The following is a 57,671-nucleotide window of genomic DNA, read 5'->3' as shown; positions in this document are numbered from 1 at the left end:
TGTGGCGGCGAATCACCGGTTATTGAAAACGAAAATCATTGGCGTGTCGTTCACTCATACTCGCTCCTTTGCTATTTGGCGTGTCTAGGTTGGACTCTGACATTCAAGACACATTGTCAACCTAGATCGGAGTATCACTCATGTCTCTTAATGTGTCGCCCGAGCTGCTGGAAGTGGCCAAGGCCGGGCCGGTCAGTGACGAGGAATTCCTTGCGTGCGTGCGGGATTCGCTGCCTTACGCATGGAAGGTGGTGGATCAGCTGGTAAGTGATCTCGGCACCACCGGCAATGGACATGCCGTGGACCGAACGAATCCACCCAGTGACAAGGACCAGGGCGAGCTTCTGCGCCTGATGGCGAGCAGCCCGATGCGGCAAGCCGTGGAAAGGCACTACGGGATCAAACTGGAGTTCCAGAACTGCTGCTCCACCGGAGCTTTCCGGCCGGAGGCCGTAGGTGGCGCGGCGCATCAGGAGTTCATCTCGGCACGCGCCCAGCTGCTCAACCAGAGCCCGGAATTGCTGAACTGCTAAGCAGACTCACACACTGAGTGGCCCGTCCTGGCTGGCGGGCCGCTCGTGCTGTTGCTCCAATGTGGACACAAGCGGCTCGATGACGAACGAGTTCTCTAGCTCGAAGAGGTTCGAGGCAATGATGATGTCGGCGGTTTCCAGGATCGTTTCGCGAGTCTGAGTGGTCCGGGAGATGAGTATGACCGGCACCCCCGGCTTGATTCGGAGCATCTCCTCTTCGGCCGGCCGCGGTGGCCGAACCCTTACCCGCTCTGTGATTTTGGTGGGACGCCGGCCGATCGCGGTGAAGCGGGGCACCAGCCCGGCGCCGGCGAGGTAACCCTCTTCGGGCTTCTCGATCACGGTGCCTCTGGTGTATTCGAGGTTCTCGTATGAGGTGACGAGCATGGCGGGCTGGTCGTCGACGTAACTTACGTAATCTGTGCGCATCACCTCTGTACCGACTTCGAGCCCCAAGCGGCTGGCGACGTCAGGGCCGATCCGGTCGAGCCGGGTGTGGTGCGTGTAGCGGGGAGTCCGTTGCGCGGCAAGGGCCTCCTCGGCGAACGGGGCGTTGGGCATGTCGCGGTAGTGCAGGGCGGAACGGCGTACCAGCGGATCGTATTTACGAACCGTCGTGCCGAAGCCTTGGATGCGGTCGACGAGGCCCTCGTTCTCCAGGAGGTCGAGAGCGAACCGGACGACCTGTCGGCTACAGCCAAACGTGTCGACGAGCTCCTGTTGCGTGGGAAGGCGATCACCCGGCCGTAGCGTGCCGTTGGTGATCTGGTCGCGCAGCGCGGCGGCGATGCGCTCGTACATGTGGCCGGCATCCGGTGTATCCATCGGCTTCACGTGCGCTCCCTTCGCTTGGCGTGCCAACCCTGCTCCCAACTGTACTGCTTGTGCAAAAATGTTGACTAGTCAACAGGCCTGCCAACTCGCTGATCAGGTCCATCTCGATCTATTTGGCACAAAACTTGGTATGCCAAGCCATTGCCAGCACGCTGCTCTCCTGCCTATGGTTGGCATACCAACCGCCGTCGAGAGGGGTTAGGGGATGAGTCCGGGACAGCATCAAAACGAGCCAGATTCGGCCAGATTTGGCCAAGCGCGGGCTCCGCTCCTGGATGACACTCAGGAGTGGTCCTCCGAGGATCTTCACTGGATGGAGTCCCTGGCCCCCGTCGCGGACATGACCTACCTGCGCGACGCTCTCCTGCGCGGGAGGCGACCATGAGATGCGGGAGTCCCTTCACTCTTCCCGGCCAAACCGACGAGAAATGTCCCAACACGGCCGACCGGCGGCACGTGTGTGTGCGCGCTGAAATGCACATCGCGCACCAGTGCAGCTGCGGGGCCGCACAATCAGCCATGCTCGGCGACCCTGCACCAGCGAAGAGAAGCCGACGCAGGAGGTGAATCTGTGCACCAGCCATCGCATCCCCACTTCGGCACCGACTTGACGGTCTGACCGTACCCGTGAGTCTCCGGCGGCCCGCCAATGGGCAGTGGCTCCCTGCTGGGCCGACCTCCGCACGACGCACCAGAGTGAGTGCCCCATTCGGGTCATCCAGCCAATTCGTCTTCGCACCACGAACTTGGCCATGACCTGCGTTGTGGGCCGCCGGTCAACAAAAATACTTACCGTTGTAGCGGGTGATTCGTGGATCCCTTCCTGCGCTTCGTTCTGTGGCCCGAGATGCTGCTCATGGCTCGGGCGCAGGCGCATCGGCGGCTCCACCTGCCATCGGAACCCGAAAGCCGCTGTCATTGCTGCGGTGAGACGTGGCCGTGCCGCCAGTACAAGCGGTCAAACAAGTTCATCATTCGGCGGCGGGCCGCCTATGGCGGTCAGCGCAAATAGGTTCAATCCTCGGTCTCGATGATCTCGGTGAAGTGGGTGCTGCGCCACATCTCGTGGTCATGCAAAAGCACCGCCACCGAGTGCACCGCGAAATTGATCACCCCGAGCACGAGCAGCACATAGCCCAGCGCTGACCCGACCGAGCTGAACTCCGCTTCGGGGTCAGCAGCGGCGGAACCGACGAACACCAGGCCCACAACGGTGAACACCACCGCGATGATGCAGAACTTCATGGTCGCTGCCGGGTGTCTCATGTGCTGTCCCCTCTGCCCGTGTGGCCCGCAGCTTACGACAGCGAGACCAGTCGCGAGGGGTGACGGCGACGACCACTGAGGACGAAGCGTTCCTGCAGCGTTTCCTTGCCGGATCCGCGCCGCGGTTGCGGTGGCTGCGTAGACAGGCCTCTGGCGTGCTCGAGCCGATCAGGGAGAGCCTGGTTCCCCTGTGGTCGTGGGCCACACCCCAATTCGCGCTGCTACCCAAGGGCGGCACTGCCAAGCAACTCCCTATTTGGTACGGCAGAAGGACTCTGACCACCCCGGAAAGCTGGACAGACCTCACGCTCGCGTTGGCAGACGGACTCATCTACCACGTCGCACTAGAATTGACGATGTCACCGGGCCTCGGCCGGATCAAAGCAGGGGCAGTTGATCGGCGGGCGGTGAAGCTCCCGCTGAGGTGATCTGCTCGCTCATGGCGATAGCAAGTCCAGCACGATTCGGACGATCTGATCAACCGTTGCCGGATCAGCTAGCTGAGCGGCCATACGTTCGTCGTCGGCAGATTCCTGTCCGGGTACTCGATCCAGGCTGTCCGATCCCGTTCCTGCTCCGAAGGCCGTCGAGAGTACGTCGGTGACCACTGCGCGAGCTTCCTCACCTCGTGTCAGTCGGGCCTGGATCGCCGCGACTGCCAACGCCGCCAGCTCGGTGCGCCGGGCATCATCGGCGGCGTGAGCCGTCTCAGCCGCCAGCACCGGATCTAGCACATACTCCGGTTGTACCTCGCCCGATCCAGCTAGCGGCAGGCGCTTTCGTCCCATTGGCCGTTCGACATAGTCCGCGTACCAGTTTGGACGAAGGCGCATGGCGGCAATCACCGTCGCGATATCCCTTTCGACCGACCGGCTAGCTTCCTCGTAGTCGGCACTTTGGAACTGGCGCCTGGCCGACCACACCTCGATCGGCCAGGCGTGCAGTCCGGCGGTCGCCTCCACGCCAACCCACTCCAGCATGTCCACGGCCAGGTCCATCAACCGCTTGTCATTACCCAGTTTTACCGCGAGCCATCGCGGGATCCGAGGCCGCTGCAGTGCTCCGCGCTCCCCCCGGCGGCGACGGTGGCCATCGACAGTCGCAGCCACGACACGCTTACTCACCCAGCCCTCAAGGTTGTGGATCGGTACGCGAGCGTTGTGAAAGAGATCATCGAGGACGGCGTCCATGTCGTCGTGGAACCGATCCAGGCAGTCTGGTTCAAGACTTCTGATTGACGCCATGCAAGCGTGGTGGCCGCGACGCGCCTCAATCTTGCGGGTGAGCTGCCTAAAGACCAATGGATACACCAGTTCGAACGCTTCGACGCGCAACCGTCGGCGGACGTCGGCAGACGCCCGCTCGTATTGGGCACGAAGGGTTCCTTGCTCCGCTAGTGCCCGGACGGTATCGCTCCCCGCGTTAAGCGGTCGAATCTGGTTGCTCACGTCAGGTCTCGCGCCCGTTAGACCGCTTGTACTCCAACGTCCATCTTGTTTCCCATTCCGGCTCGCAGCCGCCACACACCCGGACAAAGGCGAGCGTCACCTCAAGTGTTGGAAGTCTTAACCCGCCGGCTGCGTCAGAGAACGCTGACTTGCTGTAGTTTGCACGCCCACTCAGGCGCTCGAGTGTCGACCCATCGGCGTTTTTCAACGCCCTAAGACCGTTCGCGAAATCCGCGAACGGTCTGTCGGGGCCGACCGGCCCAAAGGGCCGACCAACCGTTCCTGACATGATCAGGCTTCCGCCACTTGCCCGGGTCGCGCGACGGCCCGAGACCTTACTAGCCAGATCATTTGCCAGATCGCCGCCAGCATCAGCAGGAGGCAGGCAAGATCTGCACTGGGTACGCCGCCAGCGATAACGATGACCGCGACGATCACCACCGTCACCGACCTCGTGTGCTCCGACCAGGTCGGAAACAGCCTGCATCCGAACAGCGTCGTACCAAAAGCGGCCACGCAGACCGCCGCTGCAGCGAAGACTGGCTCATACCCCATGCGCAGTAGCGCTTCCAGCGCCGCGCATAGCGCAATTAAGATCATTAACCGCATGTGCAGCGCGGATAATGGATTTCGTCGGGATCCCAACATCTCGCCTTTCCCTTGTAGGTGTGTGCGCTCTCGCCTTCCAATTTCGTGAGCCCGGACATGTCGTGCGGCGAGGGTTCTGTCTCGTCATGGCGGTTGGCGCCGTCATGAACCTCGAAGCACTTGGTGTCCATAGTGGAGCAGGGCATGCTGCGTGCGCCAGAGCCTCGAGACGATCCCGAACAATTGCCGGTGGCCGAGAGTGGGCGGAGAGCTGTCCGTCAAGGAGTGGTAGGACCCGACACTCGTCTGTAGCCCGGACACGTATCGGCCGCTGAAAGGGCCTGCTGTTGGCGCAGCTGGCCCTTTATCTCTCGGGCCACCCCCCGCCACCGACCCCCGCGCACGGGCGACTCAGCGACGTCCACGTCGTGGCGACGATTCCGATCTTGGAGAGCAGATGCCGGTGGTCCAGAGCGGGGCGGCGCGGGTTCGGAAGCTGTCCGTCAAGGAGTGGTAGGACCCGACACTCGTCTGTAGCCCGGACACGTATCGGCCGCTGAAAGGGCCTGCTGTTGGCGCAGCGGGCCCTTCACCTTGTGAACACCCTGACCTCTACATCTCGCTAGAAATTCGCCGGGGGAATTCGGACGAGGTCCGGCGCCGATCGGCGCGGGCGACCCACCGCATCTGCTCGGTGTGGATACCGCCACGATCCCATCCCCACGGGGCCATCTATCAGATCGATACCGCCGCAAGGTCATGCAGCGAGGTTCGGTACCCGCAAAGGTCTTGAAGCACGCAGGTGGAGGAGCGAAGCGACGACCCTCGGCATGAGCTACGGCGGGTGATCACTACGGGCATGCGACAAAGGCTTTGGACTGTGGCATTTGCTTTTCCTGAGCTGTGAATGTCAGTAATGAGTGTCCGGAAACCGGAAGGACGCGAGGAAGATTGCCAAGAAATAGGCCGGAATGGTGACGGCGAGGACCACGCGGCGGGCCAGCTTGCGGTCCTTGGGGATGGTGCCTGCCATCGCGAAGGTCAGGTCGAACAAGGGCAGGAAGAACACCGTGCCGATGGCTATGTTGATCACCATTACCATGCCGATGTCCCTGGCGATGCTGTCCTGGAAGACGGCGTTGAGCGCATTTGTCTCCCAATAACTCAGCAAGGCCATGACCGTCCCTACGAAGTAGGAGATCACGATGGCGACGGCCCACTGGATGCGTCCAGAGGATCGCAGCCGCTGTGAGTATGAGCGGAGCTCCAGACCGAGACCTATTGCAGCGATGGGGATCACCTGCGCGAGAGTCGAGCCCGAGGACTGATCCATCTACATATTCTGACGGGTACGGCGACCTCGGAACATGGCCCGATGGGTGATGACCCCTATCCGCCAGTCTTCGTGTAGTCGCGGGTCAGCCAGTGCTCGGGGCGGATATGGATGGCGCACATGTGGTCGGTGCGGTCCCGGGTGGCCTCGATGTAGCCGTCGGCGCCCTCGCGGCCCAGGTAGCGGCTGGCGAGCGCCCAGCGCTGCTCGACGGTGACGGTGTCTTCGATCGCGGTGACCGGGCCCTCGACGGAGGCGTACCGATAGGGCATCTGCTGGGTCTGCGCGCAGACGGTGACCCGGCCGGCCTTGCGGATGAGCTGGGCCTTGCGGCTGCTGCGATCGGTCACCAGGATGATCTCGCCACCGGGCTGATAGTCATACCAGAGCGGAATGGCCAGCGGACCGCGGCCGTCATCGTCGGCCACGGTCACAACCGCGACGTGAACTTCGGCGAGGAAAGCCTCGCGTTCGGCGGGCGTCATTGCCAGGGACATGACCCAAAGGCTAGCGCGATCGTCAAACCCGAAGGCCCGAAGCCGGATCAGGACGGCTGACCCGGGCTTCAGGCGCCTCACCGGTCACGCCATGGCTTGACTCTCATTTGACATGTGGCGATTTCATTCCTGGGCTTCGCGTCGCGGCTTGAATCGGCGAACCTCCTGAGGCCAGCCGCACGCTTCCGCGATCTTGCCTGCCCACACTTTGGCCGCCGCCTCGTCGGCCACGTCCACTATGGTCAGTCCACCCAAAAACTCCTTGCTTTCGACATAGGGCCCGTCGGTGAACAACAACCTGCCGCTCGTGGTGTCGGCGCTGAAGACCGGGCCGTCCTCCTCCTCCAGACCCCCGGCGAAGACGTATGCCCCGGCGGCCTTGATCTCGTCAACGACCGCCCTGGCCAGTGGCCCGCGCCCGCGGAACCACTCCTCTGTGTGGTCACCCACCCACTGCTGGTTGAAGTAGATGAGGTACTCGGGCATGTTTTGCTCCCTCTGCTCTGGCGGACCAAATGTCCGGCTCCACCTACGCTACGAACGGCGTCCGGCAGATCCGACAACCTCATGCTGAAAATTTTCCGGGGAAATTCGGACGAGGTCCGGCGCCGATCGGTGGCATGGTGTGCGTGGCGGCCTGACGAAGGTCGAGATCCTCGATCAGCGCGCGGGCAACCTCCTCGGTGAGTCGCCGTTCGCTCACGGCCTTGCCCACGGCGAGCCGCTGATTTTCGAACGAGGCGTCCGGATCGGTGGCGGGTTGTCTAGCCGCTTCGGCCACGATCTGGTGTCCGCGCTGGCGGAGTTCGTCTTCGTGGGCTCGTTCGGCGGTCAGGTCGAAGGACAGCCGCCGGGTCAGCCATCCGATCGTGGTGCCCTGCATGAGCAGGGTGCCGAGCGTCACGAGCAGGGCGATGGCCAGGATCGCGTCGCGGCCCGGCACCCAGACCGGCGTCGAACCCGCGGCGGCCAAGGTGATGATTCCGCGCATGCCTATCCAGCCGACAAGCAGCGTCTCCTTCGGCGTTGGCGGATCCAGCGGCTGCCCACCACCACGGCGGCCGCGCCGCTGCTGGCGTCGCTCGATGGCGTCACGAAAGGCGGCGTCGCGATCGGCGCGCCGTTTGACCATCCGGTTCCGCAGCGTCCATCGGCCAAACAGCAGGTACACCGCCACCAGCCGGAACACGATCGCCACCACCAGCAGAACACCTGCCGCTATGAGTGTGCGGGCCAGCCCCGGCTGCGCCGAGTGGGCCAGGTCGTCGAGCACGAACTTCAACTGCAAGCCGATGTAGGCGAAGACGAACGTCTCCAGCACGAAATCCAGTACCGGCCAGAATGCCTGCTCCTGAAGCCTGGTGCGGTAAGCGCCCGGGTACTGGTGCTTTGGGTCAAGGGTCAGGTTGATGCTGATCAAGAAAGCTGCTGCCACCACAGCCAAAATTCCTGAGGCGTGTACCGTCTCGGCGACGAGAAACGCGGTAAATGGCACCAGCAGCACCAGCGAAGTCTCCAGCGTCGGGTTGCCCAACCGCTTGCGGATCCACAATGTCGCCACCGCGAACGCCCCACCGATGGCGATGCCCACTGTTGCGTTTCGCAGCAACTCAAGCGCACCATGCCCCCACGAGGCGTGCTCACCACCGACCACGCCAATCGCGATACTGAACAAAGTGAGCGCGGTCGCGTCGTTCACCAGACTCTCGCCGGTGAGAATCGAGGTAACCCGCTTGGGCAAACCGATCTCGTCCCCATGCGACACCGTGGTGATCGTGTCCGGTGGCGCGAGCACCGAGCCCAGCACGAAGGCGCCCGCTCCAATCGCCGGCAGCAACCAGGCGGCCACCAGCCCCAGCACGCCCGCGGTCAGCAGCACCAGCAACACCCCGAGCGTGACGATCGCCCGCAAGTTGGCCCCGAACGCGGACACCGACATTCCGCGCGTCGCCGAGTAGAGCAACGGCGGCACCACCACCGCCAGAATGAACTCACTGTCCAGCTCCAGCCGCGGCATGCCCGGAATGAATGACGCGGCCGCGGCCAGCACCACAATGATCATGCCCGGCTCAATGTTGCGCTTGCGCGCGACAGCCGCCACGGCAATGCCAGCGCCAACAATCAGAAGAAGCTGCACATCGTTCACGAAGATCAGGCTAACGTTTTTGGACGAACTTGATCTGGTGGTGGTCGGGGTCGCGTACCCAAGCAAAACGAAGCCGTCCATCAGGCGAATCCATCGGGCCGACAACGTTGGCCGCGCCAGCCGCCATGGCCTGCTCGTAATACGCGTCGGCGTCCTCGCACCACAAGACAAGCTCGGTCGACGGGCTGCTCTGAGTGCCCACGCCAAGTCCCACAAGCGCGTTGGCGACTTGCGCCGAGGTCAGGCCAATTCGGATACCAGCCGCCTCGACCTCTACGTGTTCGATAGGTCCGTTAGTCGGTGCCCTGAATGCCTCTGCCATTCCTAGTCGGGTGTAGAAGGCAAGACAGGCCTCAACATTGGCGCAGAATAGGTTGAGCTGAACTTGTGTGGTGACCGTCGTCATGGGCAAACCCTACGTCGAGCTGATGGCGTGGAAGTGGTCCTGCTTCTGCACTTCGGGAACGGCATATCCGACGGCGGGGCATTCCTGCATTGGGCTTTCGGGAAGCGGTCAACAGCCTCGCCGAGTGGGGAGATCTGGCGTTGCAGCTAGGCCAGGTCACGGTGAGTTCTCCGGCGTATCACTTTCAGCTGTGTCTGACGGCTGATTTTGTCGACGGTGGTGGCCTGCCTCGGCGTGGATCAGCAGCAATGGCTTGAGGCCCCGAGTGCGCGCTGAGCGTTTCCCTGGGACGTAAGAGGGTTCTTCGGTATACATCTGTTCGCAGGTCACTGTGAACCGTCGCGAAAGCTACGTTGGTTCGAGCCTAATACCTGCGGAGCTACGCGTCACGCCGAGCGGGCATGGGTTGAGTTGTGGAGGCGCTTTTTAGCAGTGCGCTTGGTAAGCAGACCGGCGAGGAGCATGACGAGCACGCCGATTCCGACGCCGCACAACGTCCACAGCACCCGCTCGCCCTCGGCGGCATAGTTGGAGGGGTGCGGAAGGTCCACCAGGATCAGCGCTGCTGCGGTGATGATCCCGCAGTACAGCGCGTAGTTCCAGAAGCGGATCGCCACCCCGTGCATCAGCAGAACGAGTGCTACCACTTCGAGTCCGCGGTCGACCACGAATATTCGGAGACCGTGTTCGCTAGCGGGTATCAGCAGTAGCAGTGCCGCCGCGGCGGCGCCGATGAGCGCGCCGGCAAGGCGTTGCGCGGCGGCGATCGTGGTCTGGTCCAGGCTTGCCTTTATCGCGACAATGGCTGCGATCGGCATCCAGTAGCCGTGTGATAGGTCCAGCCCGAACGCAAGCGTGAAGGTGATGGCTATGGCGACGGCCCGGATCAGTGCAAACATGATCAGCGGCGCAGTCAGTTTCCGCCGCGAGGTGTCGCCGGGCAGCTCCGTGAACGGCTGGGGCTGGTCGTGGCGCCCGCGGATCAGCCACGCGCCGAAGCTCAGCGCGATCCACAGTGCCGACCCCCCGACCCAGGCGAGAGCCTGAGCCCAGGTGTGGCTGGTGAGGCGGGCGTCGTGGTCGAAGCTGGCCGCTAGCGAGAGCGCGATGATGAACCAGGCGTTGAGAAGGTAGGCCGTGACGAACCTGTGCACTCCGAACATCACTCCCAGGCCGGCCACCAGCGTGACCGCGAATGCCGCAAGCACCAGCCACCCCCAGGCGTCGCCGCCGAGGCCAAACCCCAGCGCGGTCAGCCCCGCGCCGATCAGCGCAAAGATGCCGGTATGCGACAAGCGGTGCCCGTAGCTGCCTCCCGGGTCGGCCAGTGCGGTGAACACCACGCCGAAGAGCGCGCTGAGGAGGTATTCCTCGTGCCCGATCGCCCAGAAGACGACCAGCGGCACCAGCATGATGTCCAGGGCCATCACTGCTCGCGGCCAGTTGATCGCCGCTGGGTTGAGCTCAAACACCTTGGACAGCCAGCTCGCGGCTTTTCCCCCGTGGACCGGCCGTTCTTCCCGCCCGGTTGCACTGGCCATGGTGAACCTCGCTCATTGCCTACACCTGAAACTGGAGATCACGGCAGCCTGGCGTGCGCAAAAGCTGGCTCAGCCTGTCCAGGCTTTACGACTTCGGTGTGTTAGGCGATCAGGAACCGGATCGCCATGCCACCCGCATAGGTCCACAGCTAGCGTCCGCGAGTCCGTACCCCCACCGTAGCCCGCTCGCCCACGATCTTTCTCGATATGAGCCAAACCAGCGAGTAGAGCCCGGCCTAGGGTTGGCGAAGTATCTGCCGTCTCGACATTGAGAATCATCTTGCGTATCTCGCGCCAGCGGAAAATCAAACCAGCCACGATTCGGGCGACGGGAGCCGATTGAGAGTCAGACACTCGATGTTCGTCCAAATTGGCTTGGGACGCAGTTCTGCCAGCCCATGCTGATCCTGTTAAAACACATCCCCGGGGAATACCTCGGAGTCATTCGATCACGAGCGACCATCGTTTGCGCGAGCCTGGTGTCGGCAATTAGGATCGTCGCCTCCCGACCTCCATTCCAGTCAGGCAGGCACAGTGGCATCCGGTGAGCAAGGGTCTATAGGCCTGGACGCCATTCGACAGTCTGAGGCTTATCCAGCTGTACTTTGGGCGGGCCGGCTGTATGTAGGCGGTTTGGTCGCGATGCTGGTGGGGGCATTTGTCGTCTACACGCTCGAATTGAGCTTCTCGTTCTTCTTGCTGCCCGCAGCGGCAGTTCCGTTCGTTATTGTCGGCGCCTTTATGGCGAAGCATGGGTTCAGGCGACTAGCGCGAGAGTTTCCGAAAGTCAAGATCGAGGAGCTTCGGTCTGGCGGCACTATCGCGGCATTCCAAGACATGTTCAAGAGGCGGGGATCCGGCCCCCGGTAGCGCAAGGTCATCGACCACACAGTCAGCTTGGGAAATGCCGATCCGTGGTCCTGAATGGACAAAGTCCTTTACGGCACAACGGCTTCGCTCATTCGCGAAGGTAGACGATCAACTAGACTTTGATATTGGTACGTGTGTGTGTGTGTGTGTGTGAGGTGCCGATCGACGGAGGTGGTCGTGATGACTAGTGCGGAGCGGCTGCAGCTGTGGCCGATGGATGACTTCGTGTCAATCGAGGAGTTGGCGCGGAGGCAGGGGGTCAAGCCTGTGGAATCGGCGGAGGATCTGGGCGATCGTTCCGGACCCTTTTGAGAGCGACGCCGAGTATGAAGAGTTCCTAGCTGACCTGTATGCCTCCCGGAGGGCCGGCATCGATCATGGATGCGCCCGCGACCCCGTAGCCCATACTCGGGCGCGAGGCTCAGGATTCGCCGCGGGCATTCCTTCGCGGCGCGATGAAGACGGCCCAGGCGGCCACACCCAGGGCCGGACCTAGCGCGATACCGAGAGCGACGTTGTCAAAGAAACCCCCGACGAGGAGGCCGAAGGCAGCGCCAAATGCGATCCAGATCCCGAGATTTCCCCAGATCCCGAGACCTGCGTCGCCCGGGGGTGTGTTGTTGCTCGTCATCGCATCTCTCCTAGGCCGCGGGCGGAAAGGCTGACAATCTGGCGGCCCGCCACGGCGGATGCGCAACCAACTTCCTCCGCAACATATCACCGACATCATGGGTCCCGCCCTTGACCGCGGCGTCTCGGCACCGCAGCAGGCGTCGGCGCATCCTCGTCGAGGAATCTGCAGGGTTGGTCCGGGCCTACCCTGCAGCCTGCATCCTGAGGTGATTGGCGAACGCGACCTGGCCGCGCAGCATCAGCTCGATGGCGTTGCGATAGGCCGGCTCACGACTCCCGGCTGTGCATCGACCATGAATGTCCCTCCCGCTTGAACCTAGCGGCAGCGCGTCAAAGGCGGAGCCGGGATGCTGGGCTGCTCGACCACCAGCTCCACAATGGACGGTAACCGCATCGGTGCCAGAACGGCGCCGACAGCGGGTTGAGCGAGCTGTAGTGCAACAGGGCCAGATCGACGCCCTCACGGTCGAGCGCGGCGTGCGCCCTGGCGACCAGAGCCGTGCCGACGCCTCCGGCGCGCTGGGGTGCGAGCACCACCGTCGTACCCACGTATGCCGGAGTGCTCGCCGAGCTCAAACCCGCCACCCAGCCAGCCGACTCCGGCGGCGTCACCGCGATCATGCCGACCGGACGGCCGTCGCATTCGGCGATCCATACCCACGGATCGCCGCGTTGAAGACGAGCGCTGTACTGTCTGCGGGCCACCTCGGCGGCGCCCGGCCGCGGCTGAGGACCGCCGAACTGCCTGTCCCAGCGGATCTGCTCCAGATGCAGGGCGACCACCGCGTCGAGATCCGCATCGGCCATCGGCCGGATCGTCGCCGGCGAGGCAACGTCGGGGCCGGGCCGACCTGCCTGGCGTACGGCCATCACCCGCAACGGGATCATGCCCCGGTCGATGAACAGGGGTGTCATCGCGGTGTCCCGGCTCGGCCAGCCGATCGTCGCGGCCGAGTCGCGGTCCTCGGGCGTGGCGATAGCGTGCACCACCTCGACCCAGCCGGTCAGCAGCGCGTCCATCGCCGCGACGGGATCGAGTCCACCGACGCGGGCCACGAGCCGATGCTGGTCCAGCACGCTCCAGTCCGCCGCCGATGAATCGGCATCGACGCGTATGCGGCGCGGGTAACCGACCGCCCCGTCCACCATCACCGACATCTGGCCGGACAGGGAATCAGGCAACGGATCCCGGCGCGGAAGCAACGGATCCAGCTCACGAAACCGGGCCTCATGGGCTTCGACAATTACATCGATCACCATCACATTTTAACCATGGCAACCGTTGACAGGGTCGCCGTAATGACCTGGTGCCCCCAACGCCCCGTCGGTATGTCGCGGCCGCCGCGGCGCAGTTCGGCCGGTCATCGACGAAGCGCTGACCGAAGGGGCAGCGGGCGATGATGACGACAGCGGCGACGACGACGGGCTCGCGGGATTGCCAGCCAGGGCTCGCTAGAAACGTTCGGGGCACGACGCCGAAAATCGAGCCGTAGAATAGATAAGCCTGGCTGGGACTTGCGTCCTGACCAGACTCTTCGCAATTGGAGCGGGTGACGAGAATCGAACTCGCACTGTCAGCTTGGGAAGCCACTCCCGGCGATGATAGCTGTGCCACCGGATCTCACTCATTGGAGCTTAGCCCTGCGATGGGTCTGTCCGCCGTGATCTGCCGTTGACCGTGATTTCCCCCGACAACGGGCACGGAACGGGCACGGAACGGGCACGGAACGGGCACGAGTAGGTCCGGCTTCGTGACGAGGATCCCGTGGCCCGCCTGAGGCGGCCTTTCATCGGATCTTCGGACCGTTTGCCGCTGGTGACGAGAGCGGGTTCAGTTCATTGAAGCTTTAGACGCTGGGACAGCGGATCTGCATAGTCACTGGGGAAGGCGAGGAATGGACAGGCTTCATCCTGCCGAGTTCCGCGGGAAGTGCTCGATCTGGTCGTAGAGTCATTAGATCATCGCGAACGTTGTCTGAGGTACCCGTCTCTACCTAGGCAAATGCTGACCACTCGTAGCCGTTCGAGCCCTCGCTGGAACGGGCGAATGGCCCATCAATGGCTCGAGAGATCTTGATGTAGGTGCCTCGGCACGGTGGCTTTCGCTGAGCGCTCGACCTGGCCAAGACGCGAGATCACATCGTCTTTGATGTTCCGCACCCCGCACAGTAGATCTTGCTTAAGGTGCAGTCACCCCTACATGGAGACCAGTCCCGGCAGCGATGGCACTCCTCGCGTCCGTATTCGCTCGACGCGGCCTTGAAGCATTGGTCACAAACCCAGACGCCGTCGCTGTGCCTCATCGCTACGCGTTGGTCGTCCCATACGAAGTGGAATCCGGCCGCACGGCGATACCCGCCCCAGTCTGTCCGAATGGTGTCGCCATCCTCGCCCGTGAGGATGTGCGCCTGGTAATCGGCGCCCCGTCGGCGTCGCTCCTCCTTAGCCGCTTCGCGGGCCACGATGGCATGGTCGAGTAACGCTTCGTCGACCATCCAGCGACCGCCGATCTTCGATGCTCCCACGTCCCCGAATACCGGCCTACCGCTTGCAGCTCGCTTTCGATACCACTCGAAGGAGTTGCAGACGTTCCACCGGTCGTAAGCCTCCTGCAGAGTGATCACAATGGCCCACCCATAATTTGCTTAGTGTCTGTTTGAGTTCCGAGCGTATCGCCGGACGCGTCGTACTGCCTTCAAGCACCAAGACCTTGGATCGATGGCTAAGTCGATCCGCACTGCAGGCGTGTCAGCGCCGAGGAACGGAAGCACGCGCGCAGCTGATCGCCTGGTCAGCTTTGAACGCCTGCTCGTGCCCGTTTGTGGAACTGGGTTGGGGCCCGCTCGGGGCACGATTGATCTTGTTCAAGTGAATCGGCCCATCGGTTTAGATCACCAGTCATGGATTTCGGCCGGCGGCGGCTTAGGAAACCGAGTCAATTATGGACGCAATGTCTGATTGACGTGCGCAACCACGGCGCAGAGCCCGTATCTCTCGTCAAGGTCATTGCACACATTTTGCACCCTCGCGATCTGGCCCGCGACCAGACGGCCGGTGAGGAGCGCGCGACCCAAGGGGCCGCCTAGCCCAATCCGAACCCTGCGTTCCCGTCTCAGAAGGGCGACGATGGTGACCCGCTGAATGGGTGCGTCAACCTGACGGCGCCTATCGACTTGCCTCCATCTGGCCGTGCCTTGGAATGCACTCCAAATGGATCTGGGGATCGCATTTTGACCATGGAAGCCGCCCACGCTTCTTGCTGCGAACTATGCGGCACCAGGCCACCTTGAACGCCCACGCCAGCCACCCGCAAGACGCAGCTCGTCAAGCTCTGTCCTCGGGAAGAGATCGACATCAGCCGGTATGCTGACAACAACAAAGGGAGAGAGCGGCCGAAGCGACTCTCTCCCGTCTACAACTGGAAGGGTACATTGCCGGGTGCTACTTGACAACCAATACGACAAGGCACTCCTGCGGCGAACGCTTGATTATTTTTCGGCGTTGACACCCTGGAACCGGCGCCTATGGCGTCTGGGAGCAGTCCTTGAGCTGGAAGAGCTAGTGGAAGCATCCAAGGCATCCTCGATGCGTGCTCTATCAGAAAGTGCTGTCAAGTATCTATCAGGATCGCTGGTTGCTCGGCTAAAACGAGATATTGGCATGGGCACTGACCGTGAACGCGGAACGATGATCGGCTATGTCAACAGCAACTTGACGCCCGGCAGCCATGGGACCTATGCGCTAGCCAAGTTGATTGAAGGAGCGAAGACGGCATATCTCGAGCGCTGGGCGCAGGATATCCGTACAAAAAACCCAAATCCGGAGGTGGCATCACGGGCCGTTGCTAGCCACATGCTAGACGCCGGATTTAGCGAAGACTCCTTGCATAGGTACTTATACTATTACGCCCAGCATGACGAGAACGTGTATTCATTCGCTGATCTTGTTGAGAAGCTTGAGGAACTCCGCCGCCGGCCGCCAATCACGTATACGGCACTTGTCCCAACCGTGACTCAACCCGACCCGCCCCAGGACCATCCTCATTGGTTCACGGCATCCAAGGCTGTCGAATGGCTTGAAAGTTGGGGTTTCGATATCGATCCTGGACTGCGGCTCACGGGCGGTCTGGTCTTCGATCTTGAAGCACGCGATGTTCAGGCTGTGCTCTCATCCGTTGCAGCTGAAGTGTCACATCTTAGGGCACGCTTTCGAGTAGGTGCGAGAAAAAAGCTTCGCTTTTTCAACAAGGTCTACGTAATTGGGGAGACCAAGTCGCTGTCTTATGAACAGCGCCCTCGACGAATCGACGTGCACGCGCTGGAGAGTACCTCCGCTGTCTTCGATCTGAATCTTCCTCACGAGCTTCGCTCAGTGCTTGAACTCCTGGCGCCCCTCGACCGCGGCACTCCAGCAGCTGCTGTAGCCGGGAGTTGGGCAGCGATTGAGGCCCTCTTTGTAGGCCCCGGCGATACAGCAAATCGTGTGATCGCGGCAAGCAGGATGGCAAACGTGGTGGCATGCAGCTACATCAGAGCCGAATTGACCTCGGTTGCGAATGCGTATGCCGAGCAATGTTCCGACTCGTTGGCGGCTGAAATCCGTGATTCCGCAGACAATCTAGCTAGGACAAGAGTCCTGGAGCAGGCAATGCGCAGCGACAGATCTCTTCGGATCCCTGCTGTGCGGGACAACCTAGCCCTTGAACGGATGTACGCCTTGGTGGAGAGACCTCACGAGGTTATCAAAGGCGTGGTAGGACAATGCGAGGACGCCTTTCGTCGGCTATACCGGCAGAGAAATCTGATCGTGCATGCAGGCGACCTGACATCCATTGCACTCTCCGGAACCTTGCGAACTGTTCCGCCTATTGTTGGTGCTGGGATCGATCGCGTGTTTCACAACGCCACATCAGCGGGCCTATCCCCCTTGGAGCTTTCAGCCAAAGCTGATGTCAGTATCGCCGGTGTCATGGATAACAAACGAGGTCTTGCCCAGCTCTTGGACTAGTCGTTTACTACCTTGATCGACAACCTTCCACTTTCAACCCGTTGCGCAGCAACAGTTCTGTGATGTCTGCGGGATTGGTTGGTCGCACGCTAATCGCACGATCGATCTTGAGGTGAGCCGCACCATCATCGGACCTTGCCCGTAGAGGACACCCGTACCCGTCGCCTTCGCTCCCGCCCTCCGGGCAGCGGGCGAGACAGCGGGCTGCCCCGCAGGCACGGACCCGGCGGCGGTCGCACGGACGCTTGGCGGCCCGCTGTCTCGTCTGCTGGGCTTCGCTCGGGAGCGAACCGGACGTGTGGCCTTGTTCTTGGCACCCCAACCCCGAGCTTGAGCCCCGCCGGCGGCGAGACATCCTGGAGCACGGCGGTGGAGGAGCGAAGCGACGACCCTCGGCGGGAGCTACGACGAAGTACCACAACGGACATACGACAAATAGGCGTTAGGATCGTGTGTTCTATCTATTGAACCCAGTCCAATCGGGATTCAATCCTCGTTCACAAGGCGAGCCGAGATGGGCATAGCTTGAGGAGAACTCGTGATTGCGCGATTTCAGACATTCCTTCCATTCACACTGTTCCTGCCGGTGGATCTATCGGAGCAGGTTGAGCCGCACGAATTTACCTACGCGGGCACAAAAGTGAAGCTGTACGTTCCCTATAAATCCAGCGCTCAGCCGGGAGACTTCGACCAGCGAAGTGAACTCCCCGTCACGGAGTATCCGAACAAGCTTCAGAAGAGCGACCCACAGGTTCCACTCCCTAACGTTACTGTTGATGGAACTCCGGCCATCGATGCGGACGCTCTCCAAATTGATTTCGCTCGCGATTCTTTTGATAGAACTCCTGGGGTCATGGATCCTCCTATCGAGCTGGTCTTGAATATTGCAAATGACTGGCTCCAAAGACTCCGTATCGCAACATCAAGTCCCCACATACGTCCTCTCGACCCGACCGGGTCGAGCTGGCGGATCCTCTTTCTTGATGACGACGGATCGGGGCTCGATCCAGCGTCGGGAATGCGGGTTAAGTGTTCTGGATCCTTCACGCAAAATATGACGGTGATAAATGCGTCATCGTGGCAAAACATAGCCAGTTTGCCCTGGGGTTATCAACCAACCGCGTCGAGCTTGCTCTTGCTTGACGCGCGTCGTTTCACGCAAGAGGTTGGACCAGCAATTGTGTTGGCCTATACCGCCCTGGAGACGCGTATCACTCACGCGCTCGACATTCTCGCGAGCCTGCATGGCATGAGCCCGCAACTGTGGGGGTGGGTCAATGACAGGGGCAATTGGCAGAAAGAGCCGTCGACAGGCGAGAGGTTTGACTCATTACTGCGGGTGGTAGTGCGCAAGTCGTTGAAGGATGAGCCGAAGCTTTGGGAAATATTCCGTAATCTAAGTTCGGTGCGCAATTCGTTCGCGCACGAAGGGCTGGCCCGTCTAGGCGGCAGGCCTATCGATTGGTTTGATGCGCTGCGACTTATTGAAGGCGCTGGCCAGATCCTTGTTTGGATCGACGCACTCCTTCCTGAAGCGGAACGTGAAACTAGGTTCGAATCACAGGTAAGGGTTGAGGCCTCGCGGCCGGTTTACGCACCAGAATCTGGTCAAAAGATCGATGACCAAGCCGGAGGGTGAGAGACAGCCGCTTGTCACGCGGATTTGTTCGCAAGCGACCATACGTGCGGCCCGGGCGCGGCCGGCGCCGAAGGCTGGCCGGTCCGCGGGCCGTGCCACGCGGCCCGTAGGGCCGCATTTATGAAAACTAGAGGAATTCAGCAGTCCAACACGGAGACAAACACGGAGAACACGGAGAACACGGAGCCGGCATAGGCCGCCTACGACACATAGACCGCCAACGGGTTTCGGCTACAGTGCACAGATGTGCGCGGCTATCAATCTTCCCGCCTAGCCATCTCGAAGATGGTCGAATTGAGCTGGGGATGAGCAACATGGTCGACAGAACTGTGCGGTATGTGCCAGGTGGCGACAACAAATTGTTGCGTCATTTTATGCGCCTAGCGTGGGATTTGCAGTGTTACTGGTGTCGGAATTACAAAGACTACGCCAGCTTGGAGATAGACCACATCCTGCCACAGGCCTCGAACGCGAGGGAGCGGATCAGACTACGGCAGGCTTTTGGTTTACCCGACGACTATGACGTTCACGCACTCTACAATCTCGCACCAATCTGCGGCCCTTGCAACAAAGCAAAGGGTGCAATGGACCTGACAACGGTGCCGGTGGTAATAAATCGACTAAGAAAGGCACGGAGGCTGGCAAAAGGCATTTCGAAAAATGTGCGGAGGTTTCCGGATCAGTCGGCACTTGGCGGTGCACTGCTGGTCGCCGCCCAGGTGGACCTAGATGATCCGGCTAGTCGTGCCGTCTTCGAGGAGGGTGCACCTGCCGTTGTACAGCGGCTTTCTGAACTCGGAACAGGCAAGGTCGACTTCCATGTCTTCCGGCGAGTGGAAGTTGAGGTGAGGGAGGCGACTCATGTGTTCTCTCTCCGGCTGAACGAGGAAGCGCGTACGGCTGTAGCCATCTTGGAACGGGTAGGGGGTGGAACGCTCGAGTCTGCCCTCTGCATGCCGCTGTCTGACCTTCTCAGCTGTATCGCCAAGGCCGCCGAAAGTGCACTCGAACACCACGATGACGGAATGGGAGCACCAGACGTAGAGTCGGGTGAAGTTGAATTGTCCAACCTGGTCATCGACGCCGTCTCCTACGACGGGACCACGCCTGGCGTTATGGAATTGGGGTTTGCGGGAGAGTTCGAGGCCTGGGTGATCGGGACAGCAGCTCGTAGCAGCGCTAATGGTGACGAATTGGAATACCTGCAGGCAGAGGCGACAGCCACAGGCCGCTTCTCTTTCAGCCTCGTCAGGGAGCCAGATGATCCAATCGGAGAATTCGTTTGCGATTCGGTATGGCTGGACGAGTTCGCCGCTGACACATGGATGGACGGACGACGCTCCGCCCCGTGGAACTATCTGACAGAGGACGACGACCAGCCCTAATTGGACACGGCATATACGTTGTTCGGGTCGATCGGGTACATGGGAGTCGGGCTGGCCAGCCGATCGTTACCTAGCTGCCTGTACCGAAAGCGTCGAAACCGAAAGCCTTGGGCAGCTCCTGTACGCCATGGATGCTGCTTAGCTCTTCAGACGGCACTACGCAAAAGCGATTGAGGGCACCTCTTGGGCCCTTGACCGAAACATAGGCGATCACCAGCTGAAAGAGCGATCCACCTGCAACCGCGACACTTGAGCCCGAAAGCCACTCTGAGATCCCGACAAGAAAAGCGTCGATCGCGCCAGGCATCTTGGTTCTATTGGCGCAGTCGGGGGCGACCTTGCGTGACCTGATGGATCGGATGGGCCATGCGTCGACCAAGGCGGCGCTGATCTACCTTCACCGTTCCGGGGCGCGCGACAAGGCGATCGCTGATGCGCTGAGCGCGATGGTCGAGCAGGCTCAGAAAAAGGAGCCGGAAGAGTAACGGGCACGCAGCGGGCACGAGGGTGATCCACTGGCTCCGAGAAATAGAAGAGCCTGGTTGGGTCCGTGGACCTGACCAGGCTTCATTTTTTGGAGCGGGTGACGAGAATCGAACTCGCACTGTCAGCTTGGGAAGCTGATGTTCTGCCATTGAACTACACCCGCGAGGGGCACCAATGTATCACGTGGCCCCTCTGGTCGGTTCAGGCGGCAACCAGGACCTGCTCTGCCGCGTTTGTCGCTCGCCAGATCTGTGCCGGCGCGCCTGGGGTGTGCCGGTGGAGCATGGCGCTGTCGAGGTGCAGCTCGAAGAGGGTCCAGTCGATGCCTGGGGCTGCGTGGTGTTCTCGGGCTAGCCGGTCCACGATGGATACGTTGATGACCTCGCGGGCGCGGCCGGTGAGGTGGGCTTCGGCGTCGCTGCTTTCCGCTGGGAAGGTGTGCAGGGCGAAGCGGCCGTCGCGGAGGAGGTCGTCGCGCTTGCGGGAGGCGATCACGAAGCAGTAGAGGGCGTCGGCGGTGACGATGGGGGAGACCGGGTGCACCCGGGGTGACCCGTCTTTGCGGACCGTGGCCAGGTAGGCCATGCCGCGCCCATATTGGTGCAGCAGCTCGCGGATGGAGGCGGCGAGCTGCGGGTCGGTGCTCATGAGGGAGCCCCAAGAAACCCAAGAAGCCATGACCAAGACCTTATCGAACGTATGTACGAGATCACCACTCGACACGCCGAAAGTCCGGTACCCAGGAAAGCAGGGGTTAGGCTGCCCAGGTGTTGCTCTCCGATCGTGACCTGGTTGCCGAGATCAAGATGGGTCAGTTGACCCTCGATCCGTTTGAGCCGAGTCTCGTGCAGCCGTCGAGTATCGACGTGCGGCTGGACAGGCTGTTTCGCGTGTTCAACAACCATTTGTACACGCATATCGACCCCTCGCAGCAGCAGGATGATTTGACGAGTTTGGTCGAGGTGCCCGAGGGCGAGTCGTTCGTGTTGCATCCGGGCGAGTTTGCGCTGGCGTCGACGATGGAGACGGTGACGCTGGGGCATCAGCTTGCCGCCAGGCTGGAGGGTAAGTCCAGTTTGGGGAGGTTGGGGTTGCTGGTGCACTCGACGGCGGGGTTCATCGATCCGGGCTTCTCCGGCCATGTGACTCTGGAGCTGTCCAATGTGGCCAGTCTGCCGATCCGGCTGTGGCCGGGCATGAAGATCGGGCACATCTGCGTGCTGCGGCTGAGTTCGCCGGCCGAGCACCCGTATGGTTCGGCCGTCTATGGTTCGCGCTATCAAGGTCAGCGCGGTCCGACCGCGTCGAGGTCCTGGAAGAATTGGCAGACTTGGCCGACTTCATAGACCAAATTCAGAAACATCCAAGCCTTTGATGGGTACCGAGAAAGGCGCCCTCCAATCCAGACGGTCAAGCCGCAGCCGCTGATCGAGGCGGAGCGTGCCCTGGACGATCTCTCGGTTGATGCCGTCGAGGCGGTAGCCGAGCTTGCGCGAAACAGCGAGCGAGGCCTCGTTGTCCATCAGGGCGCCCGACACGGCGGACTCGGCACCCAACCCGGTGAAGGCCAGCTCCAGGATCGCCACGCGCATCTGGGTGCCGTATCCCTGCCCCTGGTGGGCCAGGCCCAGCCACGAACCGGTCGTCACCTCGCGGGTGATCGCGAAATTCTTGGAGCGCATGGACTGGACCCCGATGGGGCGGCCGTCCTTGAAAACGGCGAGGCCGAGGTTCCAATTGTCGGGCTCCCACTCGGCGGCCCGGCGCCAGAAGCTCCGGATGACCGAGCGGGCCACCTCCCTGGGGGTGCCGATCGTCCACGGCGTCACGAAGGGCATGTAATCGCCGGCGTGGATGCCCTGAGCCGCCACTTCCGCCAGCTCGGCCAGCTCATCGTCGGTGGGCAGGCGCAGCTCGAGATGGGGTGTGGTGAGGCTGAGGCCGAGCATCGGCCATAGATCGATTAGCACCGGGACATTTTCACCAGTACACCGCTCGGGAAACTACCCATTTTCATCGCCCCATCCGAGTGGACATAATGCGATCCACCGACAGGCCAATCGGGGCGGTCGGGCACCCTACATCAGGCATGCTGTTTCCCGTACGAATGGTCGGACTCTTGACGGGCGGACGCCCGCTCAGCCCAGGTTCCCGCGCCGGACTCGGCGCGGCCTTTGTGCTGCTCGGGCTCATTAGCGCGGTAGAGCTCGCCGACGGGCGCACGGTTCGCTACGTCGGCCTGATGGCGACCGTGCCATTTTTGGCGGCCGTGTTCACCCAGTGGCGGGAAGTGTTGATCGCGGGGGCGGTGGCCACCGCGGTGGGAACTCTTTTCGCGATCTTCGGTGACAGCGGGGACTACTCGCCCTACGTCAACGTGGCCGCGATCGGTCTCGCCACCGCGATCGCCGCGGCCGTGGCCGTGGTGCGCCAGCGGCAGGCGGAGCGAATAGCGGAGCTGGCGAAGCTGGCCACGATCGCCCAGCAGGCCGTGCTCAGGCCGCTCGGGCCGAAGGTGGGCACGCTCGCGGTGGCCGGCCGGTACATCTCCGCCACGGCTGCCGCCGACATCGGTGGCGACCTGTACGAGGCCCTGGACACGCCATACGGCGTCCGCATGATCATCGGGGATGTGCGCGGGAAGGGCCTGGACGCTGTTCGCACGGCGAGCATCGTCCTCGGTTCGTACAGGCACGTCGCCTACGAGCGGGCCGATCTGCGAGCGGTGGTGGCCGACCTCGATCGCGCCGTGGCCCGCAGCGTCGGCGACGAAGACTTCGTCACCGCGTGCCTGGTGGAAGAGCGCGGCGGCACGCTGACGATCGTCAACTGCGGGCATCCATCGCCGATCCTGCTCCGGCGGGGTGAGGTGATCACACTCGATCCGCCTTCACCCGCCCCGCCGCTGGGCTTCATGCCCGTGGTGCGCACGCGGGTGGAGAGACTCGAGCCGGGCGATCGCCTGCTCATGCTGACCGACGGGCTCGCCGAGGCACGTCGCGACGGCACGTTCTTCCCCATCGCCGACCGGGCGTGGCGTCTGCTCGGCCACGGCACAGTGGGCGACGGCCTGGCCTCGGTCGAGTCAGCGCTGCAGGAGTGGGTGGGATATCGGCTCGATGACGACATCGCGCTGATCCTCATGGAGTACACGGGCCCTCTGCAGCCCTCACCGACACCGCTCCCAAGCTGGGAAGTCGGCTCAACCGCCTAGCCCACACCGCGCCACCGCCAACAGGCGCCGCGAAGCCGCCAAGCGCCGGCACGAAAGTGCCACGCCGCCATGGGCCGCAAGTCCGCCTTCGCCACGGTTGCGGCTGCAGACCAGCGAGCCCTGACCGATCACGGCGCGGCGTGGATGAAATCGCCGGACCAAATGATAGGGCTGGCGCAATGCCGCCAGGAGAGGCGCGAAGCCGCCACGCAGCCAACGGGCCAGCACGACGCCACAGCGAAGCCGCCATGCCGCCAACGGGCTAGCACGACGCTCACGGCTGGGCCGCACGCAGCCAACGGGCTAGCACGACGCTCACGGCGAGGCCGCACGCAGCCAACTGGCCAGCACGACGCCTCCAGCGGAGGTGCCACGCTGCCAAGGCCTAGCGCGAAGCCGCCAGGGAGGCGTGACGGTTAGCGGCGAACGCCCAGCGCGAGGATGGGCCGCGCGCGGTGGCGGCCGATGTAGCGCTGCGGGTAGCGGGGCTCGAAGAACAATGTACGAAGCATCTCGATCATCTTTGGCTCCTAGGCCGAGGACCTCAACGGTTACGCCTGTTCACCCAAAAGAACGAGAGGTCATCTTCTTAGTAACGCGCACCGGCGTGGCGACTGGATTTTGTCCCTTTTGCCCGTCTGTGAGCAACTCAATAGGGGGAATCGCTTGCGCGAGGTTACTCGCGGGTAATACATTCGCCTTACTGGCCAGTAACCAGCGGAGGCGAGACGATGACGCATTACCAGAGCAATCTGCGGGATCTTGAGTTCAACCTGTTCGAGGTCTTCGACACCCCATTCGGCAAGGGACCCTACGCCGATGTTGATGCCGACACCGCACGCAGCGTGCTCGGTGAGATCGATCGGATGGCCCGCACGGATCTGGCCGCGAGCTACACGCAGGCCGATCGTCAGCCGCCGGTCTACGACCCCGCGACCTATTCGGTCAAGATGCCGGAGGCCTTCACCCGGTCCTTCAACACCTGGATGGACGCCGAGTTCTGGCGCTTCGCGCTTCCCGGTGAGCTGGGCGGCACCCCGGCCCCGCACACCTTCATCTGGGCTTTCGCCGAGCTGGTACTCGGCTCGAACGCGCCGATCTGGATGTACAGCTCCGGCCCGGCCTTCGCCAATGTCCTGCACCACGAGGGCACCGACGAGCAGAAGGAGTGGGCCAAGCTCTTCGTCGAGAAGAAGTGGGGCTCCACGATGGTGCTCACCGAGCCCGACGCCGGCTCGGATGTGGGCGCCGGCCGCACCAAAGCGGTGGCGCAGCCAGACGGCTCATGGCACATCGAGGGCGTGAAGCGCTTCATCACGTCCGGCGAGCAGGACATGACCGAGAACATCATCCATTACGTATTGGCCCGTCCCGAGGGTGCAGGTCCAGGAACAAAAGGCCTTTCCCTTTTTGTGGTACCAAAGTTCCACTTCGATCCCGCAACAGGTGAACTGGGCGAGCGCAATGGAGCTTTCGCGACCAACGTCGAGCACAAGATGGGCATCAAGGCCTCGACCACCTGCGAGATGACCTTCGGTGGTCACGGGGTTCCGGCCAAGGGCTGGCTCGTCGGCGAGGTGCATGACGGGATCCGGCAAATGTTCCTCATCATCGAAAACGCGCGGATGCTGGTTGGTACCAAGGCAATAGCCACCCTATCGACCGGCTATCTGAACGCGCTGGCCTACGCCAAGGAACGGGTGCAGGGCGCTGACCTGTTGCAGATGACCGACAAGACCGCGCCGCGAGTAACGATTACGCATCACCCCGACGTGCGCCGCTCGCTGCTGCTGCAGAAGTCCTATTCGGAGGGTCTGCGGGCGCTGGCCGCTTATGCCGCTTATTGGCACGACAAAGCCAGTCTTGCCCTCGACGAGGGTGACGAGAAAGCGGCCAAGGCCGCGACCAAGGTTAACGATCTGCTGCTGCCACTGGTCAAGGGCTGCGGCTCGGAGCGGGCCTTCGAACTTCTCGGATCCGAGTCGCTGCAGACCTTTGGTGGGTCTGGGTTCCTTCAGGATTATCCGATCGAGCAGTACGTGCGGGACGCGAAAATTGATTCGCTTTACGAGGGCACGACGGCCATCCAAAGCCTCGACCTTCTCTTCCGCAAAATTGTGCGGGACAACGGCCGCTCGCTGACGACGGTCTCCGACCAGATTCAGCAGTTCCTCGACAACGAGACCGGCAACGGCCAGCTGAAAGAGGAGCGGGCACAGCTCGCGACCGCGCTGGGCGACCTCCAGGGCATGCTCGGCACCTTCATCGGCTGGCTGGGCGAGTCGCAGGGCGAGGACCCGAAGGTGCTCTACAAGACCGGCCTGCACTCGCGGCGGCTGCTGCTGGCGCTCGGCGATCTGATCGTCGGCTGGCTGCTGCTGAAGCGGGCGGACGTGGCGCTGCAGAAGCTCACGGCCCCCACTCACGACGAAGCGTTCTACAACGGTGTCGTGGCGAGCGCCCGGTTCTTCGCCCGCGAGGTGCTTCCGCGCCTGTCATCGGACCGCCGCATCGTCGAACTCGCCTCGCTCGACCCGATGGATCTGGCCGAAGAATCGTTCTAAAGCACCAAGTCTCTCGTCGGCCGCATCGACCTGTGGCCCGCGCAGAAGCACAGTCGCGCACCCCGAATGGGCATTCTGGGGTGCGCGATCGCTTTTGTTGAGGCAAGCTGTGAGCCATGGGCCGCACGCTGGTGCTGTTACGACACGCCAAGGCAGACCGTCCAAACGGAGTTCCGGACGTTGACCGTCCGCTGACCGAACGCGGTCACGCGGACTCGGCCCTTGCCGGGGCATGGCTGATGAAGCACGGCTACGTGCCCGATCTGGTGCTGGCCTCGCCGTCGCGCAGGACAAGGCAAACCTGGCACTCGGTCGCGGTGGCGCTCGCCAACGCGGGCTCACCGACCGTGCGCTACGAGCGCGACATCTACGAGGGCTCAGCCGCCGATCTGCTGAAGGTGCTACAGCAGACCGAGGCGGGCTTTCAAACGATCATGATGGTCGGCCACAACCCCTCGATCTCCCAGCTCTCCGAAATGCTGGACCCGGCCGGTGAGGCCGACTCCGACGGGCTGCGCACCTGCGGCATCGCCATCCACGAGGTCGCCACAGACTGGGCCTCGGTGGTCACCGCAGCCCGCACAGCAACCCACACCGCCCGCGCAGATTAGCCCGCGTTCCACGCCGCGCCCGTCGCCTTACGCCCGGCCTCTCGGGCGTGCCCCAGCATCCCGCGCTGGGCCTCTCGACGTCCGGATGATCCACGCAATTTCAGGGAATCGCGCGGTCAGCGTCAAACAATGCCCTCGATTCCCCTGAAACCGCGACCATCTACGGCGCGGGCGGCGGCCCAGAGTGGGCATGCGGCGTGGGTGGTGCGGTGGCGCTGATGCACGTGGTGCGGATGCGGCGTGGTGATGCTGGGGGTGGTGGGCGCCGGGGTGGGGTTAGGCGAAGAGGGCGAAGTAGATGGCGATGTGGTGCAGGAGCGCGGCGACGAGGGTGCAGGCGTGGAAGAACTCGTGATGGCCGAAGACTGTGGGCCAAGGGTTCGGCCTGCGGAGGGCGTAGAAGATGGCGCCGACCGAGTAGGCGGCGCCGCCCGCGAGGAGCAGGACTAGGGCGGTGACGCCGCCGTTGTGCAGGATGTCGGGTAGCACGGCGACGGCCACCCAGCCCAGCGCTAGGTAGAGCGGCGCGGAAACCCAGCGGGGCGCGTGTGGCCAGATGAGCGACAGCGCTGCGCCGGCCAGGGCGCCTGCCCAGACGATGATGAGCAGGACGGTGGCCTTGCCCTCGGGGAGCAGGAGAGCGCAGAAAGGCGTATAGGTACCCGCGATAAAGATAAAAATCATGGCATGGTCGAGCCGGCGCATCGTCTGATAGCCGCGCTCGCTCCAGACCCGGCGGTGATACAGCGCGCTTACGCCGAACAGCCCGCACACGGTCAGGCTGTAGATGGCGACGCTGATGAGCGGGGCGATCCCGGGCTGGAAAGCGGCGATCGTGGTCAGCACGATCCCACCGGCCAGGGCCGCGAAGAAAGCGTAAAAATGCAGCCAGCCCCGCATCCGGGGCTTGCCGATGTCGATCGGCCGCAAGCGGCGGGTGGCGGTGACGGTCATTCCTTTAGGTTACGGGAGCGTAGGTTACTGTTCCGTAGCCAATTGGGTGAGGTCGATTACAGTCTCTCCTATGAAAGCGCGTCCGTATGGGTGGGACGGGTTGTTGCTCGAGGTGGACGACCCGGCCGGCTGGTACAGAACCCTCCTTGCCGCCCGCGCCACCGGCGAGCTCAGCTGCGAAGAGATCGTGCCCGCGGCAGAGACTGTGCTCCTGGCCGGGATCACCAAGCTGCCCGAGCTGGCGAAGATGGGCCCGTTGCCGGGGCCGGAGAGCGCCGCCGAGGTGAACATTCCGGTGCGGTGGGACGGGGCCGATCTGGAAAGTGTGGCCGAGCGCTGGCAGGGCGACCCGCCAACGGTCCTCAGAGGACTCACCTTGACCGTCGCGTTCTGCGGCTTCACTCCCGGGTTCGCCTATTTGACCGGGCTCGAAGAGCGATATCAGCTGCCGAGGCTGGACAGTCCAAGACCGAACGTGCCGGCCGGATCGGTGGCGGTGGCCGGTCCCTACGCCGGAATCTATCCACGAAGTTCGCCAGGGGGCTGGCAACTGCTCGGCCACACGGAGGTGACCATGTTCGATCCGTTACGGGCCGAGCCCGCGCTGCTGACACCGGGGACAAGGGTGAGGTTCACGGATGCTTGAGGTGCTAGGCGTAGGTCCACTCGCGACTATCCAGGATCAGGGCCGCCCCGGCTATGCCCACCTTGGCGTCTCCAGATCGGGGGCGCTTGACCCGCCCGCGCTGGAGAGGGCCAACCGGCTCGTCGGCAACCCCGCCTCCGCCGCCGGTCTCGAGCTGAGCTTCGGGCGCTTCGCCGCGCGTGTGCACAGTGACACCGTGGTCGCGATCACCGGCGCTACCGCGCCCGTATCCGTTGACGGACAAGATGTTTCGGGGGTGGTGGCGGTGCGTGCCGGGCAGACCATCGAGGTCGGCTCACCCACCGCCGGCGTGCACTGCTATCTGGCTGTGCGCGGCGGAATCGAGGTGCCGCCCGTGCTCGGTTCGCGTAGCACCGACACGCTTTCCGGGCTCGGCCCCGCCCCGCTGAAGGTGGGCACCCAGCTCACCTTCGGCCAGGAGCAGGGCATCGCGGCAGCGGAGCCGGCGGCGCTCGAATACGGCGACGAAATCCGCCTGCGGGTGCGCTTCGGGCCGCGGGAGGACTGGTTCCGGTCGGCCGAGGAGCTCACTTGGAACAGGTACCAAATGGGGATGGCAAATAGAATTGGGGCTCGGCTCAACGGGCCGGCGCTGGCCCGCTCGGTGGCCGTGGAGTTGCCGAGTGAAGGGCTGATGGCCGGGGCGGTGCAGGTGCCCGGAGATGGAAAACCGATCATCTTTCTTGCCGATCACCCCACCACCGGTGGGTACCCGGTGATCGCGGTGGTGCATCCGGCGGACCTGCCCTTGATCGCACAGGCAAGGCCGGGCGCTAGTGTCGTCTTTCGTGGACCTTAACGCGGATCTGGGCGAAGGCTTCGGGCGCTGGGCACTGGGCGACGACGAAGCGTTGCTCGATTTGGTGACCAGCGCCAACGTCGCCTGCGGATTTCATGCCGGCGACGCGCACACGATGCGGCGGGTCTGTGGCTGGGCCGCCGCGCGCGGCGTGACCGTCGGCGCGCAGGTCGGCTATCGGGATCTGCCCGGTTTTGGGCGCCGTTTCATCGAGTACGACCTAGGCGTGCTCCGTGACGAAATCGTGTATCAGGTCGGCGCGCTGAGCGCGCTCGCGGCCACGGCGGGCTGTCGCGTCCGCTATCTCAAACCCCACGGCGCGTTGTATCACGCGGTTGCCCATACACAGTCCATTGTGGAGGCTGCGCTGGCGACAGGGCTGCCGGTGCTGTGCGCGCCGGGGTCCGTCCTGGCCACCGCCGCGGGAGACGCGGGAGCGCGCGTGTTCGCGGAAGGCTTCGCCGATCGGGCCTACCGAGCCGACGGAACCCTTCTGCCCCGCGACAAACCCGGCGCCCTCATCACCGACACCGACGAGGTGGTGGCGCGTGCCCTGCTGATGGCCGTGGACCAGCGGGTCATCGCCCTCGATGGCACGGTGGTCCCGCATCCGGTCGACTCGATCTGCCTGCACGGCGACACCCCGGGCGCGGTGGCGCTGGCTACCTCAGTGCGCAGCGCCCTCCAACACGCAGGCGTCCCCCTGCGCGCTTTCGTATAGCCCGCAACGCCTTTCCCAGCATCCTTGCCCGCGCCTTGATCGCTGCCGGTGCCGCCGTGCTGCCCATGCGGATCTTGCGCCCCGGTGGCGTGGCTCCACCCGCGCGGGGCGGCGCTTACGGGGATTGGTCTAAGCCGCGGAGGATGAGGGGGAGGCGGGCCGCGCCTGATTCGGTGATGACGACCGGGACTCCCCAATCTTGCCGGGTGAGGTGGCAGGCGGCATGTTCGGCTTCCGCGTCGCAGGTCGCCGCCTGCGCCACCACCTGCAGCACGCCGGTGGTGACGGCCGGGTTGAAGGTGAGTTTGCGGCTCAGCGAGGTGGTGACTCCCGCGCCGTCAAGCAGAAGCTCCGCCGGGGAGGCAGAGACTTCGAGCCGGGTCGGGTCGCCGAAGCTGAAGTCGAGTTTCTGTCCCGGCGGTGGCTCGAAAATCACCTCGAGCGTTACCTCGCCCGGCGTCAGGTTGGACGGCGGGCGCTTCACGGTGTGTTTCGCGCCCACAAAGTCTTGCTGTGTCCCGGCCAGCGGCACTATCCGGTGTGCTGCCGACTCCACGATGAGAATCCTGCCGTCGGCCGCGGTGACGATGTCGCTCGGCTCGGCGAGCCCGGTGTCGACCGTGGAGACTTTGCCTTCCGCGTAGCGGCGGATCGCCCCGTTATAGGTATCTGCCACCAAGACATCGCCGCCGGGAAGGGCGTGCACGCCGAGCGGATGCTGCAACAGCGCCTCGGCGGCAGGCCCGTCCACGTGACCAAAATCGAAAAGTCCTTGGCCGGTGGCCGTTCCCATCACGCCATCTTCCACAAAGCGAAGTGCGCTCGTCTCACTGTCCACAAACCACAGTCGGTTTCCGTCGGGCGAAACCGACAGCCCCGACGGCTGCGCGAGCCACACATCCGGCAATGGCCCGTCCCGCAACGCCTCCACTGTTGTCCCGGCGTAGAGACCGACGGTGCGCTGCACCGGGTCGAACCACCACAGGGTGTGGGTGCCTGCCATCGCTATGATGACTTTTCCTTGGTACCAAGCAACATCCCAAGGTGATGAAAGATCTATAGCGCGTGCGTCGTGGGCGTGGGCGTCGATAGCCGAACGCCATTGCTGACCCGTTCCAGCGACAGTCACCGTCTCGCCTGTGCTCAGGCTGACTCCACGCAATAGGTGATTGACGGTGTCAGCGACCACCACGTCATAGCCGGCGACTTCGGCGATCGCCGGGGGCAGCAGGCACAAGCCCTGCGGCTCGGAGAAGCTCGCCTGCTCGGGCCCGCCGTCGGACCGGCCACGCGCCCCCGACCCGATGCGGCCCTCCACCTTTTCCAGATCGGCGCTGAGGTATGCCAGCTGGTGCCGCGCCGAGTCGGACACGAGCAGCCGACCATCGGCGAGCGGAAGCGCCTTGCCCGGGAATCGCAACAGCGTGTTCGCCTCCGGCGGCGCGACGAACGGGCCGTCGCCGCGATGCAGGGTGCCCTTCTCCTCATGCGTCGCGATCAGCTGCTCGATGAGCTTGCGCAGCCCCTCGGCGTGACCTTCGCCCGCCATCGACGCCACGACATAGCCCTCGGGATCGACCACGGACAGGGTCGGCCAGGCCTTGGCCGCGTACTGCTGCCACGTCTGCAGTTCCGGGTCGTCGAGCACGGGATGCTCCACGCCGTAACGTTCCACGGCTGCCGCCAGCGCCCGCTCGTCCTTCTCGTGCTCGAACTTCGGCGAGTGCACACCGATGACCACGAGCACGTCCGGGTACTTCTCCTCCAGCGGGCGAAGCTCGTCAAGCACATGTAGGCAGTTGATGCAGCAGAAGGTCCAGAAGTCTAAGATCAAAACGCGACCTCGGAAGTCGGCAAGCTTCAGCTCCTTGCCGCCCGTGTTGAGCCAAGCCCGCCCGCGAAGCTCTGGCGCCCGCACCCGCATCCTATTAACCGCCGCTTCCGTTCTCTGTGAAGACTGCTGAGCTATCTCTGCTTCATATGAGTTGCCATATGCTCCTCTGAGGTGCTAACCTCAGAGTTAGCCAAGGAGGTGAACCATGCAGGAGTCAGACGGCAACGGGACCGATAATAGTAGCCCGTCCGGAGCCAGTGCGGCTCGGAGTGCACAACGTGCGCGCGCTTCGAAGCCGCTGCCCACGGACCGCATGAAATTCGCCAACCAGGTCGAAATCTTGCGCGCCTTCGCTGTCGCGGCCAAGCAGCGCCGAGACGGTGTGACGAGCGACGATCTTGCGCGCCTTACCTCAGTTAGCCCTGCCACCGCTGGACTGAGCAATAACTTCTTCATGGAAGCCCGACTTATTGAGCGGGTGAAGAAGGGCGCCTATCTTCCATCGAAGCCCGTTCAGGACTTTGCGACGGCCTGGGGGTTTGCTCGCACGGAGCCGGAAAGGAAGCTCGCGGCGAACAAGCTGGCAGAGCCTCTTTCGCGAACTTGGTTCTTTGAGGCGGTGCGTGAGCGCCTACATATGGGTCCAGCAAGCCCAGCCGACTTGGTTCGTGCCCTCGCTCACGTGGCGGGTGCTGAGCCGCACCATGAGACACAGCTGGCCAACCTCCTTGAGTGGCTGGAGTTTGTAGGGCTAATTGAGACAAATGGCGATCGAGTGCAGATGGCTGGGGAACAGGACACTGCGGTTGCTGGCGATGAGCCTCATGTCTCAATGCAAGCGCCGCATATGAAGTCCGATGGTGGAGACATTGCAACTCATGCCGAACCGCCAGCTTCCACCCGTCAGGTAGCTATGCCCCAGCAGCAAGTCGAACCGGTCGTATTAGCTCTCGGCCTAGACATCAAACTCACCGCGAACGACCTGGCCAAGCTGTCTCCAGACCAAATTCGCGCGCTGTATGAGGCCATCGGAGTGGTGGCCTCGATCCAAGCTACGGCGCGGAACCAAGCCTCTGGCCAAGGGGGCTGAGGCGTGCAGGCGAGGTGGGCGATGAAGCCGCCATAAAAAAGCGGCGACCGGCTTGAGAATGACCTATCGGGGTCACCGGTCGCCACCGGGCCAGGAGCACTTTGTCGTGGTGGACGGGCATGCTTCTGTGGTTCGCAGAGGTAACAGTACCTCAGTGGGTCTTGATCGAGTAGGGCTCACGGCATAGACGCGTGTTCGCCGATACGGCGCGCGGACTATGCCACCTGCGGTTTCAAGGTGCCGCACTTGCGTCAGGATTTGGCCGCGGGTGCGCACGTTTAGGTGGTGCCGAGCAAGGCCGAGCGTTTGGTTGAGGAGGCGACCGTCCTTAGACATGCTCGATGTGGCGGGGCGATCAGCCCGCCCTGATTTGCTTGGAGCGGGGCAGGTGGCCGACGTAGTGCCTGATCAGGCAACACCAGCAACAGCACAAGGACTCCGTGCGGGCAGCTCAGCGGCCACACCCATCTCGATCTTGCAACGAACGCCTCGCTGAGCAAACTGCGAGTGCGCCGATTGGCGGGTAGCTATGCGTTGGTGGCTCGATACGGGAGGTCACGATGAAAGCTCTTGCTTGGGGGCGGCAGCCCATGGCATTGCCGCGCCTTGAACACCTGCGCGCATATTCGTCTGTGGACAAACGAGTCGCCCAGCGCGGAGCGTTGAGTGTAGAACTGGAGAGGTGAAACTCCCCATCGACCACGTGCACCAATGTGAACGGCCGCTCGACCCGACCGACGACCCGACGTGGCGCACGGTTGGCCGTATGCTCGGGGTCAGCGCCTTTGACGCCAAGGCTTACTACACCATCGGGCTCGTGCGTGAGATGGTTTCCACGGCTGGTCTTGCGCGATCCAACCAGCTTCATCTCGGTGCGATCTTCCAGGTTCTTGACGCTATCGAACTTATCGGCCGCGCGATCGGGGGCTTCCGTCACGCCAAGTTCGAGGCGACTGCCCGTTTGAAGGCTGGGCTCAACTACGTGCTCGATCTCAACAGGCGGGAGGAAACGCCGCTGGTCGTGCTAGCCGTGACCGACTATCTGGATCTTCGCAACTTCACCGGGCACGGCGGGGCAAGCGCTGGCGGACCGCTCCATTTCGATCGATGGACGGGTCTGGCCCTACTTCATTTGGCGACGCGAGCCCTTGATGCAATGTGGGGCGATCCGGTGGCGATGGCGGGGTTCGTGAAGTGCCAGATCGATCCGATAGAAACGGCTGTTCACAGTGGCCAGACCGAAACCATCTATGTTCGCGATATTCACACTCATCTGCAGGATGCCAGGATGCCGAGCGAAGGGACTCCCTTCGACGGCTGGCGTGGCGAGGACATCCTGGTCGTGTTGGCGACCTCGGGACAAACCGTCACCGGCTCCTGATCCTCAGAAATTGGCTGCCCGTACAGGTAGAGCGCTGCCATGCCGTACGGTGTCGGGGCCGAGGCCGGGGGGAGGTCACCCCCACCCCAAGCGGGCGCGGATGGCACCACCCGCCGCACGCTCGCGTCGAAGGACATGCACGAGGGCAATCGCTCTCAGTTGCGCTGCTTCCGTTGGTCTCGCATCGGCACAAGACGAGGCACAAGCGGTGCTAAGGATTGCCGTGCTTACGGTCGGTGGGTTGGCGGTGCGTACTCGGCCTCGCTCACGTCGCGGCCAAGGCACGCTGAGGCCCGCTCGCGGGTCAGACCGTGATGGCGGCAGCGCGCGAGGTAGGCGGCGTCATCGTCGGCAGCTTCCCGGAGGGGGCAGGCATTCCGCGGGCGTGGCGCGCCAGCAACCGCGCGGTGTCCGCTGCCGTGGCCGGTGGTCAGGTGCTTGGTGCTCACGGGTGAGGCGCCTTTCGTTGTGGGGGCGGGGTTTTCCGGCGAGGGTAGTGTGGCACCGTTGACGGGCAGGGAGTCGCGGGCTACCCCAGAGGCTATTGCTCGTTAGACGCGGTCGTGGGCGGCATTGCATGGCCGATCGCGGCCACACTTCGGCGAGGACCGGAGCCGTTCAAGCTCCTGATGGTGTGAGGTGGCCGGGCGCTCGTGCGAGTCACCCGGCCAACCACGTGATGGCGGTCAGTCTTCGGCGTAGATAGTGGCCAGCGCGGCGTCGATATCGGCTGGCGCGCCATGACGGCGGATGCTGTCTGCAATCGCCATCGGGTCGAAGTCGTCGGCGGGCGGCGGCGCGGCGTCGTCCGGCATCGTCATCAGGAGTGCACCCCGCGAAGGATGCGCCATTCGTCAGCGACCTTCCGGCGGGCAGCCTCGCTGGCCTTGCGCAAGGTCGATTCCTTCAGCAGCCGCACGCTTTCCGGCACATCGCCCACGGCAGCGTCTGGAGCGAGAATCAACAACGCCTTGTGCGCGAGGTCAACCGAGTGGGCGAGCGCGGCATGCGCCTCGGAGTCGGTCGGCTCGTCGCGCGTCAGAATCCAGTTCGGATCGCTGATGGCCAGACTGTGTAGCTCGCGTTCCTCGGTTGCCTTCGCGGCAAAGCGAACGGTTGCGGGCGACTCGGTCGCTGCGCCCACCTCGCGGACGATGTCCAGGAACCGAATTGTTTGCAGCAGGCCGGACCGCTTGGCGGTCGCTGCCTGGCTTGCGGCCAAGCCTCCCGCTCGTTTGCGATTGCGGCGGCAAGCTGTGCGGTCAGCAGGCGGCGCGCGACGTGGCCCGGCGCGTCCTTGCCGGATTCGGCAGCCATGCTCAAAGCCTTGTCGATCGCGGTAGCGGCAGCGCGGGCGGCGCGATGAGCGCCGTTGCACTTGGCCTCAGCGGCAACGATGCGGCCGGCGAAGGCCGCTGGCGCGACCGACGCGGGGGCCTTCCTTCCGTCGCGTGACGCGCTATAGACCTCGGCACGGTGCGCTGCCTCAGCCTCGCGTGCGTCGTAAAGCGCAGCGTCGGCGTCGTGCAGCGCCTTCGCAGCGGCCTGGTGGTCGGCGTGAAGAGCCTTGATGGTGCTGGGCATGCTGGCGAGCACGTCAGCGGGAAGGGTGGCGGTCGGCACTGGGGTGCCGTTGACGTCGTACATGAGCTGGCTATTCCTTCGAGTGGTTGGGTGGCGGTGCTCGTTTGTTGGCGACGCGCGAACGAGCGGGCGCGGGTCTTGTGGGTTGTGAACAGGGATTTGTACCCGACGAGAGGGGAGTCACGGCCGGAAAGGCACATTGCACGTGCGCCCCTCACTCGACGCTCGACCGGAACGACCGGTGCCAAGCGGCCGGGACGGGAGTCTTTGAATAGCTGGGGGTTGGTGCCTGCCACGTGACCGAAGGGTTTGACCAACTTCGGCTATGCGAACAGCTCAACCGCACGTGTCGGGAGCCGCACGCGGATTTTATGCTGCCCCATCCTCAGCGCGCCTACGCCAGCCACGCACTCCCCGAATCTTGGCGGGGGCGAGGCATTTCTGGGCAACGGCAGTGAAGGCCTTCGGGCCAGCAAGGTTGATCTGGTAGGCGGTCACACCACGGGTCGCGGTGGCCGGGCCGTTGGCAAGCATCTCGCCGTACTCCCCTTCGAGGTTGGCCAGCTCTTCTAGCGCGTTGGCAAGCTTGGCAGTCAGCTTCTCAGCGTCGGCGGTGGCTGAGCGGATCGCGTCGCGGTCAGCCTTTGCGTGGGAGCCCTTGAGGCCGTAGGCGCGGATGTGGTCGCGGGATGCATAGGCCCGTCTACGGATGTCGGCAAGCCTTTCGCGCATGAGGGGAATCGTGGTCTCGCGCATCTCGGCGATTTCCTCTCGCAGCTCTCGACGGTTCTCGTTGTGTTCTTCGATTGACGCAACGTAGGTGTCGTAAAGCTCGGCGCGTGGTGAAGTCAATGAGCATCCCGCCAGGGTCGCCTTGCGCTGCCTCGAGAAGGATGCCGGCGATGAACCACTGCGCCGACGCTTCGGCAAGTTCGTGGCGTCGTTGGTCGGGGGTCATGACTGAGGTCCAATCTCGTGTGCGTGGTGGGCTTGGGGCATGCGGGACGACCGGTCATTTGTTCTGCGCGCCGATGGCGTTCCGGCTTCTACATCTAGTAGTGCGCCAGTGAGGCGCGAGTGTCCCAGGGGCTAGCCGCCGGGAAGCGGTGCGGGCGGGGAACTCCCCGCGTATGAGTAGGGCGCCAATACCGGAAAGGGCTGGCGTGGCGGTCGAGAAAAGTTGGCTGGGGGCACGAATTCCCTAGTTGAAGGGTGTTTCCCGGCTTCCTAGATCTTCCTCTAGGGTTGATGATTTCTTTCTGGAGAAGATTTCAAAAAGCGGAATTCCCTTTCTAACTAAGCGGTTGATGCCCCTTGGCAGCTGACGCCTGCCGCGCGTCCGAATGGCGGCCAGCCACACCCGCCCAGCGCTACACGCCCACGTCGGCCCATACCCCGGCGCCAGGGTGGGCGCGCATGCTCAGCGGCGCGCCAAGAGATCCCCAAGCGCGCAAGGCGAACGGAGGCATAATGAGCAGGCGAGATATCGATCGTGCAGAGCGCCGGAAATCAGGCTCTGCCGGAGTGGATCGGTGCGCCAACCCACGGCATGGCTGGGGATTTCCCAGGACCAGCGGCATCCTCGCGCCAGAGGATCTCGATACGATCAGCGGCGTTAAATCGCTGGCCCCGAGTGGATCGGCGCTGGCCGTTCTCGTCAACTCCGCGATCTGGCGCTGGTAGCAAAATGATCTCCCGCACCGCCAGAGAAACGAGCCGTCGAAGGTCGGCAACATTGCCGGACTCGTGCCACGCCACGATCTGGTCCCACGGTTCATCGCCGTAGACGGGCTCATCCGGGGCGAGCGCAGCAAGACGAGCCTCTGCGGCAGCAAGGGCTTCGGCTTTGCGGGCGCGCTGGCGTGCGTATGCCGCCCGGTCTAGGAGGCCGTCAGCGAGCAAGTCTTCGAGTCGTTCGACGGCTGAAGTCGCGGCCCCTGCATCCTCACGAGCGACACGGATGGCTTCGCTCTCCTCCACACGCACCGCCTCACGCCAAGCCGACTGCACGGCATCCCATAGCGCAAGACCTTTGGCGCGGGCGAAGACAAGCGCGGCCCAGACCTGCGAAAGCACATGACGCTCGACAGTCTCCCGAGGGCCCTGGGCGAGGGTGTCGCATCCCTTCCCGTTGGCATAGGCACCGCATCGAAGAAAGCCTTGCGGGTACTTGGCCGTCATTCCGTACACCTGCAACGAGGCGCCACATTGGCAGCGCCCCAATCCGCCGGTCAGTAGAGATTCCCCACGACGGCCTACGCCAGCAATGCTCCGGCGCGAGGTATCCGAGACGGCTACGCGGTCGCCGGTCTCGCGGGTTCTGGCTGTGAGCGAGCGCAGGATGCGGTCTCTCTCGCCTTCGGTAATGACACCCGTTCCGACAGTCATGGGCCGTCCTTCTTCGTCCACCATGACATTGCCGACGGCTGCCCACTGACCTCCGTCTGCCAGTGCCTTGCGCGCGCGTTTCGTTGCCAACCCCGCAAACGATGGCGACCGCAGCAGCGCTGAAACGGACCCCACAGTCCATGCAGCATTTACCTCAATGTCGCGGCCGGCACGTGTGCGGCGAACACGTTCGCCAGGCGTCCGGCCTTCCGGCGTGCGCGCCAGGATAGGAATCCCTTCGATTGGCTTGCGTGCCTTGCCATTCAACGTCTGTACGACGCTCCAGAGTGTTGCGTCTTTCAAGATCGCGTCAGCAATCGCCCGTGCCGTGGGGTAGGTCTCAGGATCGGGCTCAAGTCTGCGATCGGCACCGATACGGAGTCCGAATGGTGCGATGCCGCCGGGCCACCGACCGGCAAGGCGGTCAGCTCGTTTGGCGCGCTCGACCCGCGCGGCCGTATTCTCGGCCTCCTGCCGGGCCATCTCGGCTCGGATCACATTTTCGAGTCGGCGTGCCGGATCCGTTAGGTCAGTTCCATCGACTCCCAGCAGACGACGGCCCTTTTCGCCGAGAAGGGTGACCATGCCGTCCAACACGGCCCAACCTCGTCGGTCGGCGCGCGACAGTTCCCATACCAGCAACGTCCGGAAGGTGTCTCCGTGATCGAGAGCCGCAAGCGCTCGTTCCCATTCCGGGCGGCGCTTGCCGGAGCGGCGGGAAGCGCCTACGCCTTCACGCTCCTTGAATACATCGACAACGGTAAGTCCAAGGCGGTCGGCCATCGCCCGGGTTTCAGTCTCTTGTTCGGCAAGGCTGCGGCCTTTGCTCAACGAATCAGCGCTATGGAGTCGTGACAAGCGAACATAGATGGCGCACGCCTTATCCGGTGTGTTAGTCACCGCAATCTCCCCGTTGCTGGCACGAAGGGGTGAGTGCCAGGTACGAGCAGGCTAGCGCAAGTTCGCGGTAACCACAAAGACGCCAGCAGCTTAAATGCGTGATCCGTGCTCAATGCTCAGTCTCTGCGCCGGTGTTAGCCAACCCACTGGCTCACAAATCCCGTGCCCGCACATGCGCTGGTCCACTATCCTGCCCGGCGAGCCTTGGACTGCCGAACAAGGTGACGGCAAAAATGGAGGTGGAACTTGCAGTACGTCCGCGTTGAGCCAACCGACGTCGGCTACCTGATGGATCCCACCGCCTATCTGGAGGAGTTGCCCAGATTGGCAGGTTTACTGCCGGTGGGGGCTCAAACGTTCGCCACGGACCCTCAGCATTACGACTTCAATAGCCAGCGATTCATCAAGAACCTCAAGCCTGAACGCCTGACCTACGGCGACACCGACGAGATCGCTTGGCTAGAGCTGCATTTACGGCACAACTGCTGGCGACATGAGGAAGACCTCATCATCCGCTACCACGGTGTCCAAAGCGTGACCGTCGATCCACCGCGCAGCGAACCCGACGTCACTGACCTCCGTGAGGTTTTTCTGGACGAGATCCTGCCGCACGAAGCTGGCTGTTCCCACGAGATCTCCTGCCTCGGCGGATCCATCGTCGTCACCTGTGCAGATCTCGAAGCAGCTTGGGTATACGCGGATTGCCCTGAGCGTCAGCCCAACTCGTGACTCGCTAGCGGTCGTAGCTTCCAGGTGCGCCACCCGCTCGGCGGGGCGATCCGCATGCACACGATCATCATGGGGTGAACGCATCCGAGATGCAGGCTGCCTTTGACGATGTCTTCGATCAAGCCATCGTTTTCCATAGCTTTGCCGACTACATGCGCGACTACGAGGTATTTGTCTTCGCCACTGCCGACCCTCGGACCGGAGTGGGGCCGGAACACTTGCGCTACCGCTTCAAGAACTGCGTTCGCGTAACGGTCGCGACCGCCTTATCGGCGGAGACCTGGAAAAGCTCTCTAGACGAGCGGCTCGTGGATTACATGCAGGGCAGAGAACTCGATGGGTATGTATGGGGCGTCAGGTGGCAGGCCTTGTATCCCGGCATGAAGCTCGTGCCGGGTTCGGCCGAGGCAGAGCAATGGTCTCGCGAGATCGGCATTCCGTTCTACGAGGCCACGATCGAGACGAACGGGCACAACCTCTCCCTCGTATTCTCGGACCTTCTCGTCGAAACCGCGCGGGTCGGTCACGCGCCGTTCGTCGTATCGGAGAGCGAAGCTGGCCCGGAATCCACTACGTGACGCTGTGGATGAAACGAGTTCGCGGGAGCCACGGAAAGGATCAAAAGTCCAACAGAACGATCTTTCCGCGCATGTCGGACAGCTTCAGGTCCTTGCCGCCAGTGTTCAGCCAGCCTCGCCCGCGCAGCTCGGGTGCTCTTACTCGTGCCATCCGACAATCATGCCCGACTTCTGTTCGCCGACTACTTGGTGGACTTCGTCGCCCGTGAGCGCTTCGGTTGGCTGCCGACGTATGCCGCGAGGTGTTCGCCGGTCAGGGTCGAGCGGGCGGCGACAAGGTCGGCGGGCGTGCCCTCGAAGACGACCCGGCCACCGTCGTGGCCCGCGCCGGGACCGAGATCGATGATCCAGTCCGCGTGGGCCATGACCGCCTGGTGGTGCTCGATGACGATCACTGACTTGCCTGAGTCGACGAGCCGGTCAAGCAACGCGAGCAGCTGCTCCACGTCGGCGAGGTGCAGGCCGGTGGTCGGCTCGTCGAGGACGTAGACGTCGCCCTTCTCGGCCATGTTGGCGGCGAGCTTGAGCCGCTGCCGCTCGCCGCCGGACAGCGTGGTGAGCGGCTGGCCGAGGGTGATGTAGCCGAGGCCGACATCGGCGAGCCGCTGCAGGATGGCGTGGGCGGCGGGCGTGCGGGCCTCGCCGTTGCCGAAGAACTCCTCGGCCTCGGTCACCGGCATCGCGAGCACCTCACTTATGTCGCGCCCGCCGAGGTGGTACTCCAGCACGGAGGCGTCGAACCGCTTGCCCTCGCACACCTCGCAGGGGGCAGCGACACCGGCCATGATCGCGAGGTCGGTGTAGATGACGCCGGCACCGTTGCAGTTTGGGCAGGCGCCTTCGGAGTTGGCGCTGAACAGCGCCGGCTTCACGCCATTGGCCTTCGCGAACGCCTTGCGGATCGGCTCGAGCAGTCCGGTGTAAGTTGCCGGGTTGCTGCGCCGTGAGCCGCGGATCGCGCCCTGGTCGACCAGCACCACGCCGTCGCGCCCGGCAACCGAGCCGCGGACGAGCGAGCTCTTGCCCGAACCCGCGACCCCGGTGAGCACGACCAGCACGCCGAGTGGAATGTCGAGATCGATGTCTTGCAGGTTGTTGGTGTTGGCGTCGCGCACCTCCAAAGCCCCAGAAGGCTTGCGCGGCGAGGGTTTCAGCGCGGCGCGGTCGTCCAGGTGCCGCCCGGTGATGGTGCCGCTGGCCCGCAGCCCGTCGACGGTGCCCTCAAAGACCACCTCGCCACCACCTGTACCGGCGCCGGGCCCGAGGTCCACGACGTGGTCGGCAATCGCGATCGCCTCCGGCTTGTGTTCCACCACAAGCACTGTGTTGCCTTTGTCGCGCAGCTGCAGCAGCAGCTTGTTCATCCGCTCGATGTCGTGCGGGTGCAGGCCGATCGTCGGCTCGTCGAACACGTAGGTGACATCGGTCAGCGAGGAGCCTAGGTGCCGGATCATCTTGGTGCGCTGCGCCTCACCGCCCGACAGCGTGCCCGACGGGCGGTCGAGCGAGAGGTAGCCCAGCCCGATCTCCACGAACGAGTCAAGCGTTTCCCCAAGCGCCTCAAGGAGCGGGGCCACCGACGGCTCCTTGAGCTTGCCGACCCACTCGGCCAGGTCGCTGATCTGCATCGCGCACGCGTCGGCGATGCTGATCCCCTTGACCTTCGAGGACCGAGCCTCCTTGGTGAGCCGGGTGCCGTCGCATTCGGGGCAGGTGGTGAAGGTGATCGCCCGCTCGACGAAAGCGCGGATGTGCGGCTGCAGCGAGTCGACGTCCTTGGAGAGCATCGACTTCTGAATCTTCGGAATCAGCCCCTCATAGGTGAGGTTGATGCCCTCTACCTTGATCTTGGTGGGCTCCTTGTAAAGAAGGTCGTTGAGTTCCTTCTTGGTGAACTTCTTGATCGGCTTGTCCGGATCGAAGAAGCCGCAGCCGCTGAAGATTCGCCCGTACCAGCCGTCCATGCTGTAGCCGGGAATGGTGAGGGCGCCCTCGTTGAGGGACTTGCTGTCGTCGTAAAGCTGGGTCAGATCGACGTCGTTGACCGCGCCACGGCCCTCACACCGCGCGCACATGCCGCCGAGAATGCTGAAGCTTCGCCGCTCCTTCGTGGTGCGGCCGCCGCGTTCCAAGGTGACCGCGCCCGCGCCGCTGATCGAAGCGACATTGAACGAAAACGCTTGAGGCGAGCCGATATAAGGCTTGCCGAGCCTGCTGAACAGGATGCGCAGCATCGCATTGGCGTCGGTGACTGTGCCGAGGGTCGAGCGCACATTGGCGCCCATCCGCTCCTGGTCCACGATGATCGCCGTGGTGAGACCATCGAGGACGTCGACGTCTGGCCGTGCCAGCGTGGGCATGAAGCCTTGGATGAACGCGCTGTAGGTCTCGTTGATCATCCGCTGGGACTCGGCGGCGATGGTGTCGAACACCAATGAGCTCTTACCCGAGCCGGAGACACCGGTGAACACCGTCAGCCGGCGCTTCGGGATCTCGATGTTGAGGTCTTTGAGGTTGTTCACGCGCGCGCCGTGCACACGGATCAGATCGTGGCTGTCAGCGGCGTGCATGGCAGGCGACTGCTTGCTCGTCCTCGTGGCCTTGGTCATCGTGTCTCCATCTGTGGGGCGGGGGCTGCCTTCGCGGTATGGCGTCGCGCTTTCGATCTAACCAGGCCACGCACCGCAACCCGGCCGAGAGGTCAGGCCGGGATGCGGTGCGAAGCGGATCGGATGCCTACTTGTCTTGGAGTAGCCCGAGTACGTTGCCGTCGGGGTCGGTGAACGTGGCCACCAAGCGGCCACCGCCGACATCGTGCGCGGGCTCCTTGACCGTGGCGCCTGCCGCGGTTACCTCGGCCAGCTTCGCTTCGATGTCCGCGACGTGCCAGTAGGCCACGGGCGTGGTCATGCCTTGCGGTCCACCGCCCGGTACCAGCCCGATGTGTTGACCGGCGGTGTCGAAGCCGACGTAGTAAGGCCCGTCGGCCTGAGGCTCTATACCGAGCAGAGCGGTGTACATCGCCTTGGCCGTCGCCAGATCGGAAACGGGATGCAGCACGGTCTTGATTCCCTCGGTGGCAGTCATGTTCACCCTCCTGAAGTCGTGATGGTGAGGCCCATGACGATCACTCTAGGTGACCTTGATGGCCGGTCGCTTCTCGAATCCTGATCGATCCGGGACGCGAAATGGGTGGCTGGGTCATGAAGCGTGTCGAGCGAGCTGGTTGATGTCGGAGCCTTCAAGGATCCGCTTGGGCGCGCCCGCTCTCGCCACCGCGATCATCGCCAGGCCCATCTCCTCGGTGGTGGTGAGGTTCTTGGGGAAGAACTTGCGCAGCAAGGGAAACAGCGGCGTCCCGATTTTGTAGAAGACTCTGTACAGGAAGGTCTTCGACTGGATGCCGTGCATCGGCTGGATGAAACCGGGCCGCATCATGTAGGCCTGGAACGGCAGCTCCAGCAACGCGTTTTCGGTTGCTCCCTTGACCTTTGACCACATCATGTTCCTCGACCCGGTACCCTGTCCGGACACATAGATGAAGACCATCTTCGGGTTGGCCGCGGCCAGCGGGCGGGCGACGGAGAGGGTCAGATCAAAGGTGATCTTCCGATATTCCGGCTCCTTCATCCCGGCTGAAGACACACCGAGGCAAAAGAAGCAGGCGTCAAAGCTGGTCAGGTCGAGGGAAGCGAAGTCGGCCATCAGCAGGTCGCGCAGCTTCGGATGCTGCGTGCCGACACGGGAGCGGCCGACGGTGGTTACCTCGGTTATCCCCGCGTCGAGCAGACATTCACGTAAGACGCCCTGGCCGATCATTCCGGTCGCGCCGAAGAGGAGAACCTTCACGCCCTCACATTAGGCCTTGAAGAACTCCGCGGTGCTAGTCGGCGCGACTGGACACCACCTCGGCGGTCTTCCGTGTGTTGACCGGCCACGGCTGGCCGGACTGCTCCGGTTGTGGCTTTGGCTCGACCGGCGAAAGGCCGTCCTGGGCGTCGGTGATGAGTGGCCGCACCGACAGCGCGAGCACTGAGGCGGCCAGGCAGCCCGCGATCACCAGACCGATCCACAGCCCGGAGAGGCCGAGCTGGAGCAACGGGCCCGCGCTGACCGGCGCCACGATGCCGGAGATCCCCCAGATCATGCCCGCGAGCGCGTTGTAACGCCCGCGCAGCTCATCAGTGGCCAGCGCGTTGACCAGAGTCGGCTGGGTGGGGGAGAGCAGCGTCTCGCCGACGGCGAAGACGGCGCCGAAAAGGATCACGCCAGCCGCACTGAAGACAGCGCTTCTCCCGTCGACCAGACCCGCGGCGCCGAGCACCACCCAGGCCACCCCGAAGATCAGGCCGACCAGGGCGAGTGCCTTGGTGCGGCTGCGGCCCCGAAGATGCTTGATGACGAGGAGCTGAGCCACCACGATCACGATGGTGTTCGCGGTGAACGCATAGCCGATGATCTGCGGTGAGACACCGACGACCTTGGTGGCAAAGCCGGTGAAGCCGACCTCCAGCTGCGCATAACCGGAGACGGTCAGCAGCAGGCTGAACAGCATGAAACGGCGGAAAGGCCGATGCCGCAACACCTCCAGGTAGCCCGCCGACCGCACGCCCTGCTGCTTGGCCTTGGCTGCCACCAGGCGCAGGCCCACTCGCGGCATCGATAGCAGCACGACGATCGGCGCCAGGTAGCAGAACATGTCGAGGACGTAGATCAGCTGGAAGCTGGAAGCCCGCGAGGTGTCAACGATGGAGCCGGACACAGCCGCGCCCACCCCGATGCCGAGGTTGAGCAAGGCGAACTGGAGACCGAACACCTTCTGGCGTTCATCGTCGTCGGTCAGCGAGGTAAGGATGGTGTTCTGCCCGGCCCACACCGTGCTGCCGCCGAGCGCACCCAGCGTCAGCGCGAGCCCGACCTGCCAGGCATTGCCGGCGAAAGCCAGGGCGCCCATGGTGATGCCGGACATGGCCAGGGCGGGAATCACGACCCAGCGCGCGCCGAACCTGTCGATCAATGTGCCGCCGATCGGCGCGAAGACCAGCGTCAGCACACCGAACCAGCCGATGAGCAGACCGGCGGTGCTGGCCGGGATGTGGCGCACCTCGGTGAGGTAGATAAACAGGAATGGCAACGTGAAGCCTCGGCCCAGCGCCGAGAAGATGGTGCCGACGAGGATGCGACGGGCTTCGCTACGGCGCGGCAACACATCTGAAAGCATGGTGGTCAGTCTGTCCTGGAGCTACGACAGGAAACCACCGAATAACAGGCCCTGTGGTCAGCACCACAGGGCCTTGCCGTTCCTTACTGATTCAGGGTCGGCGCAGCGCTGGGCGTAGGCCCGGTCTGTGCCGCGGCAACCGGTGCCAGGCAGAGAATCTGGTCCTTCTGCTGAACGTGCGGCTGGCTCTGGTCCTGGCACTGATCCGGTGACGTGACCGCCTCCTTGACCTGGAAGGCCCCGGACTCGCCACAGTCGGCCTTGACCGCCTCGGTGTCGCTCTGCTTCACGCAGTCGCCGACCGCGAAACTCGGGCCGTTGAAGATCTTGTCGACGAGGAACAGCCCGCCGAAGGCGATGGCCAGCAGGGCCACACATCCCACCAGAACGCCGACGATGATGCCGCCCTTGCGTTCCGGCTTGGGCTCGGCCGGGGCCGGGTCAGTGCCGGCGGGCTTGAACTGGTCGAACGCCGCCTGACTCGGCTCCCTGTTGCCGGGTACCGAGGCGGATGCCCGCTGCGCGGCGGCCGGTGCCATCGCGCCCATGGCGGGCGGAGGTGGCGCGCCGACCGGAACCGCTCCAGGACCGGCTGGACCACCGGGCATGCGCTGGCCGGGAATCGGCGCAGAGGCAAGCGCGGTGGGCGGCGCCATCATCTGTGGCGCCTCGGCAGCGCCCGCTCCCGCGGGGCCAAGCAGGTCGCCGAAGGCGTGCTGACGCCCTGGCAGGCGCGGTGGGGCGGCGTGACCGGGCGGCGTGAGCGGGCTGGGCGCGCCCATCGGGGCTGCCGGCGGCGGCGGTGCCATCGGCGCAGCCGGGGACGCGGGAGCGGCGGTCGCGGAGCCGTAAACCGTTGACGAGCGGGTGATCTGCGGCGGTGCCTCACCCGGGTTGGGCTTGGCCACGTTCACCGTGGCGCGAGCGGACGCCCGAACCGGAGGCCCAGCCGGCACCGGCGGTGCTGCGGGCGGCGGTGGCGGAGCGTACGGGGCGGGCTCGGCCATAGGGTCACTTGGCACCGGCGCGCCCACCGTCGCCGAGCCGTAAACACGTCCGGCCGGCCGCTGCGGCATGGGCGGCACTTCCGGCACGTCGGGGCGATGCTGAACCACCTCGGGGCGGTGTTGAACCGGGGCGGCGGCGGACACCCGGGCGCTGCCGACCGACGGCGAAACCGGCCTCGGCATCTCGGGCTCCGGCGGGGGCGGCGTGCCGTAAGCCGAGTCGCCCCACGGGGACTCGTGCCGGACCGGCTCTTCACGGCGCTGCTCGTTGAGCGGGTGGTCTTCCCAGGACGGCGCGGAGGGCTCGCTCCACGCGCCGCCAGAGTTGTTGGCGGGGGCCTTCTTGCTCTCGCCGGCCGCGAACGCGGCCCACGAGGACGCCCCGCCCGAGTTTTCCTCCCGGTCCAGCTCGGCGGCTGGCGCCGGATAGGGATCGAGGTCAAAGTCGCTGGACGTGCTCCAGCTCGGCGCGGCGTTCTCGGGATCGTGGCGGACACCCGGGATGGGCATCACGGCCGGCGCTGGAACGTAGTGGTCTGAAAGCGATGAGGCCCACTCCGAGGGGGATGCGATGTCGTCGGAGGGGAAACCGGGGAAGGGCGGGGAACCCGCGTCGCTGTCCGGCGGGAACTGGGCGTCGCTTTCGCGGGCCGAGCCGTTATAAGGCGTGAAGACCGGGAACTCATCCGGCGCAGCAGGTGCATCGAAGAGTCCAAATCCGCGTTGGTTTGGAGCCTCATCGGTCGGCTCGTAACGGTCGGCCGGCTGCCAACCGTGCTGCGAAGGTTCGGACGTCATGTGGGGGGCCTCCTCGGGTGCGTAGCCAACCTACCGGCCAACCGGCCCGAACGAAACCCGGCCGGTAGGCAAGAGACATTCACCAAAGAACCGCGCGGAATTTCGTCACCATCGACGAAGTTCCGCGCGGTTTGAGAAGGCTGAAGGTTAGCGCAACGTGCGCAGGGCGACGGCGGTCATCGGGTCGCGCAGCTGGTCAATTGCCCTGCTGCGCGCGGCCCGACGGCCGTCAACCTGCTCCGCGTGCACCTGGTCTGCGGAGGGCTTACGGTTCTTGGTCTTAAAGAAGCTCACGCTGATTATTAGAGCGCACTGCTGCGCGGATCTCCATTCATTATTAGGTGAGCTGCAGCACCTGCCGACGAATCGTCGGTCATCGTGTCCGATCTCGAATGGCGAACCATTCGGTGCATGCCCCCTCGTTGGGTTGTGCCTTTTTGATGACGATGCGGGCGTGGTACCGCGAGTAGTTCCACGAGTACCACTGCTCGGGCTGGGTCCGCAGATCCGCCTCGATCCGCTTCAGCGCACAGCTTCGGAACGGTTCTTCCAGCGTCATGAGCTCGTCGATCGCATCGCTGGTCAGGAACTGCAGGTAACCCAGGTCGAAGGTCTGCATGTACGCCGGGTCGTCCTTGTGCGCGTTGAACCGCTCGATGTTGCGCTCCGCGATGTAGCGCTCCGGGTTCATCGCGGCGATGCCGATCAGCAGCAACGCGAAGCTCGCGATGATGGCGCGGGGGAACCAGGTCGCGCGGAGCTTGACGCCCGCGATGACCACCATCAGGAACACCGCGCCCAGGTAGAGCTCGACAGCACCGAAGAAGAGACGCTCTCTGGTCCAGCCCAGCTCGTTCATGTACAGCCACATCCGGTAGACCGCGGATGCCACGACCACCAGGCTGAGCAGCACGAGGGCGCCGAGCAGCGTGCGCAGCAGGGTGCGCTCCTGCTCGTTGTCCTTCGGCGCCCAGCGCGTCGCGCAGCCGATCACCAGCAGGGTGAGCAGGGTGACGACGACGAGCTGGCCAAAGCCTTGCACCGCGTACTTGGAGAAGGTCGTCCCGGCGGGAGCGGTGTCGCTGAACAGGAACCGGAACTGGACCGCCACGAAGCCCGCGAAGAGAAGCACCAGGGCGCCCAGCGGAAGGACCAGCTCAACCCGGCCGATGCGCCGGGTCGACGGGCGTTCCAACCCGGACAGGTCCGGCGGAGCGAGCACAATGAAGATCGCACCGGCCGTGAACAGACCGCCGATCAGCGTGTAGAAGATGGCCCTGCGGACGGTTCCCGCGTCAAGCGTGGGCAGGATGTCGCCTATGATCTTGGCGAAGGCCGGGTCGGCCGAGGCGAAAAGCCCTCCGAACACCAGCAGCAGCACCACCGTGGCGATGACCGCGACCACGGTGCGGCTCGCCCCGGACTGCTTCTCCCGCCCCTTCTGCCAGGCGTTGGCGCCGCGGAACAGCCATGGGATGGAACGGAAGAAGGCCAGCGGCAGCGCGGCCGCGGCGACGATCAACGCCCGCACCGAGTGCCCGCCCGCGACGGCGAGCGAGGCGCAGCCGAGCGCGCCAAGCACACAGATATAGAACAGCCAGTAGGCGTTGAGGTAGCTGCCGACCGAGAGCAGGCCCAGCGCGAGCACCACCCAGCCGACCCGGATGACCCGCTCGATCTTGTCATCGGGCGTCGGACCGTACCGGGCGGCGTAGGCCACGGTCACCGCGATCACCAACCCGACCAGGAACCAGCCGATGCCGGGCTTGGTCAGTGGCAACGCCAGCGCGGCCGCGACCCCGCCGACCAAAGCCGAAAGCCAGGCAGCCGGCCCTCCGCCGTAGGCAGGCCCACTCCAACGCGTCGCCACAAAGCCCGGAGGCGGCGGGGGCAGGGGAGCAAAGCCGCTGAACGCTCGCTGTTGGGGATCGACGCCCTCCTGCGCCGGCACCTTGCCCGCTTGGAGGTGCCAGTTCGCCGGCGCGGACTGGGGCTCCGGATCGGTGGTGGTGCCTTCGTCGACTGTGGGGTCAGTCTCCGGTGGGGTGCTCGTCATTTTGGCCTCCGAGGGCTGGCTGATCTGGCAGGGTGATGCGAACCCGACAGCCGATCCCCTCGGGGGGATCAACTATCGCGATGGTGCCGTGATGCAACTCGACGACCCAACGCGCGATGGCAAGGCCAAGACCTGTGCCGCCGTCCCGCCCGGCTGGGTATCCGCGAGTGAAACGTTCGAACACCCTGTCGCGTTGCAGCGGCGGGATGCCCGTCCCCCGATCAGTCACGTCGAAGACGGTAACGTTTGAGCCACGATTCCCGCAGACCGTCACCGTCCCACCTGCTGGACTGTGCCGGGCCGCATTGTCGAGCAGGTTGGCGAAGACCTGCTGGAGTCTTGCCGGGTCCACCATGATGCGCAACTGCGAGGTTGGTTCCTGAAGGACGAAGCGAATGCCGGGATGGCCGAGCCGGGCCTCGGAGAGCGCATTGGAAAGCAGCGACCCCGCCTCGACCGAAGTCAGGTTGAGCGGCGTGGCCCCGGCGTCCAACTTGGACAGATCGAGAAGTTCTTTTACCAAGCGGCCCAGACGTTCGGTCTGCGTCAGAGCGGTGCGCAGGGTGTCGTCGTCGGGAATGCTGACCCCATCGACAAGGTTCTCCAAAACCCCTTGCAAAGCCGTTATGGGGGTACGCAACTCGTGCGACACGTTCGCGATCAGCTCCCGCCGCTGCTGGTCGGCGGCGGCAAGGTCGGCGGACATCAGGTTGAAGGCCCGGGCGAGCTCGCCCACCTCGTCCCGGCTTGTGGCGCGCACCCGCAGCCGGTAGTCGCCGCGCGCCATGGCGCGGGCCGCGGCCGTCATCTCGCGCAGCGGCTTGGTCATGCCGTGGGCGAAGATCTGCAGGATGACGACCCCGACCGCCGCCGCCGAAAAGGCCGTCCGCCACTCGACCCAGCCGATGCTGAGCCAGAAGACGGAGAGCCCGACTCCGCCGGAGATGCCGAGCAGGATGCTCAGCTTGAGTTTGATGGAGCGGAAGGGATCCAGCGGGCGGGGCATTCGATCCAGTACCCGATGAGACAAAGCGATCAGAGGGCCGAGCACGCGATAAAGGGGTGCGGTCAACCAGTCGAGAAATCTTTCGATCATGCGGCTTCCAGGGCGTAGCCCACCCCGTGCACGGTCCGGATGAGGTCGGCGCCGAGCTTGCGGCGCAACGCTTTGATGTGCGAGTCGACGGTCCGGGTGCTGCAACCCTCGGCCCAGCCCCAGATTTCGGACAGCAGACGCTCCCGCGGCAGCACGTTGCGGTGGCGCTCGGCGAGGTAGACCAGCAGGTCGTATTCGATGGGTGTCAGGTGGGCCTCCACGCCCGAGCGTTTCACCCGCCGCTCCTGCCGGTTGATTTCCAGGTCTCCCACGCGAATCGGCGCTTCCGGCGCGACCGCCATCGACGCCCGCCGCAGCAGGGCATGCACCCGTGCCGCGAGAACGCGCAGCGAAAAGGGTTTGGTGAGATAGTCGTCGGCCCCCACGGCCAGCCCGATCAGCAGGTCGTTCTCGTCGTCGCGAGCGGTGAGCATCAGCACCGGAACCGGCCGCCTGGCCTGTACCCGGCGGCACACCTCCAAGCCGTCGAAGCCGGGCAGCATGAGGTCGAGCACGATCAGGTCGGGGCTGGTCCGGAAGGCCATCTCCACCGCGGTGGGCCCGGTGGCCGCATGGTCGACGGTGAAACCTTCAGCGCGCAAACGCGCCAGCACCGACGCAGCGATCGCAGGATCGTCCTCCACCACCAACACACGACTCATGTTTTGGCACTGTAGTGGCCAAATGTGGAGGAGCGGTGAAGCTAATAAGCGCCTTTACGGGCCACGACCACGCCGATGGTGCGCCACAGGATGCTCAGGTCATAGGCCAGCGACCAGTTGTCCACGTAGTAGAGGTCGAGCCGGACGGCTTCGTCCCAGCTGAGGTCCGAACGGCCGGAGACCTGCCACAGGCCGGTCATGCCGGGCCGCACGAGCAGCCGGCGCCGCACGTCGCCCAGATAATCGCCGTCGTCGGCGGGCAGCGGACGCGGCCCGACCAAGGACATCTCGCCCTTGAGCACGTTGATGAGCTGGGGCAGCTCGTCGAGCGAAGTGGCCCGCAGCATCCGGCCGACCGGGGTGACCCGCGGGTCGTCCTTGATTTTGAAGAGCATGCCGTCGGTCTCGTTCGCGGTGACGAGCTTGCTCTTGCGCTCCTCGGCGTCCAGGTACATGGTGCGGAACTTCCACACCCGGAAGATCCGGCCTTCGTGACCGACCCGCAGCTGGCGGAAGAAGGCCGGGCCACGGTCGGTCATCCGGATGGCCAGGGAGATCCCGAAGAACACCGGGATGAGGACGAGCAGCCCGAGCGCGGCAGCGACCCGGTCGAGCAGGTTCTTGGCCAGCCAGGCGACGCCGGAAAGCTTGGGCTCCTCCACGTGCAGCAGGGGCAGGCCTTCGATCGGCCGGATGTGCACGCGCGGGCCGGCGACGTCGGTGAGCTGTGGTGCCACCACGAGGTCGATGCCGGTGCCTTCGAGCTGCCAAGCCAGCCGGCGCAGCTCGTCGGGCTCGGCGCCGGCGGAGCCGCAGACGGCGATGGTGTCGGCGTTGAGCTCGTGCACCAGCTCGACCAGATCGCGTCCAAAGTAGACAGGAACGGGAGCCTGGGCGCGCCGGGCGGCGGGCAGGTTTTCCGACAGGTGGATGGCGACCGGGACCAGGCCGGTCGAGATGTTGCGGGAGACCACCTTGTGCACGAACAGCGTCTCGGGCAGCGAGCCGACCAGAAGCATGCGATAGGTGGCCAGGCGTCCGCGGCGGCGCAGCAGGTGTAGCGCCTTACGGGCCAACAGGCGCACCGCGAGGATGTAGGCCATCGCGCCGAGCACCACGAAGGCGACCGAGCCGCGCGAAACGCCCTTCTGCAGACCGAAGGCGAGGAAACCCAGGCTGGCCGTAACGGCGATCGTCGTGCGCACCACGCGCTTGAACTCGTCGGTGCCGATGCCCACTATCCGGCGGTCGTAGGCGCCGTTGGCCCACAGCAGGATGAGCCAGCCCAACGGGAGCCCGATGTAGGCGATGGCAAGGAAGACGCGGTCGTCGTCGAAACCGGCGGTGATGCGGTCGGAGGCGAAAATCGAGACGGCGGTGTAACTCGCGCCGAGCGCGCAGAGCAGGTCAGCGATGAGCAAACACAGCACGTAAGGTCGATGCCACTTGGCCCGTCTTGCGGCAGGACGCGCAAATGCGCTTCGGGCGACACCGTTCGTCTTCTGCGCCTTCACGTTTTGTTCTACAAGATAGTCACTGGCGGAAACGGTCGTGCTCGTCTGCGGACGCCGCTCACTGATAGGCGTCGCCGGGTGCTTCAGGCTTGTTGTCACCTTACCTGGGACCACCCTTCCATCGCTTGCCTGTTCGGCTAAGCCGACCGGCCCCACCGGACCGGTCGTAAGAGCGTGCTATATGACGGGTGTCACCCACAACGCTCAGTCTCGCACGGTTTGTCCGACATCGTGGTAACACCCACGGACATCAGGACCGGCACACTATATCGGCCGACGCAGGTTGTGAACACTAGCGAAGAAGCCGTGACAGTCTGCGGTCGGCAAGTGGCTTTCCGCCAGTTTGGCAGGTCGCGCAGTACTGAAGGCTCGAGTCCGCGAAGGAGACTTCACGCACTACGTCGCCACAGACGGGACACTTCTCGCCCGCCCGCCCATGCACCCTCAATCCGGCTCGCTTCTCCGATTTCAGGGTGGCGGCTTTCTGTCCCACCGCACGCTTCACGGCATCGGTGAGAACGCTTTGCATGGCACTGTGGAGCTGCTCGAGTTGCTCGCCGGTCAATTTGTCTGCGCGCGCGAACGGAGACATCTTCGCCACGTGCAAAATCTCGTCGGAGTAGGCATTACCCACCCCGGCCAGCACCTGCTGGTCTCTCAGGACACCCTTTATCTGAGCGTTGCGGCTCTTGAAGATTTCGGCCAGACCGGCGGCGTCGAGGGACAGCGCATCGGGGCCGAGCCGGGCCACTCCCGGCACCTGCATCGGGTCGCGCACCAGGTAGGCGGCGAGCTTCTTCTGGGTGCCCGCCTCGGTGAGGTCGAATCCTGAGCCATCGCTCAGATGTATCCGAAGGGCGATGGGTCCCTTGCCCGGTTTCAGCGGAGCGGGTGCCAGATTGTCGCGGTAATGCAGCCATCCCGCCCGGGCCAAATGGATGATCAGATGCAGCTCGTCGCCGATATGAAGATCAAGAAACTTGCCCCTTCTCTGGGTACCGGTCAGCTCCAGCCCGGACACGGCGGAGATAGGTGGGTCAAAGGTCTTCAACACGCTGATCGCGGCGACGTCGATCCGTTTGACCTGCAGGCCAACGGCGCGCTCGCGCAGATAGGCGGCTAGCGCTTCCACCTCGGGCAACTCGGGCACGCCCCTATTCTGGCCCATGTGAGGTTGAAGGTCATCGTGGTGCACAACCGTTATCGATCGGCCCTGCCCTCCGGCGAGAACACCGTCGTCGAACAGGAGATCGGCTGGCTTGGCGCGGCCGGCGTCGAAGTCGTGCCTATGCTGCGCGATTCTGACGACATCCCGACACTGCCGCTGCTGGATAAGGCGATGCTTCCGATCGATCCGATCTGGGCGCCTTCGGCGCAGCGCGAGCTGGCCGGGCTGATCCGGCGGCACCGGCCCGATGTGGTGCACCTGCACAACCCCTATCCGCTCATCTCGCCGTGGATCGTGCGGACCGCGCACCGGCTGGGCGTTCCCGTCGTGCAGACCGCGCACAACTACCGTCACGTCTGCGCTAACGGGCTCTTCTTCCGCGACGGGCGCATCTGCCACGACTGCGTGGGACGCAAACTGGCCACCCCGGCGCTGGTTCATCGCTGCTACCGCGGCTCGGCTACGCAGAGCGCGGTGCTCGCGGCCGCGCTGGCGGTGCATCGACGGACCTGGTTGCAGGTGGACCGGTACGTCGCCCCGACCCCGGCCATGGCCGCACACCTACGCCGCTTCGGCGTCGCCGCGCAGCGGATCACCGTGAAACCGAACGCGGTGGACGATCCCGGCGAGCCGCCGTCCGATCCCGGCCAAGGTGTCCTGTTCGGCGGGCGGCTCACGGCAGAGAAAGGGCTGTCCCTGCTGCTCGCGGCCTGGCCGGCTGAGCTGGGCCAGTTGCGGGTGGCCGGGGACGGCGAGCTGCGGGCGCGGGTCGAATCGCATTCCGGCGTCGACTATCTGGGCCGGCTTGACCGGGACGGCATGCGGTCTGCCATCCGGGCCAGCGCTTTCGTCGTGGTGCCGTCCGTGCTCGAGGACGTCCATCCCACTCTGATCATCGAGGCGCTGGCCAACGGGCGGCCCGTTCTCGGGACCGACCTCGGCGGGATAGCCGACCTGATCGGGCCGGCCGGGTGGGTGGTGCCTGCCGATGTCGACGCGCTGCGCGCCGGGCTGCGCGTCGCGGGCGCTCAGGCGGCCGGGCTGCGTGCGGTGGCTCGCGAGCGCTATCTGGCTTCGCATACGCCACAGCGGTGCGTGCAAGGACTGATCGAGGTTTATCGAAGCGCCCGGCGCGCGGCCTGAACGATGCTCGCGATGAGGAAAGCGCAGTTGATCACGGTGAGGCTTATCAGGTACCAGATAAGCCATGACGGAACAAAGAGCACGATGAGCCCGGCGGCAAGCACGAGCGCCCCATAGTCGCGAAGCAGCTTGACCACCCGGGCCGGCCCCGACCGAGAGGCGATCAGCGAGGGTGCCTCACCCGTGGCCAGCACGCTGGTAATGATGTTGATCATCCAGCTGCCGGCGAAAAGCGCGCCCAGCCACAGCGGCGGCCGCGCGACCGTCACCAGCGCCGTCACCAGCGCGACATGCCCAGCCACGTCGCACAGCACATCCACTCTGGCCCCCGCCGGTCCGGCCTGCCCGGTGACCCGGGCCAGCTGGCCGTCGGCGCAGTCGAACGCGTAGGCGATTTGCCAGCCAAGCAGTACCAGCAGCGCTACCCACGGGCTTACCCGATGGCCCGCGATGGTGAGCCCGGCCGATGAGGCGACCCCAACGGCCAAGCTGGCCAGCGTGATAACGGTCGGTTTGACGCCCGCGCGAGCGCCGGCAAGCGCGACAAAGGCGCCCAACCGTTGGCTGACGGCCTCCGAATACAGCCCACCGCCCCGGTTGGCCGCATAGAAGTCCGCAACACGCAGCACAGACCCCATTCCATAACAAGTCTTGTGAGTTGCCCAGAACCGGGCCACGATGTCCTTACGGTGCGTTTCAATGGGGTTGCGTTCCGAGGGAGTGTGGTTGGGTGATGGAGAATGTCCAGGTAGTCCGTGAGGCCATGAGCGGTTCCGTGCTCATGATCGGCCCCGAGCACACGTTGCGCCAGGCGGCGCAGCTGATGGCTGCTCGGCGAATAGGTTCGGCTGTGGTCCACGATCCCGACGGCGAAGGCCCCGGCATCATGACTGAGCGTGACGTTCTCTATGCCATAGGCAGCGGTTGTGATCCCGATACCGAGCCGTGCCGAGACCACATCACGTGGGACGCCATCTATGCGCATCCCGAGTGGAGCCTCGAAGAAGCGGCGATGGTCATGGTGCGTGGCGGCTTCCGCCACCTGGTCGTGATCGAAGACGGTGATGTGGTGGGTCTGATCTCCGTGCGCGACTTGATGCGTGCTTGGTCACTCCGCCGTGTCGAGGCCGCAGCCAGCGCCTGACGAGGTCATTTCGATACGCTGTCCGGCATGACCGCCGAGCAGCTGATTTCTTTCGCCCGAGGTGCGCCCAGCCTCGACATCATCGACGTGTCGGGTCTGTCCGCCGCGGCGGGGCGCGCTTTCGCCTCCGATCCGGCTGGGATAACCGCCTACGGCAACTCGTACGGCTATGCGCCTCTGCGCAAATGGATCGCGGAAAAGCACGAGGTCAGCGCAGACCAGGTGCTCGTCACGAACGGCTCCCTGCAAGCCGACGCCTTCCTGTTCGACTATCTCGTCAAGGCCGGCGACCACGTGGTGGTGGAGAAGCCGACCTATGACCGCACACTGCTGAGCCTGCGCCAGAGCGGCGCTGTCGTGCACCAGATCACTATGGATCCCGACGGCATCAACATCGCTGAGCTTCGCGACCTGCTCTCCTCCGGGGTGCGGCCCAAGCTCGCCCACGTGATCCCCAACTACCAGAACCCGGCCGGGACAACGCTCTCGCTGGCGAAGCGGCGCGATCTGCTGGCGCTGGCCAAGGAGTTCGGCTTCGTCATCTTCGAGGACGACCCCTACGTGGACATCCGCTTCCGCGGCGAACGACTGCCTTCGATGCTGTCCATGGACGACTCCGGCCTGGTCGTGCACGCGAGCTCGTTCACCAAGACGGTCTGCCCCGGAGTCCGGGTGGGATACCTGATCGGTTCGAAGGCCATCATCGACGACATCGCCAAGCGGGCCACGAACCTTTACATCTCAGCAGGTCAGGTGGCCCAGGGCATCGTCTACCAGTTCTGCGTCACCGGCGACATCGACCGCTCCATCGAGACGGTGAAATCCGCTCTCGCCCAGCGCGCCACCGCCTTGGCCGAGTCGTTGCGCCGCAGGATTCCCGGCGCCACCTTCACCGAGCCCGACGGCGGCTACTTCCTGTGGGTCGAGCTGCCCGCCGATGTCCACGTGGACAAGCTCGCCCCCGCCGCGGCCGAGCGAGGCGTGGCCGTGGTCAAAGGCTCCGACTTCCTCATGGAAGGCGGCGAGCACTCCCTCCGCCTGGCCTTCAGCGCAGTAGGCCAAGACGAAATCGACGAAGGCGTCCGCCGCCTAGCCGATGCAGTAGAAGCCGTCCGAGGCTAACCACCATTCACTCCCGATGCGGCGCCGCCCCCAGCGGCGCCGCTTGCTCCCCCCACGCCCCGCCCCCGCCGCGAGTTGCTTTCACGCGCAATGTCGCAGCGCCGCGCCGCTGTC

Annotated in this window: 53 protein-coding genes and 1 tRNA gene (1 of these 54 running past the window's edge); 21 read left to right on the top strand and 33 right to left on the bottom strand. The window is 64.2% G+C overall.

Features of this window, described 5'->3' with window-relative positions; all coding sequences use genetic code 11:
* A protein-coding gene (locus tag Rhe02_RS19465) for a hypothetical protein (RefSeq protein WP_203909690.1) crosses the window boundary here: on the top strand, positions 1 to 26 show its end. 394 nt of this gene lie to the left of the window's left edge; the window shows 26 of its 420 coding nt (coding positions 395–420); its start codon lies beyond the left edge, outside the window; the stop codon is at positions 24 to 26.
* Between the two features lie 114 nt (positions 27 to 140).
* Positions 141 to 533 carry an SCO5389 family protein gene (locus tag Rhe02_RS19460; RefSeq protein ID WP_203909689.1) on the top strand — a complete coding sequence of 131 codons (393 nt, stop codon included), beginning with the start codon at positions 141 to 143 and terminating at the stop codon, positions 531 to 533.
* Between the two features lie 6 nt (positions 534 to 539).
* On the opposite strand, the gene Rhe02_RS19455 is transcribed toward Rhe02_RS19460, so the two are convergent.
* A complete protein-coding gene (locus Rhe02_RS19455) occupies positions 540 to 1,358 on the bottom strand; it encodes a GntR family transcriptional regulator (protein WP_239123926.1) in 819 nt (272 codons plus the stop codon).
* Between the two features lie 1,023 nt (positions 1,359 to 2,381).
* Complete coding sequence (locus Rhe02_RS19450; protein ID WP_203909687.1) at positions 2,382 to 2,633, bottom strand: hypothetical protein; 252 nt, start codon at positions 2,631 to 2,633, stop codon at positions 2,382 to 2,384.
* 59 nt (positions 2,634 to 2,692) lie between these two features.
* Here Rhe02_RS19450 and Rhe02_RS19445 point away from each other — a divergent pair, with 59 nt between their 5' ends.
* A complete protein-coding gene (locus Rhe02_RS19445) occupies positions 2,693 to 3,061 on the top strand; it encodes a hypothetical protein (protein WP_203909686.1) in 369 nt (122 codons plus the stop codon).
* 9 nt (positions 3,062 to 3,070) lie between these two features.
* Here Rhe02_RS19445 and Rhe02_RS19440 read toward each other — a convergent pair whose 3' ends face one another.
* The 10 genes from Rhe02_RS19440 to Rhe02_RS19395 all read right to left on the bottom strand — a co-directional run bounded on the left by Rhe02_RS19440 (position 3,071) and on the right by Rhe02_RS19395 (position 13,352).
* Positions 3,071 to 4,081 carry a hypothetical protein gene (locus Rhe02_RS19440; protein ID WP_203909685.1) on the bottom strand — a complete coding sequence of 337 codons (1,011 nt, stop codon included), beginning with the start codon at positions 4,079 to 4,081 and terminating at the stop codon, positions 3,071 to 3,073.
* A 291-nt stretch (positions 4,082 to 4,372) separates the two neighbouring features.
* Positions 4,373 to 4,729, bottom strand: coding sequence for a hypothetical protein (locus Rhe02_RS19435; protein ID WP_203909684.1), 357 nt, complete (start codon positions 4,727 to 4,729; stop codon positions 4,373 to 4,375).
* A gap of 850 nt (positions 4,730 to 5,579) precedes the next feature.
* Complete coding sequence (locus tag Rhe02_RS19430; protein WP_203909683.1) at positions 5,580 to 6,002, bottom strand: hypothetical protein; 423 nt, start codon at positions 6,000 to 6,002, stop codon at positions 5,580 to 5,582.
* A 56-nt stretch (positions 6,003 to 6,058) separates the two neighbouring features.
* A complete protein-coding gene (locus Rhe02_RS19425; RefSeq protein WP_239123918.1) occupies positions 6,059 to 6,499 on the bottom strand; it encodes a pyridoxamine 5'-phosphate oxidase family protein in 441 nt (146 codons plus the stop codon).
* 123 nt (positions 6,500 to 6,622) lie between these two features.
* Positions 6,623 to 6,985 carry a YciI family protein gene (locus tag Rhe02_RS19420; RefSeq protein ID WP_203909682.1) on the bottom strand — a complete coding sequence of 121 codons (363 nt, stop codon included), beginning with the start codon at positions 6,983 to 6,985 and terminating at the stop codon, positions 6,623 to 6,625.
* A 79-nt stretch (positions 6,986 to 7,064) separates the two neighbouring features.
* Positions 7,065 to 8,645 carry a cation:proton antiporter gene (locus Rhe02_RS19415; RefSeq protein WP_203909681.1) on the bottom strand — a complete coding sequence of 527 codons (1,581 nt, stop codon included), beginning with the start codon at positions 8,643 to 8,645 and terminating at the stop codon, positions 7,065 to 7,067.
* Positions 8,646 to 8,655: 10 nt separating this feature from the next.
* Complete coding sequence (locus Rhe02_RS19410) at positions 8,656 to 9,051, bottom strand: VOC family protein (protein WP_203909680.1); 396 nt, start codon at positions 9,049 to 9,051, stop codon at positions 8,656 to 8,658.
* Positions 9,052 to 9,437: 386 nt separating this feature from the next.
* A complete protein-coding gene (locus Rhe02_RS19405) occupies positions 9,438 to 10,592 on the bottom strand; it encodes an FUSC family protein (protein ID WP_203909679.1) in 1,155 nt (384 codons plus the stop codon).
* A gap of 1,291 nt (positions 10,593 to 11,883) precedes the next feature.
* On the bottom strand, positions 11,884 to 12,093 hold the full coding sequence (locus tag Rhe02_RS19400; protein ID WP_203909678.1) for a hypothetical protein: 210 nt from the start codon (positions 12,091 to 12,093) through the stop codon (positions 11,884 to 11,886).
* A 332-nt stretch (positions 12,094 to 12,425) separates the two neighbouring features.
* Complete coding sequence (locus tag Rhe02_RS19395; protein ID WP_203909677.1) at positions 12,426 to 13,352, bottom strand: GNAT family N-acetyltransferase; 927 nt, start codon at positions 13,350 to 13,352, stop codon at positions 12,426 to 12,428.
* Between the two features lie 2,181 nt (positions 13,353 to 15,533).
* On the opposite strand from Rhe02_RS19395, the gene Rhe02_RS19390 reads away from it, so the two are divergent.
* The 4 genes from Rhe02_RS19390 to Rhe02_RS19375 all read left to right on the top strand — a co-directional run bounded on the left by Rhe02_RS19390 (position 15,534) and on the right by Rhe02_RS19375 (position 20,611).
* Positions 15,534 to 17,102 (top strand): hypothetical protein, encoded by a 1,569-nt coding sequence (locus Rhe02_RS19390; protein ID WP_203909676.1) that lies wholly within the window; start codon positions 15,534 to 15,536, stop codon positions 17,100 to 17,102.
* 538 nt (positions 17,103 to 17,640) lie between these two features.
* Positions 17,641 to 18,741, top strand: coding sequence for a hypothetical protein (locus tag Rhe02_RS19385; RefSeq protein WP_203909675.1), 1,101 nt, complete (start codon positions 17,641 to 17,643; stop codon positions 18,739 to 18,741).
* Positions 18,742 to 19,046: 305 nt separating this feature from the next.
* Positions 19,047 to 20,126 (top strand): HNH endonuclease, encoded by a 1,080-nt coding sequence (locus Rhe02_RS19380; RefSeq protein WP_203909674.1) that lies wholly within the window; start codon positions 19,047 to 19,049, stop codon positions 20,124 to 20,126.
* A 338-nt stretch (positions 20,127 to 20,464) separates the two neighbouring features.
* Positions 20,465 to 20,611, top strand: coding sequence for an integrase (locus Rhe02_RS19375; RefSeq protein ID WP_203909673.1), 147 nt, complete (start codon positions 20,465 to 20,467; stop codon positions 20,609 to 20,611).
* 90 nt (positions 20,612 to 20,701) lie between these two features.
* Here Rhe02_RS19375 and Rhe02_RS19370 read toward each other — a convergent pair.
* Positions 20,702 to 20,775 (bottom strand) — tRNA-Gly (locus Rhe02_RS19370).
* A 38-nt stretch (positions 20,776 to 20,813) separates the two neighbouring features.
* The gene (locus Rhe02_RS19365) at positions 20,814 to 21,290 is read right to left on the bottom strand and encodes a pyridoxamine 5'-phosphate oxidase family protein (protein ID WP_239123917.1); all 477 of its coding nucleotides are present in this window, start codon (positions 21,288 to 21,290) and stop codon (positions 20,814 to 20,816) included.
* 89 nt (positions 21,291 to 21,379) lie between these two features.
* Between Rhe02_RS19365 and dcd the strand changes: the two genes are divergently transcribed.
* Positions 21,380 to 21,958: a dCTP deaminase gene (gene dcd, locus Rhe02_RS19360; RefSeq protein WP_203909672.1), complete on the top strand. Its 579-nt coding sequence runs from the start codon at positions 21,380 to 21,382 to the stop codon at positions 21,956 to 21,958.
* Here dcd and Rhe02_RS19355 read toward each other — a convergent pair.
* Complete coding sequence (locus Rhe02_RS19355; protein ID WP_203909671.1) at positions 21,953 to 22,582, bottom strand: GNAT family N-acetyltransferase; 630 nt, start codon at positions 22,580 to 22,582, stop codon at positions 21,953 to 21,955. The two genes, dcd and Rhe02_RS19355, sit on opposite strands and share 6 nt — an antisense overlap.
* Before the next feature lie 119 nt (positions 22,583 to 22,701).
* Between Rhe02_RS19355 and Rhe02_RS19350 the strand changes: the two genes are divergently transcribed.
* The 3 genes from Rhe02_RS19350 to Rhe02_RS19340 all read left to right on the top strand — a co-directional run bounded on the left by Rhe02_RS19350 (position 22,702) and on the right by Rhe02_RS19340 (position 27,001).
* Positions 22,702 to 23,826, top strand: a complete 1,125-nt coding sequence (locus Rhe02_RS19350) for a PP2C family protein-serine/threonine phosphatase (protein WP_203909670.1) — start codon at positions 22,702 to 22,704, stop codon at positions 23,824 to 23,826.
* 731 nt (positions 23,827 to 24,557) lie between these two features.
* Positions 24,558 to 26,390: an acyl-CoA dehydrogenase gene (locus tag Rhe02_RS19345; RefSeq protein ID WP_203909669.1), complete on the top strand. Its 1,833-nt coding sequence runs from the start codon at positions 24,558 to 24,560 to the stop codon at positions 26,388 to 26,390.
* A 116-nt stretch (positions 26,391 to 26,506) separates the two neighbouring features.
* Complete coding sequence (locus Rhe02_RS19340; protein WP_203909668.1) at positions 26,507 to 27,001, top strand: SixA phosphatase family protein; 495 nt, start codon at positions 26,507 to 26,509, stop codon at positions 26,999 to 27,001.
* A gap of 276 nt (positions 27,002 to 27,277) precedes the next feature.
* Here the strand turns inward: Rhe02_RS19340 and trhA are convergent, their stop codons facing one another.
* Positions 27,278 to 27,955: a PAQR family membrane homeostasis protein TrhA gene (gene trhA / locus Rhe02_RS19335; RefSeq protein WP_203909667.1), complete on the bottom strand. Its 678-nt coding sequence runs from the start codon at positions 27,953 to 27,955 to the stop codon at positions 27,278 to 27,280.
* 70 nt (positions 27,956 to 28,025) lie between these two features.
* On the opposite strand from trhA, the gene Rhe02_RS19330 reads away from it, so the two are divergent.
* Genes Rhe02_RS19330 through Rhe02_RS19320 form a run of 3 tightly spaced genes read left to right on the top strand, consistent with a single transcriptional unit; the run spans position 28,026 to position 30,142 of the window.
* Positions 28,026 to 28,601 carry a 5-oxoprolinase subunit B family protein gene (locus Rhe02_RS19330; RefSeq protein ID WP_203909666.1) on the top strand — a complete coding sequence of 192 codons (576 nt, stop codon included), beginning with the start codon at positions 28,026 to 28,028 and terminating at the stop codon, positions 28,599 to 28,601.
* Positions 28,594 to 29,421 carry a 5-oxoprolinase subunit C family protein gene (locus tag Rhe02_RS19325; RefSeq protein ID WP_203909665.1) on the top strand — a complete coding sequence of 276 codons (828 nt, stop codon included), beginning with the start codon at positions 28,594 to 28,596 and terminating at the stop codon, positions 29,419 to 29,421. The genes Rhe02_RS19330 and Rhe02_RS19325 overlap by 8 nt, the downstream gene beginning before the upstream one ends.
* Positions 29,411 to 30,142, top strand: coding sequence for a LamB/YcsF family protein (locus Rhe02_RS19320; protein ID WP_203909664.1), 732 nt, complete (start codon positions 29,411 to 29,413; stop codon positions 30,140 to 30,142). The genes Rhe02_RS19325 and Rhe02_RS19320 overlap by 11 nt, the downstream gene beginning before the upstream one ends.
* A 115-nt stretch (positions 30,143 to 30,257) precedes the next feature.
* Here the strand turns inward: Rhe02_RS19320 and Rhe02_RS19315 are convergent, their stop codons facing one another.
* Complete coding sequence (locus Rhe02_RS19315; protein WP_203909663.1) at positions 30,258 to 32,066, bottom strand: NHL domain-containing thioredoxin family protein; 1,809 nt, start codon at positions 32,064 to 32,066, stop codon at positions 30,258 to 30,260.
* A gap of 223 nt (positions 32,067 to 32,289) precedes the next feature.
* Here Rhe02_RS19315 and Rhe02_RS19310 point away from each other — a divergent pair, with 223 nt between their 5' ends.
* On the top strand, positions 32,290 to 33,066 hold the full coding sequence (locus Rhe02_RS19310; RefSeq protein ID WP_203909662.1) for a hypothetical protein: 777 nt from the start codon (positions 32,290 to 32,292) through the stop codon (positions 33,064 to 33,066).
* A gap of 682 nt (positions 33,067 to 33,748) precedes the next feature.
* Positions 33,749 to 34,447, top strand: coding sequence for a hypothetical protein (locus tag Rhe02_RS19305; protein WP_203909661.1), 699 nt, complete (start codon positions 33,749 to 33,751; stop codon positions 34,445 to 34,447).
* 686 nt (positions 34,448 to 35,133) lie between these two features.
* Here Rhe02_RS19305 and Rhe02_RS50550 read toward each other — a convergent pair.
* The 4 genes from Rhe02_RS50550 to Rhe02_RS19290 all read right to left on the bottom strand — a co-directional run bounded on the left by Rhe02_RS50550 (position 35,134) and on the right by Rhe02_RS19290 (position 39,319).
* Positions 35,134 to 35,268: a hypothetical protein gene (locus Rhe02_RS50550; RefSeq protein WP_275412625.1), complete on the bottom strand. Its 135-nt coding sequence runs from the start codon at positions 35,266 to 35,268 to the stop codon at positions 35,134 to 35,136.
* Positions 35,268 to 35,669, bottom strand: a complete 402-nt coding sequence (locus tag Rhe02_RS19300) for a hypothetical protein (protein ID WP_203909660.1) — start codon at positions 35,667 to 35,669, stop codon at positions 35,268 to 35,270. The genes Rhe02_RS50550 and Rhe02_RS19300 overlap by 1 nt, the downstream gene beginning before the upstream one ends.
* A gap of 731 nt (positions 35,670 to 36,400) precedes the next feature.
* Positions 36,401 to 36,883 (bottom strand): hypothetical protein, encoded by a 483-nt coding sequence (locus Rhe02_RS19295; RefSeq protein WP_203909659.1) that lies wholly within the window; start codon positions 36,881 to 36,883, stop codon positions 36,401 to 36,403.
* 657 nt (positions 36,884 to 37,540) lie between these two features.
* Complete coding sequence (locus Rhe02_RS19290; RefSeq protein ID WP_203909658.1) at positions 37,541 to 39,319, bottom strand: recombinase family protein; 1,779 nt, start codon at positions 39,317 to 39,319, stop codon at positions 37,541 to 37,543.
* A 246-nt stretch (positions 39,320 to 39,565) separates the two neighbouring features.
* Here Rhe02_RS19290 and Rhe02_RS19285 point away from each other — a divergent pair, with 246 nt between their 5' ends.
* Both Rhe02_RS19285 and Rhe02_RS19280 read left to right on the top strand, forming a co-directional pair.
* Entirely contained in the window at positions 39,566 to 40,048 is a 483-nt protein-coding gene (locus tag Rhe02_RS19285) for a hypothetical protein (RefSeq protein WP_203909657.1), read from the top strand.
* Between the two features lie 74 nt (positions 40,049 to 40,122).
* Positions 40,123 to 40,626: a YxiG-like protein gene (locus Rhe02_RS19280; protein WP_239123916.1), complete on the top strand. Its 504-nt coding sequence runs from the start codon at positions 40,123 to 40,125 to the stop codon at positions 40,624 to 40,626.
* 182 nt (positions 40,627 to 40,808) lie between these two features.
* On the opposite strand, the gene Rhe02_RS19275 is transcribed toward Rhe02_RS19280, so the two are convergent.
* From Rhe02_RS19275 to Rhe02_RS19225, 11 genes are all read right to left on the bottom strand, one after another.
* On the bottom strand, positions 40,809 to 43,235 hold the full coding sequence (locus tag Rhe02_RS19275) for an ATP-binding cassette domain-containing protein (RefSeq protein ID WP_203909656.1): 2,427 nt from the start codon (positions 43,233 to 43,235) through the stop codon (positions 40,809 to 40,811).
* Positions 43,236 to 43,362: 127 nt separating this feature from the next.
* Positions 43,363 to 43,713, bottom strand: a complete 351-nt coding sequence (locus Rhe02_RS19270; RefSeq protein ID WP_203909655.1) for a VOC family protein — start codon at positions 43,711 to 43,713, stop codon at positions 43,363 to 43,365.
* 114 nt (positions 43,714 to 43,827) lie between these two features.
* The gene (locus tag Rhe02_RS19265) at positions 43,828 to 44,475 is read right to left on the bottom strand and encodes a Rossmann-fold NAD(P)-binding domain-containing protein (protein WP_203909654.1); all 648 of its coding nucleotides are present in this window, start codon (positions 44,473 to 44,475) and stop codon (positions 43,828 to 43,830) included.
* 34 nt (positions 44,476 to 44,509) lie between these two features.
* Entirely contained in the window at positions 44,510 to 45,847 is a 1,338-nt protein-coding gene (locus Rhe02_RS19260; protein ID WP_203909653.1) for an MFS transporter, read from the bottom strand.
* An 83-nt stretch (positions 45,848 to 45,930) separates the two neighbouring features.
* Positions 45,931 to 47,652, bottom strand: coding sequence for a hypothetical protein (locus tag Rhe02_RS19255; protein WP_203909652.1), 1,722 nt, complete (start codon positions 47,650 to 47,652; stop codon positions 45,931 to 45,933).
* Between the two features lie 147 nt (positions 47,653 to 47,799).
* Complete coding sequence (locus tag Rhe02_RS19250) at positions 47,800 to 47,946, bottom strand: hypothetical protein (protein WP_203909651.1); 147 nt, start codon at positions 47,944 to 47,946, stop codon at positions 47,800 to 47,802.
* Between the two features lie 79 nt (positions 47,947 to 48,025).
* Positions 48,026 to 49,708, bottom strand: coding sequence for a DUF4153 domain-containing protein (locus Rhe02_RS19245; RefSeq protein WP_203909650.1), 1,683 nt, complete (start codon positions 49,706 to 49,708; stop codon positions 48,026 to 48,028).
* Positions 49,683 to 50,804, bottom strand: coding sequence for a HAMP domain-containing sensor histidine kinase (locus Rhe02_RS19240; protein WP_203909649.1), 1,122 nt, complete (start codon positions 50,802 to 50,804; stop codon positions 49,683 to 49,685). Before Rhe02_RS19240 ends, Rhe02_RS19245 begins: the two co-directional genes overlap by 26 nt.
* A complete protein-coding gene (locus tag Rhe02_RS19235) occupies positions 50,801 to 51,466 on the bottom strand; it encodes a response regulator transcription factor (protein ID WP_203909648.1) in 666 nt (221 codons plus the stop codon). Before Rhe02_RS19235 ends, Rhe02_RS19240 begins: the two co-directional genes overlap by 4 nt.
* A gap of 41 nt (positions 51,467 to 51,507) precedes the next feature.
* Positions 51,508 to 52,980 (bottom strand): sugar transferase, encoded by a 1,473-nt coding sequence (locus tag Rhe02_RS19230; RefSeq protein ID WP_239123925.1) that lies wholly within the window; start codon positions 52,978 to 52,980, stop codon positions 51,508 to 51,510.
* 292 nt (positions 52,981 to 53,272) lie between these two features.
* Positions 53,273 to 54,130: an Fpg/Nei family DNA glycosylase gene (locus Rhe02_RS19225; RefSeq protein ID WP_203909647.1), complete on the bottom strand. Its 858-nt coding sequence runs from the start codon at positions 54,128 to 54,130 to the stop codon at positions 53,273 to 53,275.
* 24 nt (positions 54,131 to 54,154) lie between these two features.
* Here Rhe02_RS19225 and Rhe02_RS19220 point away from each other — a divergent pair, with 24 nt between their 5' ends.
* On the top strand, positions 54,155 to 55,291 hold the full coding sequence (locus Rhe02_RS19220) for a glycosyltransferase family 4 protein (protein WP_203909758.1): 1,137 nt from the start codon (positions 54,155 to 54,157) through the stop codon (positions 55,289 to 55,291).
* On the opposite strand, the gene Rhe02_RS19215 is transcribed toward Rhe02_RS19220, so the two are convergent.
* Positions 55,264 to 55,920 (bottom strand): CDP-alcohol phosphatidyltransferase family protein, encoded by a 657-nt coding sequence (locus Rhe02_RS19215; RefSeq protein ID WP_239123915.1) that lies wholly within the window; start codon positions 55,918 to 55,920, stop codon positions 55,264 to 55,266. The genes Rhe02_RS19220 and Rhe02_RS19215 overlap by 28 nt on opposite strands.
* Positions 55,921 to 56,024: 104 nt before the next feature.
* Here Rhe02_RS19215 and Rhe02_RS19210 point away from each other — a divergent pair, with 104 nt between their 5' ends.
* On the top strand, positions 56,025 to 56,435 hold the full coding sequence (locus tag Rhe02_RS19210; RefSeq protein ID WP_203909757.1) for a CBS domain-containing protein: 411 nt from the start codon (positions 56,025 to 56,027) through the stop codon (positions 56,433 to 56,435).
* Between the two features lie 27 nt (positions 56,436 to 56,462).
* Positions 56,463 to 57,557, top strand: coding sequence for an aminotransferase-like domain-containing protein (locus tag Rhe02_RS19205; RefSeq protein ID WP_203909645.1), 1,095 nt, complete (start codon positions 56,463 to 56,465; stop codon positions 57,555 to 57,557).
* The last annotated feature ends 114 nt before the right edge of the window (positions 57,558 to 57,671 follow it).

The sequence above is a fragment of the Rhizocola hellebori genome (assembly GCF_016862955.1).
In the GTDB taxonomy this organism is placed as follows: domain Bacteria; phylum Actinomycetota; class Actinomycetes; order Mycobacteriales; family Micromonosporaceae; genus Rhizocola; species Rhizocola hellebori.
The sequence above is the reverse complement of the archived record's forward strand: the minus strand, read 5'-3'. Positions and strand labels throughout refer to the sequence as shown.

Coding starts and splice junctions, on each gene's coding strand:
- Rhe02_RS19255 (WP_203909652.1), bottom strand. CDS start 47,652: ATGACGTCCGAACCTTCGCAGCACGGTTGGCAGCCGGCCGACCGTTAC.
- Rhe02_RS19430 (WP_203909683.1), bottom strand. CDS start 6,002: ATGGATCAGTCCTCGGGCTCGACTCTCGCGCAGGTGATCCCCATCGCT.
- Rhe02_RS19420 (WP_203909682.1), bottom strand. CDS start 6,985: ATGCCCGAGTACCTCATCTACTTCAACCAGCAGTGGGTGGGTGACCAC.
- Rhe02_RS19410 (WP_203909680.1), bottom strand. CDS start 9,051: ATGACGACGGTCACCACACAAGTTCAGCTCAACCTATTCTGCGCCAAT.
- Rhe02_RS19330 (WP_203909666.1), top strand. CDS start 28,026: ATGAAAGCGCGTCCGTATGGGTGGGACGGGTTGTTGCTCGAGGTGGAC.
- Rhe02_RS19350 (WP_203909670.1), top strand. CDS start 22,702: ATGCTGTTTCCCGTACGAATGGTCGGACTCTTGACGGGCGGACGCCCG.
- Rhe02_RS50550 (WP_275412625.1), bottom strand. CDS start 35,268: ATGACGATGCCGGACGACGCCGCGCCGCCGCCCGCCGACGACTTCGAC.
- Rhe02_RS19455 (WP_239123926.1), bottom strand. CDS start 1,358: ATGGATACACCGGATGCCGGCCACATGTACGAGCGCATCGCCGCCGCG.
- Rhe02_RS19240 (WP_203909649.1), bottom strand. CDS start 50,804: ATGATCGAAAGATTTCTCGACTGGTTGACCGCACCCCTTTATCGCGTG.
- Rhe02_RS19365 (WP_239123917.1), bottom strand. CDS start 21,290: ATGGCTTCTTGGGTTTCTTGGGGCTCCCTCATGAGCACCGACCCGCAG.
- Rhe02_RS19245 (WP_203909650.1), bottom strand. CDS start 49,708: ATGACGAGCACCCCACCGGAGACTGACCCCACAGTCGACGAAGGCACC.
- trhA (WP_203909667.1), bottom strand. CDS start 27,955: ATGACCGTCACCGCCACCCGCCGCTTGCGGCCGATCGACATCGGCAAG.
- Rhe02_RS19205 (WP_203909645.1), top strand. CDS start 56,463: ATGACCGCCGAGCAGCTGATTTCTTTCGCCCGAGGTGCGCCCAGCCTC.
- Rhe02_RS19345 (WP_203909669.1), top strand. CDS start 24,558: ATGACGCATTACCAGAGCAATCTGCGGGATCTTGAGTTCAACCTGTTC.
- Rhe02_RS19450 (WP_203909687.1), bottom strand. CDS start 2,633: ATGAGACACCCGGCAGCGACCATGAAGTTCTGCATCATCGCGGTGGTG.
- Rhe02_RS19210 (WP_203909757.1), top strand. CDS start 56,025: ATGGAGAATGTCCAGGTAGTCCGTGAGGCCATGAGCGGTTCCGTGCTC.
- Rhe02_RS19310 (WP_203909662.1), top strand. CDS start 32,290: ATGAAATTCGCCAACCAGGTCGAAATCTTGCGCGCCTTCGCTGTCGCG.
- Rhe02_RS19435 (WP_203909684.1), bottom strand. CDS start 4,729: ATGTTGGGATCCCGACGAAATCCATTATCCGCGCTGCACATGCGGTTA.
- Rhe02_RS19460 (WP_203909689.1), top strand. CDS start 141: ATGTCTCTTAATGTGTCGCCCGAGCTGCTGGAAGTGGCCAAGGCCGGG.
- Rhe02_RS19380 (WP_203909674.1), top strand. CDS start 19,047: ATGAGCAACATGGTCGACAGAACTGTGCGGTATGTGCCAGGTGGCGAC.
- Rhe02_RS19400 (WP_203909678.1), bottom strand. CDS start 12,093: ATGACGAGCAACAACACACCCCCGGGCGACGCAGGTCTCGGGATCTGG.
- Rhe02_RS19235 (WP_203909648.1), bottom strand. CDS start 51,466: ATGAGTCGTGTGTTGGTGGTGGAGGACGATCCTGCGATCGCTGCGTCG.
- Rhe02_RS19260 (WP_203909653.1), bottom strand. CDS start 45,847: ATGCTTTCAGATGTGTTGCCGCGCCGTAGCGAAGCCCGTCGCATCCTC.
- Rhe02_RS19425 (WP_239123918.1), bottom strand. CDS start 6,499: ATGTCCCTGGCAATGACGCCCGCCGAACGCGAGGCTTTCCTCGCCGAA.
- Rhe02_RS19405 (WP_203909679.1), bottom strand. CDS start 10,592: ATGGCCAGTGCAACCGGGCGGGAAGAACGGCCGGTCCACGGGGGAAAA.
- Rhe02_RS19315 (WP_203909663.1), bottom strand. CDS start 32,066: ATGCGGGTGCGGGCGCCAGAGCTTCGCGGGCGGGCTTGGCTCAACACG.
- Rhe02_RS19325 (WP_203909665.1), top strand. CDS start 28,594: ATGCTTGAGGTGCTAGGCGTAGGTCCACTCGCGACTATCCAGGATCAG.
- Rhe02_RS19270 (WP_203909655.1), bottom strand. CDS start 43,713: ATGACTGCCACCGAGGGAATCAAGACCGTGCTGCATCCCGTTTCCGAT.
- Rhe02_RS19275 (WP_203909656.1), bottom strand. CDS start 43,235: ATGACCAAGGCCACGAGGACGAGCAAGCAGTCGCCTGCCATGCACGCC.
- Rhe02_RS19340 (WP_203909668.1), top strand. CDS start 26,507: ATGGGCCGCACGCTGGTGCTGTTACGACACGCCAAGGCAGACCGTCCA.